This window comes from Gibbsiella dentisursi (assembly GCF_039539505.1).
In the GTDB taxonomy this organism is placed as follows: domain Bacteria; phylum Pseudomonadota; class Gammaproteobacteria; order Enterobacterales; family Enterobacteriaceae; genus Gibbsiella; species Gibbsiella quercinecans.
In genome coordinates this window covers 1-57671 of record NZ_BAABDG010000009.1, presented here as the reverse complement: position 1 = coordinate 57671, position 57671 = coordinate 1, and the positions used below count along the sequence as shown (strand labels likewise).

Here is a 57671-nt window from a genome sequence, read left to right as displayed (position 1 = left end):
TGCAATCCCCTGGTATAAATAGGTTTTTTCCGCGCTCTCGCGTTGATGCGCACCGCGGACGGTCAACAGGTTGTCATGCGTGGTAATGTCCAGCTCATCTTCGGCAAAACCGGCGACGGCGATAGCGATGCGGTAATGATTTTCATCAACCAGTTCAACGTTATACGGCGGGTAGCCGCCGTTGCCCTGGCTTTGGCCCGCTTCCAGAGCGTTAAACAGGCGATCGAAGCCAATCGCGGAACGGTAGAGTGGTGCCAGATCGAAATTACGCATAAAACAGCCTCCTAAAATACCTCAGCAAGGTTTAAACATTTGGCCTTCCATTATGGACAGGCCGCTAGCCGGAATCCCCTGACGGCGAACTCCGCGTTGCTCTCATTATCAGATAGGGGTGGACGGTGTTTTTTCAATGGGTAACGCGCAAAAAATAATGGCAAAATGCGATGAAAGCCCATTTATCTCTTACAATGAAGTGAGAGAACGGCCACAGAGCGGGACTTTGCTCTTTTAAAAACATCTTATGATGTTATAAATCAGCAAATTAGGGGTTCTACTCCCCATCAGGATGGATAATGATGATAAAGATAAAAGTGATAGCGGCCAGTTGCCTGCTGTTGGCCACCGGCGGGTGTTCGAGTGTGATGAGCCATACCGGGCCAAACCAGGGCTACTACCCTGGCACCCGTGCCAGCGTTGATATGCTAAAGGATGACAATACCAGCTGGGCCATGATGCCGTTGGTGGCTATCGATCTGCCGTTTTCTGCGGTGATGGATACGGTACTGCTGCCTTACGACTATATGCGCGCCGGCAAAGACAAGGCGGAGGATTCACCGCGCGAACGCCTGCTGCGCAATGAAGGGCAGCAGACGGCGGCCGGCAAACAAAACACCGCGCCGGCCAATCAATAGCGCGGGCCGGACTGCGCTATTGATTCACACCACCGGCCCAACCACAAAGATTTGGCTGACCCCCGCGACTTCGCGCATATAGGCAATCCATTGGCCATCCGGGGAAAACACCACCGCATCGCCGCTCGGCGGCTGTGGCGTCCGCGCCGTCAGGCGCTGCATGCGCCCGTTGGCAACATCACACAGCATCACGCTGTTATCACACACCAACGCGATTTTATCCCCCTGCGGGTGCCAACTGAAGGCTGACTGCACGCTATGTTCACTCTGGCTAATCTGGCGCGGCGCGCCGCCGTTCGGCGAAACGGACCACAGTTGTACCATGCCCCGGTCATCTTTCATCAAAAACGCGATTTGGCTACCGTCGGGCGAACTGCGTAACCAATGGCGCGGCGTGGTCGCCACCCCGGGATAGCGGCGAGCGCCGGTGTTAGTCAGGCGCCGCTGGGTAACGCCAAGCGGCGGCGCCGGCAGCGTGGTTTCGGTGCCCTGCAGCGGCTCGGCGCCGGCTTTGGCATAGGCGGCATCGTTGGCCGGCAAATCGACGATAAAGACTTCCGGCTGCTTTTCCCCACGGGCAGAGACGGTATCGCCAATAAACGCCAATGCCCAACGCTGGCGGCTGCCGTCGGGTTTCACATAGCCATTATTGCCGATCCACCCCTCTTCATACGCGCGGTTGATGTCATCGCTGCCTGGCTGCGGCTGCGCCACCGTCCGGCTGACCAGCACACAGAAGTGGCTGCCGTCATATTCACGCGGGTGCTGTTTCGGCGGAGTAACGCCGTGCAGCGGTATGGCTACCCCCACATTGCGCAGATCCAGCGCCGGATCGCGTTCATGCAGCACGTGATCGTTATAGGTGAAGCTCAGGCGGCTGCCATCCGGGCTGAACACGTGTACGTGGCTGCCACCGCGCAGTGCGCCGGGCGTGAAGGGCGGGGTAATATCGAGCGCATCCAGGGTAACCGCCAGTTCGCGATCCGGCTCGCTGACGATCACGCCGCGGCGGTGATGGAAATCATACTGCCAACGGCTGTCCGGGTGTTCCGGGCCGTGGATAAAGGCATAACGCGCCGGGGCATCGGGGCTGACGGTGACCACGCCAACGTGCGCGCCGAACTGGGCGCGGTATACCACTTCAACCTCGCCGGTGAACACATTGACTCGTTCAATGGTCAAGCCGGTAAAAGACGCGCCGCTGGGGCGCACGTCATAGGCCAACCACTGGCCACACGGCGTCCAGACGTTAATGTTGGTTAGCTGATGCCCGCGCTCAGCGAAGGTCAGCTGTTTTTCCCGATAGCTCATGGCGGCTCCTTTCAGACAGAGGCACCATGATAACGGCTTACGGGCTATTTTGAACCTGGCCCGTGCTCGAAATCCCCATGTATGACGTCGTTTTATTGGCCGGCAATAAAAAAATAAACAGCGCTTAAATAATAGATTTACTCTTTGCCGTTACCGGTGCGCTATTTACTCGAATCGCTTAATTAAATCGATGGCATAGATAGAAGGTCAACGCAACGCGCTAAATAGGCTATTAAAATGATTTATAAATAGCATGCCGGTTGGCTACCGGCATGCTATTCCGGCTATGTTATCTTTTTCTGACGGAATCGACGTCGATTTTTACCCGGCTATCGTTACGATCGATCTCCCCCACCAGCGTAACGGTGCCGGTATAGTGGCGCAGCCTTTCGTCGTCGTCGTCATCAACTTCAATAACGATCTGCCCGGTATGGTCTTTAAACAAGTAGTTTTCATCACCCAGATATTTAACGATTTTCCCGGTCAACGTCACATCCTGATTATCGCGCATGTGTTTTGCCTGGCTGACCGTATGCGCCATAGCGGAAACGCTAAACAGACTCAGCAGGGATGCCAAAACCCATTTTTTCATATTACCGTTCTCTTTTTTATTGGTTTGCCTATCATGTTTCCGCTGATGCTCTGCGGCTGCGGCCTATAATAACGCAGGAATTTATAGCGTGTTATATCTGCGATAAAAATAGGATTATGCTTAGGAAATGATTTATATATTCCGTTAGATATATAAATCAGATAAATATTAAAATAACCAGGCGCCGGGATTAAACACAAAAAATATGAATGTATTAGCGCTATCCTTATGATTAACTTATGCTCTTAAGTTACGTCCAGAGGAAAAGCGGCGTAGGCTTACATGGCGAAACCCGTCAACCGGACAACGGGTTACCACTATCAGAGAAACATTAAGGAATCTGCATGAGCAACCTATTTGATGAGATCGTATCCGCACACCGGCTATTGCGCCCGCAGGTACGCGTGACGCCACTGGAGCACAGCCCGGCATTGTCGCAGCAACTGGGCTGCGAACTGTATCTGAAGTGCGATCACCTGCAACTAACGGGCTCATTCAAGTTCCGCGGCGCCAGCAACAAACTGCGCCTGTTGAGCAGCGAGCAGCGCAAGCGCGGCGTGATCGCGGCGTCTACCGGCAACCACGGCCTGGCGATGGCGCAGGCCGGCAGGCTGGCGGGCATTAACGTTACCGTTTATGCGCCGGAAAGCGTCGCCAAAATAAAAAGGGCGGCGATTAGCGCGCTGGGCGCGCAGGTGGAACTGGTGCCGGGCGATGGGCTCAATGCCGAATTGCAAGGCAAAGCCGCCGCTGCCGAACAACAAAAAACCTATGTTTCACCCTATAACGATGTGCAGGTGATTGCCGGCCAAGGTACCTGCGGCATGGAGCTGGTAGAGCAACAGCCCGATCTGGACGCGGTATTCGTCGCCGTAGGCGGTGGTGGCTACATTACCGGTATTGGTACCGTTCTGCAGCGATTGTCGCCAAAAACTGAACTTATTGCCTGCTGGCCGGAAAACGCCACCAGTATGTACAGCGCGCTGGAAGCCGGGGAGATTTTCCCGGTGGAAGAACAAGAAACGCTTTCCGACGGCACCGCCGGCGGCGTAGAACCCGGCGCCGTCACCTTCACGCCCTGCCAACAATTGATCGACCGTAAAGTGCTGGTCAGTGAGGCGCAGATCAAACAGGCTATGCGGCTGCTCGCCGCCAGCGAACGCTGGATGATAGAAGGCGCCGCCGGCGTGGCGCTGGCAGCGGCGATTAAACTGGCGCCGGAATATCAAGGGAAAAAGGTGGCGGTGGTACTGTGCGGCAGAAATATCGATTTGGATAAATACCTGAAAGCTCTCGGCGATAGCCAGCAGGTATAAGCAACCTCGCCTTCTCTGCCCGCCGCAGAGAAGGCGAAGCCTGGCGGGAATCAGGCGTTGAGCACAAACTTTTCAATGGCGCGCGCGACGCCATCTTCGGCATTGGTGGTGGTGACGAACTGTGCTATCTGCTTGAGTTCCGGGATGGCGTTGCCCATCGCCACGCCGACGCCGGCATAGTCGACCATTGCGTAGTCGTTGCTTTGATCGCCCAGCGCCATCACGTTTTCCTGCTTGATGCCAAGATGTTGGGCCAGTTTCCGCACCCCGGCCCCTTTATCTGCCTTTTTACTCAGGATCTCGAGGTAGTAAGGCGCACTCTTCACTATGGTGTAACCTGCCTTCGCTTCCGGCGGCAGGCGGGCGATGGCGCTGTCAAGCAATGCCGGCTCGTCAATCATCATCACTTTCGGGAAACGCAGCTGGCGATCCATCTCTTCCACACTGCGGTATTTCAGCGGAATGCCGGTCAGCGATGCTTCGTGGATGGTGTATTTGCCGATGTCTTTGTTGGCGGTATACAGCGTGTTGAAATCAAAGGCCTGGAAGTGGACGCCGAGCTCGCGCGCCAGTTTCTCAAAATACAGATAGTCATCAAAATCCAGCGTTTCCTGCAGCAGGCAAGCGCCATCCGCCGCCTGTAATACCAGAGCGCCGTTGTAGGTAATGCAATAATCATTGCCGCCTTGAATATCCAACTGCCGCAGATAATTCTGCACGCCAACGTAAGGCCGCCCCGTTGCCAACACCACGTGTACCCCCTGGCGGCGCGCCTGGGTAATAGCGTCCTTGACCCCTGGCGTTATCTGGTTCTGCGGATCCAGCAGCGTCCCATCCATATCAATTGCGATCAGTTCAATAGCCATCAACACGTTCTCCCAGTGATTTCCCACATGCTAGCGCGTTTTTGTCCGCCCTGTCAGCGATAAACGCGCATAAAAAAATCCGCCCAGGATAACCTGCGCGGATTTTTGCCAAGCCGATAACGCAAGACTTCAGACGCGTTGGCGGCGGTTAGATATCGATGTTCGCCGCTTTCAGGGCGTTCTCTTCGATAAAGGCACGGCGTGGCTCAACCGCATCCCCCATCAGCGTGGTAAACAGCTGGTCTGCCGCAATCGCATCCTTCACGGTCACGCGCAACATGCGGCGGCCTTCCGGATCCATGGTGGTTTCCCACAGCTGTTCCGGGTTCATTTCGCCCAACCCTTTGTAGCGTTGAACGGACAGGCCGCGGCGGGACTCTTTCACCAACCATTCCAGCGCCTGCTCGAAGCTGCTCACCGGCTGGCGGCGCTCGCCGCGTTCGATGTAGGCGTCTTCTTCAATCAGGCCGCGCAGTGTTTCACCCAGTTGGCAGATCTTGCGGTATTCGCCACCGTGAATGAAATCGAAATCCAGCTGATAGTCCGTATCCACGCCGTGGGTACGGATACGCAGCGCCGGCTCAAACATCTGGCGCTCACGGTTTTCGTGAATAACGTAGCTGTAGCTGCTGCCGTGCTGCTCTTTCTCGTTCAGCAGTTTCACCAGTGATTCGATCCAGGCCTGCACTTTGGCACGATCGCTAAAATCATCTTCGTGCAGCGTCGGCTGGTAAATCAGGTTGTTCAGCAGCGCACGCGGGTAGCGGCGCTCCATGCGGCCGATCAGCTTCTGCACGCTATAGTGCTCGGCGACCAGCTTCTCCAGCGGCGCGCCGGCCAGCGCTGGCGCACTGGCGTTGGTATGCAGCGAAGCACCGTCCATCGCAATAGCGATCTGGTACTGATCCATCGCTTCATCATCTTTGATGTACTGTTCCTGCTTGCCTTTTTTCACCTTGTACAGCGGCGGCTGAGCAATAAACACGTGGCCGCGCTCGATGATTTCCGGCATCTGGCGATAGAAGAAGGTCAACAGCAGCGTACGGATGTGCGAACCATCGACGTCGGCATCGGTCATGATGATGATGCTGTGGTAACGCAGTTTATCCGGGTTGTATTCATCGCGGCCAATGCCGCAGCCCAACGCGGTGATCAGCGTAGCCACTTCCTGTGAAGACAGCATTTTGTCGAAGCGCGCCTTCTCCACGTTGAGGATTTTACCTTTCAACGGCAGAATCGCCTGGTTCTTGCGGTTACGCCCCTGCTTGGCAGAGCCGCCCGCCGAGTCCCCTTCCACCAGGTACAGTTCGGAGTGGGCCGGATCGCGCTCCTGGCAGTCGGCCAGTTTGCCCGGCAGGCCGGCCAGATCCAGCGCACCCTTGCGGCGGGTCATTTCACGGGCCTTACGCGCGGCTTCACGCGCACGCGCCGCATCAATGATTTTGCCGACCACGATTTTGGCATCAGATGGGTTTTCCAGCAGGTATTCCGCCAGCAGTTCGTTCATCTGTTGTTCAACCGCGGTTTTCACTTCTGAAGAAACCAGTTTGTCTTTGGTCTGAGAAGAGAACTTCGGATCCGGTACTTTTACTGACACCACGGCAATCAGGCCTTCGCGCGCATCGTCGCCGGTGGCGCTGACTTTCGCTTTTTTGCTGTAGCCTTCTTTATCCATATAGGCGTTTAGGGTACGGGTCATGGCGGCGCGGAAGCCGGCCAGGTGGGTACCCCCATCGCGCTGTGGGATGTTGTTGGTAAAGCAGTAAATGTTTTCCTGGAAGCCGTCGTTCCACTGCAGCGCGACTTCCACGCCGATATCATCCTTCACGGTGGAGAAATAGAACACCGTTGGGTGGATCGGGGTTTTGTTTTTGTTCAGATATTCAACAAACGCCTTGATCCCGCCTTCATAGTGGAAGTGGTCTTCTTTATCGGTGCGCTTGTCTTTCAGGCGGATAGAAACCCCGGAGTTAAGGAACGACAGTTCCCGCAGGCGTTTAGCCAGGATTTCGTACTGGAATTCGGTTTGGTTGGTGAACGTCTGGTAGCTTGGCCAGAAACGCACCATGGTGCCGGTTTGATCGGTTTCACCCACCACTTTCAGCGCCCCTTGCGGTTCGCCATGGCTGTAGGTCTGCTCATGCACCTTGCCTTCGCGGCGAATCACCAGCTCAAGCTTCTCGGACAAGGCGTTAACAACCGATACGCCCACGCCGTGCAGGCCGCCGGAAACCTTATAGGAGTTATCATCGAACTTACCGCCGGCGTGCAGGACGGTCATGATTACCTGCGCCGCGGAAACCCCTTCTTCCTCGTGAATACCGGTTGGGATCCCACGGCCATCATCCTGCACCGAGACGGAGTTGTCGGCATGGATGGTTACCTGAATGTCACTACAGTGGCCAGCGAGTGCTTCGTCGATAGCGTTGTCCACAACCTCGAATACCATGTGATGCAGGCCGGTGCCGTCATCGGTATCACCGATATACATGCCTGGGCGTTTACGCACCGCGTCCAGCCCTTTTAATACCTTGATACTTGAGGAGTCATAAGAATTCGACATCAACGTTTCTCGCTCATTTTAGTCCTGTGGTTGAACCTCTATTTTACCTTGTTCCACGCGGAACATCTTGCCCTTTTCACCAGCCATATCGGTAACTTGCTCAGCGCTAATGGCGCTGACAAATACCTGGGCCTGGGTAGCTTTCAGGCGATCGGCCAGCAACCGGCGACGGCCGGTGTCCAGCTCGGAGGCAAAATCATCAATCAGATACAGGCAACGCCGCCCGCTCTGCCGGGTGAGAAACTCACCCTGCGCTAAGCGCAACGCGCACATCAGCAGTTTTAGCTGACCGCGCGATAATAAATCCTCTACCGGCGTGCCATCGGCACGAATGCGGAAATCCGCCTTATGCGGCCCCAACGCGGTATAGGTTAACGCCCTGTCGCGTTCAAACTGGCGTTCCAACAGTTCGCCATAGTCGCTCTCTTTATCCCAACCGCGCTGGAATGAAAAGCTCAGGGCAAATTCGGGCAGAAACTGCGTGCACGTCGCGGCAATATCCGCGGCAAGCGCATCGCAATAATCCGCCCGCCACGCGCTGATACGTTCCGCCAGCGGGATCAGTTCCTGATCCCAGGCGCGAATCTGCGCGTAGCGGCTTACCTGACGCAGCGCGGCATTGCGCTGCTTCAGCAAGCGTTTTAAGTTACTCCAGGCGATGAAGAAACCGGGATCGTTGTGAAAACACCCCCAGTCCAGAAAGGCGCGGCGGAATTTCGGCCCGCCGTTAAGCAGGGTGAAACCTTCAGGCGTAATCAGTTGCATCGGCAACAATTGGGCAAGCTCGGCCACCTTATGGCCGTCGCTGCCGTCAATGCGCACCTTGCCGTCTCCCTGGCGATTTTTGCTCAGCCCCACCGACAGCTCGCGTTCGGCGCCGCTGTCGATCCGGCCATGCAAAATGAATTCAGGTTGATCGTGGCGGATCACGCGCCCGGCCTGCAGGCTGCGAAATGCGCGCCCATGCCCCAGCGTATATACCGCTTCCAGCACGCTGGTTTTGCCGCTGCCGTTGGCGCCCACCAGAAAGTTAAAGCCGGCGGCCGGCTCCAGATCCGCCGCTTCAATATTGCGGAAATCTTTAATCAGTAAACGCGTCAGAGCCATACCAATTCCATCATTGGGAAAAATATGCTCAATGTAAGGGCGCTATCGGCACAGGCCGTTTACCTGTGGGCCGCGCACAACCGCCGGCGCGTACACCAACTACGCGAGGCTGGCGGGCGCCGCCCAAACGGAAACATAGCAAGTCAGCAAGCCCCGGCATCGATCACAATCGCATTGGCATGACAACATACGCCGCCGCCTGGCTGGCGCTGTCTTCAATCTGCACGCTGGAAACCGAATCGGTCAGCAGCAGGCGCACGTCTTCGCATTTCAGCGCATTTAATACGTCGAGCACGTAGCTGACGTTGAAGCCGATTTCCATTTCAGTGCCGCCGTAGCTGACATCAAGGATCTCTTCCGCTTCTTCCTGCTCCGGGTTGTTGGCGGTGATTTTGAGCTGGTTCTCACTCACATACAGCCGCACGCCACGGAATTTCTCGTTCGACAGGATCGCCGCACGAGCAAACGCCTGTTTGAGCAGATCGCAGCCGGCTTCCAGGGTTTTGTCGGGGTTTTTCGGCAATACGCGGCGATAATCCGGGAAACGGCCGTCAACCAGCTTGGACGTAAAGATAAAATCGCCGACGTGGGCGCGAATGTTGTTGCTGCCGATTTGCAGCTGCAACAGCGAATCACCGCCGTCGAGCAAACGCACCAGTTCCATCACCCCTTTACGCGGCACGATCACCGAATGGGAAGGCAACTGCTGGCCGATAGGCATGGAGCACACCGCCAGGCGATGGCCGTCGGTGGCGACCGTGCGCAGCTCTTCGCCTTCGGTTTCAAACAGCATACCGTTCAGGTAGTAACGCACGTCCTGGTGCGCCATGGAAAACTGGGTCGCTTCGATCAAGCGTTTCAGCGTGGCCTGCGGCAACGTGAACTCGACGTCGCTTTGCCAGTCATCCAGATTGGGGAAATCCGCCGCCGGCAGCGTAGACAGCGAAAAGCGGCTGCGGCCGGAACGCACCAGCATCCGTTCGCCTTCCAGCTGAACGGCGATTTCAGCGCCTTCCGGCAGGCCACGGCAGATGTCAAAAAACTTACGCGCAGGGACTGTCGTCGCGCCCGCTTCGTGGGGCTGAGACAGGGCAACGCGCGCCACCATTTCCATTTCCAGATCGGTGCCGGTCAGCAGCAACGAGCCTTCCGTCACCTGCAGCAGCAGGTTACCCAGAATCGGCAGCGTCGGGCGGCCGCCCAGTGGGCTGCTCACCTGTTGCAGCGGTTTTAGCAGATGCTCACGTTCAACGATAAATTTCATAGCGCTATGAGGATAATGTTCTGATTAAATTGGAAAAATCTTCTTTGATGTCGTGGCTTTCCTCACGCAACTGCTCGATTTTACGGCAGGCGTGCAACACCGTGGTATGGTCGCGACCACCAAACGCATCGCCGATTTCCGGCAGACTGTGGTTGGTGAGCTCTTTTGCCAATGCCATCGCCATCTGGCGCGGGCGGGCAACCGAGCGTGAACGCCGTTTGGACAGCAAATCCGCGACTTTAATTTTATAATATTCCGCCACCGTCTTCTGAATGTTATCGATGGTGACCAGCTTTTCCTGCAACGCCAGCAGATCGCGCAGCGCCTCACGCACAAAATCGATGGTGATGGCGCGCCCGGTAAAGTTCGCATTGGCGATCACCCGGTTCAGCGCGCCTTCAAGCTCACGCACATTGGAACGCAGGCGCTTGGCGATGAAGAACGCCACTTCGCCCGGCAGACGAATATCGTTCTCGTCGGCCTTTTTCATCAGGATCGCCACGCGGGTTTCCAGCTCCGGCGGCTCGATCGCCACAGTCAGCCCCCAGCCAAAACGAGACTTCAGGCGATCTTCCACCCCATTGATTTCTTTAGGGTAGCGGTCTGACGTCAGAATGATCTGCTGGTTGCCTTCAAGCAGCGCATTGAAGGTGTGGAAGAACTCTTCCTGCGAACGCTCCTTGTTGGCGAAGAATTGGATGTCATCGATCAGCAGTGCATCAACCGAGCGGTAGTAACGCTTGAACTCTTCAATGGCATTATTCTGCAAGGCTTTGACCATATCCTGAACAAAGCGTTCCGAATGCATGTACACCACCTTGGCGTTGGCCTTGCGCGCCATAATGCCGTTACCCACCGCGTGCAACAGGTGAGTTTTACCCAGGCCGGTGCCGCCGTACAAAAACAGCGGGTTATACGCGCCGCCGGGGTTGTCTGCCACCTGGCGCGCCGCAGCGCGCGCCAGCTGGTTCGATTTACCTTCAACGAAGTTATCGAACGTATGCTTGGGATTGACGTTGGAACGGTAAGAAAGCTCGGGCTGCGGTGCCGCGTTATCCCAGCTGGGGCGTGAGGGCGCCGCCATGCGCGCTGCCACCGGCGCCACCGGGGCGCTGCTGCGGCTTTCGGCCACCGCCGGGTTGAGGATTTGGCTCACCGGCTTGCTCCCCACTTCGAAACGCAGCAAAGGGGCATCGGTACCGCAGAAATCATTCAGCAGACCATTGATATTGTTTAAGTACTTATCGCGCACCCAGTCCAGCACAAAGCGATTCGGCGCATACAGCGCCAGGGTGTTGTCACTCAGTTCCGCCTGCAAGGGGCGTATCCACATACTAAATTCTGTGGCAGGTAACTCATCCTGCAATCGGGCAAGACACTGCTGCCAAAGCGAAAGTGACACGGCGAACTCCACTCGAACAAGATCAATAAAAGAAAAGAATCGGGCTACTTTATATGACTCATGATTTTTGACACACGCCCGGCAACGGCTGACTGCCTGTGGGCCTGCGAACCGCCTTTCACGGTTTATCCCCTGTATTTGTGCGAACCGCAGCAACGCCGGCTTTATGTACAAGCCACCAGACCGAGGTTCGACATCCATCGGGGTTAATGCCCATCACGATCCCACGATGGGGATCGCGATCGGAATGACGGATCATAGCGCAAATGGCGCAAGAGATCCTCCCCTTCATCACAGATTAGATCCATTTTATCCACAGGCCGTGGCCGGCGACGATCTTTTCATCATAAGCCGTTCAATACAGGAGAGATCCCGAATTCAGGCCGGCGTTTTTTCACCGCCAACAGGTTATACCCGGTTATCCACGGCGGATCTTTTCGCCAAAGCGCAAGGATCGCGCCGGGATCCTTGCGCTTTAAGCGCGAGTCCGTATAATCTTCGCCCTACGTGTGATACCTGGTTCCTTCATGGTGTGTTATTTGCCAGACAGGATTCTGCGGTGACCACGGGCCAAAACCGGATTTTCCTCCGTATTGGCAAGCAACCAGGTAGGCTAGCGCGATGTGAATTGACTCAGGACTGTACAATTATTACAATCCCGCCTCTTTATATGTTGCGATTGAGGCGTCGGTCGTTTTCACGCCGAGTAGCCAAACGCGTTTACTGATCAGTAATTATTTTAAGTTTAGGTAGAAATCGCTATGAAACGCACTTTCCAACCGTCCGTATTGAAGCGCAACCGTAGCCACGGTTTCCGTGCTCGTATGGCCACCAAAAATGGTCGTCAAGTTCTGGCCCGCCGTCGTGCGAAAGGCCGTGCTCGTCTGACTGTTTCTAAGTAATAAAAGCTAACCCACCGAGTGGTTAAGCTCGCTTTTCCCAGGGAGTTACGTTTGTTAACTCCCACTCATTTCACTTTCGTCTTCCAGCAGCCACAACGGGCTGGCACGCCGCAAATCACCATCCTCGGCCGCCTGAACCAGCTGGGGCATCCCCGCATCGGTCTTACCGTCGCCAAAAAACACGTCAAGCGCGCGCATGAGCGCAATCGGATCAAACGCCTTACCCGCGAAAGCTTCCGTTTGCACCAGCACAATTTGCCGCCGATGGATTTTGTCGTGGTTGCCAAAAAGGGGGTCGCGGATCTTGATAACCGCGCGCTGACGGAAGCGTTGGAAAAATTATGGCGTCGTCACTGTCGCCAGGCGCCCGCATCCTGATCGGGCTGGTGCGGGCCTATCAGCTCGTGCTCAGCCCGTTGCTTGGGCCGCGCTGTCGCTTCCAGCCAACATGCTCTCATTACGCAATTGAGGCATTACGCAGGTTTGGCATGATAAAAGGCAGTTGGTTGGCAGTGAAACGCGTATTAAAATGCCACCCTTTGAACCCAGGTGGTGATGATCCCGTGCCGCCGAAAACTGACAATAACAGAGAACACTAACGATGGATTCGCAACGCAATCTTCTCCTCATCGCTCTGCTGTTCGTGTCTTTCATGATCTGGCAGGCCTGGCAAACGGATAATGCTCCGCAACCAGCCGCCCAGACCACGCAACAGACCACGAACGCAGCAACCGGTGATGCAGCCAGCCAGGCCGTGCCAGCCAGTGGGCAGGGTAAGCTGATTACGGTTAATACAGACGTGCTGTCGCTGACCATCAATACCCGTGGTGGTGACATCGAGCAGGCTAAACTGTTGGCTTACCCGGATACTCTGGGTTCATCAACGCCGTTCCAACTGCTGGAAACGACGCCATCGTTTGTTTATCAGGCGCAAAGCGGCCTGACGGGCAAAAACGGGCCGGACAACCCAGCCAACGGCGAACGCCCGCTGTTCCAGGCGGCGCAAGACACCTTTACGCTGGCGGATGGCCAGGATGAACTGCGAATCCCACTGACCTATACCCGTGACGGCGTGGAATTCACCAAGACGTTCGTGCTCAAACGCAACCACTATGCCGTGGGTGTGGATTACAGCATCAACAACCAAAGCGCCAACCCGTTGGAGCTGTCTCTGTTCGGCCAGTTGAAACAAACCGCCGAACTGCCTAAGCACCGCGATACCGGCAGCAACAACTTTGCGCTGCACACCTTCCGCGGCGCCGCGTTCTCGACCAACGACACCAAATACGAGAAATACGCGTTCGATAAAGAAGAATACCTGAACGTCAACACGCAGGGCGGTTGGGTTGCGATGCTGCAGCAATATTTCGCCACTGCCTGGGTGCCGGCGACGCAGGGCAGCAACACCTTCTACACCGCCAAACCGGGCGACAATCTGTCTGCCATCGGCTTTAAATCTGCGCCGGTTATCGTGCAGCCGGGCGCACAACAGCAGCTTAACGCGACGCTGTGGGTTGGCCCAGAACTGCAGGATCAGATGGCTCAGCTGGCGCCGCACCTGGATCTGACCGTGGATTACGGCTGGCTGTGGTTTATTTCCCAACCGCTGTTCAAACTGCTGAAGTTCATTCACGGCTTTATCGGCAACTGGGGCTTCTCGATCATCATCATCACCTTCATCGTGCGTGGCATCATGTATCCGCTGACCAAAGCGCAGTACACCTCGATGGCCAAAATGCGCATGCTGCAGCCAAAACTGCAGGCAATGCGTGAGCGCATCGGTGATGATAAACAGCGCATGAGCCAGGAAATGATGGCGCTGTACAAGTCAGAGAAAGTGAACCCGCTGGGCGGCTGCCTGCCGCTGGTGATACAGATGCCTATTTTCCTGGCGTTGTATTACATGCTGATGGGCTCGGTTGAGCTGCGCCACGCACCGTTCGCGCTGTGGATCCACGATCTGTCCGCGCAGGATCCATACTACATCCTGCCAATCCTGATGGGCGTTACGATGTTCTTCATCCAGAAGATGTCGCCGACCACCGTGACGGACCCGATGCAGCAGAAGATCATGACCTTCATGCCGGTGATCTTCACCGTGTTCTTCCTGTGGTTCCCGTCTGGCCTGGTGTTGTACTATATCGTCAGCAACCTGGTCACCATCATCCAGCAGCAGCTGATTTACCGCGGGCTGGAAAAACGTGGCCTGCACAGCCGCGAAAAGAAAAAGTCGTAAGCGTATTGAGGGGTTAGGCATTTCGCCCCCCTGCTACGTAACCAAGAGGCGGTCATAAGACCGCCTTTTTGCATATTGAGAGAGAACCCGCTATGAGCACATCCGATACTATCGCAGCCCTTGCCACCCCGCCGGGGCGCGGCGGCGTCGGCATTCTGCGCATTTCCGGCGGCAACGCTAAAGACGTGGCCCAGGCCGTGCTCGGCAAGCTGCCCAAACCCCGCTACGCTGATTATCTGCCGTTCCGCGACGCAAACGGCACGCCGCTCGATCAGGGCATTGCGCTGTGGTTCCCCGGCCCCAACTCCTTTACCGGGGAAGACGTGCTGGAACTGCAGGGCCACGGTGGGCCGGTGATACTCGATCTGTTGCTTAAACGCATTCTGGCGCTGCCTGGCGTACGCATTGCGCGGCCGGGCGAGTTTTCCGAACGGGCGTTCCTCAATGACAAGCTCGATCTGGCCCAGGCCGAAGCCATTGCCGATTTGATTGACGCCAGTTCCGAGCAGGCCGCACGTTCGGCCGTGAACTCGCTGCAAGGGGTATTTTCGGCGCGTATCCACCAGCTTGTGGAAGCACTCACTCACCTGCGAATCTACGTGGAGGCGGCCATCGACTTTCCTGATGAGGAGATCGACTTCCTCTCGGACGGTAAAATAGAGGCCCAACTCAACGGCGTGATGGCCGACCTGGACAGCGTGCGCAGTGAGGCCCGCCAGGGCAGCCTGCTGCGTGAAGGCATGCGGGTGGTGATCGCCGGCCGGCCGAACGCCGGTAAATCCAGCCTGCTCAACGCCCTGGCCGGCCGCGAAGCGGCGATCGTCACTGATATCGCCGGCACCACGCGCGACGTACTGCGCGAGCATATTCACATTGACGGCATGCCGCTGCACATCATCGACACCGCCGGGCTGCGCGAAGCCAGCGACGAAGTAGAGCGTATCGGCATCGAACGTGCATGGAATGAGATCGAACAGGCAGACCGCGTGCTGTTTATGGTCGACGGCACCACCACGGCGGCCACCGACCCAAGCGAGATCTGGCCGGAGTTTATGGCGCGCCTGCCGGGTACCCTGCCGATTACCGTAGTGCGAAATAAAGCCGACATCACAGGCGAAACGCTGGGCATCAACGAAGTGAACGGTCACTCACTCATTCGTCTTTCTGCCCGCACGGGTGAAGGTATTGATGAACTGCGCGACCACCTGAAGCAGAGCATGGGCTTTACCAGCAACATGGAAGGCGGCTTCCTGGCCCGCCGCCGCCACCTGCAAGCGCTAGAACAGGCTGCGCAGCACCTGGAACAAGGGAAAGAGCAATTGGTCGGCGCCTACGCCGGCGAACTGCTGGCGGAAGAACTGCGCCTGGCGCAGCAAGCGCTAAGCGAGATCACCGGCGCATTCACCTCCGACGATCTGCTGGGGCGCATTTTCTCCAGCTTCTGCATCGGCAAGTAACGCTCAGTATGTAAGCGTCCACTCACCTCCACCGATCCCGCATAGCGGCTTGTTATGCGAGATCGGAACCTGAATTCCCGTTTCTACCGCATATAACCCTCAATAACATCTCACCCGCCGTCTGAATGTAAAAAAGCCGGCATAACATAGGCATTTCAGCTAATACTCATCGGCGTTAGCATATTGTCTTACCACGTTATGGCTTATCATCCGAACGGCACAGACTATGACGATTTACGAACAGCGCTACCGGGCGTTAAAAAAACAGGGCTATCAGGCCTGGGCCGGTGAAGGGTACCCACGCGCTTCACGGCAACTGGCAGTAACACTGCAATCCTTGCAAGATAACGGGATTTTGCCCACGCCAGGCGCCGCCTGCCTTGAACTGGGATGTGGCAACGGCGCCATGGCATCGCAGTGGCTGGCACACAAAGGCTACCGGGTTTACGGGGGGGATATTTCCCCCACCGCCATTTGCTGGGCGCAGGAGGCATTTGCTGCGCAAAGTTTGGCGGGCACCTTCCAGCATGGCGATGTCTGCACGCTGAGCATGTTCGGCAACCAGATGTTCGATCTGGTCTTTGACGGCAGTTGCCTGCATTGCCTGCTCGGTGAACAGCGGCAGCGCTGCCTCAATCAGGTTCGGCGGATCCTCAAACCCGGTGGCATATTCATCGTCAGTAGCATGTGCGGCGAACCGAAGCTGGCGGCAAAACAGCAAAACTATGATCGGGCACATTATCAGCTCTGGCAGGATGGCCGCCCGTGGCGAACCTTGATGCCGTTACCCTTACTATTGCAGGAAATCGCCTCGCATCAGTTTGCGGTTTTCAATACCCAGGTGAACCACAACCCGTAGTGGGATCACGCCACGCTGTGCTGCACTGCTGCAGTATAAAACTCACGCATGATAAAATTAATTCATTGATTTATATAAGTTAAATGTCTTTTTCTTTTTAATGCTATTAATTCTTACTACCAATTATAAAAACGAATAAAGATTCATGCTTGGCCTATTATCATTATCATATTTGCCATACTATCTGTTGTGGGAGTTTTAGCCTAAATCTGTTCATTCGATAAGGAAGAGTTAACATGTCAGATCCAGCGTTAAAAATCGTTACCCTGCTCGGCAGTTTGCGCAAAGGTTCTTACAATGCCATGGTGGCACGTACATTGCCGAACCTCGCCCCTCAAGGCGTTACTATCGAAGCCCTGCCTTCAATCCGCGATATCCCGCTCTACGATGCCGATCTGCAGCAAGATGAAGGTTTCCCTGCCGCGGTAGAGGCCATTGCAGAACAAATCCGCCAGGCAGACGGCGTGATTATCATTACGCCTGAGTATAACTACTCGGTGCCAGGCGGTTTGAAAAATGCTATCGACTGGATTTCCCGCCTGCCTAATCAGCCGCTGGCCGGCAAACCGGTTGCGATCCAAACCTGCTCAATGGGCCCGATCGGCGGGGCGCGCTGCCAGTATCACCTGCGCCAGATCCTGGTGTTCCTGGACGCCATGGTGATGAACAAACCTGAATTCATGGGCGGCGTCATCCAAAACAAAGTGGATGAAGCGAAAGGTGAATTGACGGAACAACGCTCGCTCGACTTCCTGAGCGGCCAGTTAGCGGCATTCCGCGATTATATCCTGCGCGTACGATAAGGGCTGCTTTGGCACTTTCACCGCCAAACGGCTGAAAGTGCCATCACAGAGGAATGTGAAATGCCGCTACGGCATTAATAAATAAAGTTATTAACTCATGCCTTGTTTTATTTTGGCCATTTTGTTGGCTTTTATCACCAGACCGCTCTTTTCCGCAGAAATGCGCTATCCTGCCGGGGAAGATCCCGTGGCGTTGCCTAAGCATAATACGCTTAATACCCAGCCGCGCCCGGCGCAGACCCTGGAAAAGAAAGAAATAGAGGCAATGTCGCTGTACCTGACGTTGATACGCGAGGATCAGCACAACATATGGGCGCCCTATCAACTCGCGGTGTCTTCGGCAGAAAAGGGCCAAACCGAGCTGGCCGAGCGTTATCTGCAGCTCAGCGCGAAACGCGGGCTATGGTATTACTACAACCTGTTGGAAGATAATGCGTTTATCAGCATTCAGCACACACGTACCTATCAATCCATTCTCGCCGAAACCAAAGCACGCTATCAGCAACACGCCCATCAATTTGAAGGCAAACCGATTTATAGCGTTCCCAATGGGCCACCGCCGGAGGGCGGGTGGCCAACCATCGTCTATCTGCACCCGTATGGAAAAGCAGCCAATATCACGCTGAAAGAACGCCTGTTTTTTGCGGAACTGGGGGTTGCTTATATAGAGTTGAACGGCACGCAAATGCTGTCGGAAAACAGCTTCCGTTGGTCAACCTATAGCGATGAAAGTACGCAAAGCGCGATCCAGCAAGCGCTGGCGAATCTGGTGCCGCAGTTGCACCTGAACCCGCAGCAAATTTATCTGACCGCCCGCGGCCAGGGGGCGCTACACGCCGCCAACTTGCTGGCTAAATATCCGCAGTTTTATGCCGGCGCCATGCTGATTGCCCCAAACGGGTTGGTGCAGCCAGCACTGCAATCGCTGGCGCAAAACAAACGTATTGTGTTGGCGTATTACGCATGGCAGAACTTTAGCGAACAAGCGCTGGCGTTGCATTTTGCCAATCTGTTCAACAGCGGCAACCAGGTGAGCGTGCAACAGTTTAGCAAAAGTGAAAGGGATATCGGCGGCTGGCAAGCGCGCTTTTCACACCCGTTGAAGTGGGTCTTGGGCAAAGCGCCGGAGGCAACCCCCGGCACTTAAGAACGATAAAAGGCCGGGAAACCGGCCTTTTGCACTGGCCTAGTGGCCGTCGATAAACACGATTTTCAGCACAAACAACAGCGCCACCACGATGACGCAGGGGCTGATTTCACGCCAGCGGCCGGTGCCCAGCTTCATCACGCAGTAAGAGATAAAGCCCAGCGCAATGCCTTCGGTGATCGAGAAGCTAAATGGCATCATCACCGCAGTGACAAACGCCGGTACGGCTTCGGTCAGATCGTCCCACTTCACGCGGGCCAGGCTAGAGGTCATCAGCACGCCAACGTAAATCAATGCGCCAGCGGCGGCATACGCCGGCACCATACCGGCCAGCGGCGACAGGAAGATCACCAGCAGGAACAGGATACCGGTCACTACCGCCGTCAGGCCGGTACGGCCGCCAACGGAAACGCCGGAAGAACTTTCAATGTACGCGGTAACCGAAGAGGTGCCGATAAATGCCCCGGCAACCGAGCTGATGCTATCAACGTACAGCGCCTGCTTCATGCGCGGGAATTTGCCTTTTTCATCCGCCAGGCCGGCTTTGTCGGTCACGCCAATCAGAGTACCGGAAGAATCAAACAGGTTAACCAGCATAAAGGAGAAAATCACCCCCGCCAGCCCAACGTTCAACGCGCCGGCGATATCCACCTGGCCAACCACCGAGGTGACGCTTGGCGGCATTGAGAACACGCCGCCGTATTTCACATCGCCCAGCGCCCAACCGATCAGCGTGGTAATAATAATGGAAACCAACACCGCTGCGTGGATATTGCGTGATGCCAAAACAGCAATAATGAAGAAGCCCAACGCCCCCAGCAATACGCTGTGGGAAGACAGGTTACCGATAGTGACCAGCGTTTCCGGGTTGGCCACCACGATGCCGGCGTTTTTCAACCCCATCATGCCGATAAACAGGCCAATACCGCTGGTGATCCCTACACGAAGGCTAACGGGGATATTGGCGATCATCCAGTAACGAATACGGAACAGGGTCAACAGCAGAAAACCGACGGCGCCCCAGAAAATGGCCCCCATGCCAATCTGCCAGGAAATACCCATCGCCCCGGCAACCACAAAGGCGAAAAAGGCGTTCAGCCCCATCGCCGGCGCCAGCGCCACCGGCAAGTTGGCCAACAGCCCCATAAAGATGCTGCCAAACGCCGCAATCAGGCAGGTGGTGACGAATACGGCCTGCGTATCCATCCCCGCCGCACCAAGAATTTGCGGGTTAACGAAGACGATATACACCATGGTTAAAAAGGTGGTGATACCCGCAATCGTTTCCGTACGTACCGTAGTTCCATGCTGCTTGAGTTTAAACACACGCCCAAGTAAGCCTTGCTCGGCATCAAGGCCAGATACAGATTTATTCATTATCAGAATTCCGCAGAAGGGGATGGACTGTCCGTTGGCTATCCTATAACAAAAAATTGAGGATTTGACCGCCATCACGCTTTTTTTTCATCCTCACCGGTCAGGTTGACGCGTAGTAAATCTACGGCGGGCGCCATCCTGGCGGCAATTAGCGATCGGCGCTAATTATTCAAATAAAGCATCACATTCCCAGCATCTGCCGGTAAAGTAACCGCTATCACCGCTAAATGAGGACCTACCCCCAGATGAACCCGGTTGAATGTATTCTGTTTGATTGCGACGGCACGTTGGTCGACAGCGAAGTGCTGTGCAGTATGGCCTATGTACATATGTTTGCCCAACAGGGCATTACGCTTTCGCTGGACGAGGTGTTCAAAAAGTACAAAGGGGTGAAATTGTACGAGATTATCGAACGGGTGGGCGCCGAACAGGGCATCTCATTGCCAACCGCACAGATGGAGCCGGTTTATCGCCAGGAGCTGGCGCGCCTGTTCGATAGCCAATTGCAACCCATCCCTGGCGCTGCCGAACTGCTGGCACAGATCGCCGTGCCGGTTTGCACCGTCTCCAACGGCCCGGTGAGCAAAATGCAGCATTCGCTGGGCCTGACCGGCTTGCTGCCCTATTTCGATGACCGGCTGTTCAGCGGCTACGATATCCAGCGCTGGAAGCCAGATCCGGCCATTGTGCGCCACGCGGCAGAGAAAATGCAGGTGCCGCTGGAACGCTGTATTTTAATCGATGATTCAATGACTGGAGCCCAGGCCGGCATCGCTGCCGGCATTCCGGTGTTTTATTTCTGCGCCGATCCGCACAATAAACCGATCGCACACCCGTTAGTCACCACCTTTCATCGCCTGGATCAGTTGCCTGCGTTGTGGAAACAGCGCGGCTGGCGGCTGACGAATGGCTAACTCGCCGGCACGGGCAGTTTGTTGCGCCACCAGCGCCGCCCGCGGCGCGGTAATTTACCCTGTGGGCTAAAACGTTGGTTCAGCGCGTTGGCCAGCAGTTCCAACACCTGGCAGAACACGAAATACACCAGCGCCACAAACAGGAACACTTCCATCGGGTAGACCATGCTGCGGTTGTTCACCTGGGTGGCCAGGAAAGTCAGTTCACCCACGCCGACGATATAGGCCAGCGAGGTGTCCTTTATCAAGGATATCCACTGGTTGATGAAGGAAGGTGCCATCATGCGCAGCGCCTGCGGCAGCACAATCATACGCAATGTCTGCCACTGGGTCAGGCCAAGCGACATCCCCGCCTGCCATTGCCCTCGGCCAATGGCGGCGATGCCGGCCTTAACCGCATGCGCCAGATAGGCGGAGGCGATCAGCGCCAGGGCGCACACCACGGTGGTGATCTCCGGAATATCGAAACCGAAGACCATCGGCAACAGGAAGTAGGTCCAGAAAATCAGCATGATCACCGGGATCGCGCGGAAAAAACCCAGCAGCGCGGCCAACAGCCCGGCCCAAATGCCGCGCGACATCGCCAGCGCCACGCCAAGTAACGTACCAAGCAGCGCCGAAGCCACGCCGGCCATCAGGCTGATCGCCAACGTCAGCGCCGCGCCGCCCAGCGGCCCGTCCGGCCAGGTGCCCCATAGCAGATAGGTCCAGTTTTCCTGGATAACGGTAAAATCCATCTTAGTGCCCCTTCAATGGTTTGCGCTGCTGGCGCCACATGCCCCAGCCCTCCAGTACGGCGATAATCGCGATATACAGCACCGTGGCTACGCCAAAGGCCTGGAAGGTTCGCAGGGTTTCCGTCTCTACCTGCCGCGAAGCGTAAGACAGTTCAGCCACGCCAATCGCCATGGTCAACGAGGAGTTTTTGATCACGTTCATGTACTGGCCAAGCAGCGGCGGGAAGGCAATGTGCAGCGCCTGCGGCAAAATGACAAAGCGCATGGTCTGCCAGGCCGTCAGGCCCAGCGCATTAGCCGCCTGCCTTTGGCCGCGCGCCACGCCGCGAATGCCGGAGCGAATTTCTTCGGCAATAAACGCAGTGGAATAGAGCGTCAGGCCAAAGAACCCCGCCAGAAACTCAAACGATGGCCAGCTAAACCAGCCCAGATGGTGCGGCTCATTCAGCCATTGCATCGCGCCGGCAGGCAGAATTTGCCCGGCGGCGAAATACCAGAAAAACAGCTGCACCAGCAGCGGTGTATTGCGAAACAGCGAGCTGTAGCCGACCGCAAAAGCACGCAGCGGCGCCAAGGTGCTGTCTCGCATCGCCGCCAGGACAAAGCCCAACAACGTCGCCGCCAGCCCGGCCCATGCCGAAAGCCACAGCGTTAACAAAAAGCCCTGCCACAGCCAGCTCAGATACTGCGGCGCCAGCAGCCAGTCTGAGAGTTGTTGCCAATTCATAATAATCCTTAGATTGCAGAATGCGCCAAGGGCGCAGCAAGCTGCGCCCTGTTGTCTGGCATCGGTAACGCCATTAATCAGGCTTTGGGCTGTTGATCCAGCGGGGCAAACTTGAAGTCGCCGCGTGGCTGTGCGGATTTGGTTTCCGGGCCAAACCAGCGATCGTAAATTTTCACCGCTTCGCCGTCTTTTTCCAGCGCGATCAGCGTGTCGTTAATCGTTGCGGTCAGGCGTTCTTCGCCTTTCGGGATGCCGACGCCCTGGTATTCTTTGGTGATGCTGAACGGCGAGATTTCAAAATCGGCTTTCTGGGCCGCCGTCAAATTGCCCAGCAGGCCAACCAGCTTGGCATCGTCCTGGGTGATCGCCTGCACGTTGCCGTTGCGCAGCGCCACAAATGCCAGCGGGGTATCATCATAGGAGATCACTTTGGCCGTTGGATAATGCTCACGCAGCGTGATTTCCTGCACCGTGCCTTTATCCGCGCCGATGCGCAGGTTCTTGATATCATCAGGCGTTTTCAACACGCCTTTGCGGGCAATAAACTTTTGGCCGGTGGCAAAATAAGGGATGCTGAAGTTAACTTCTTTGGCGCGCTCATCGGTAATCGTGAAGTTGGCGGCGATCAAGTCCACCTTTTTGGACACCAACAGCGGAATACGGTTAGCCGGGTTAGTGGCCCGCAGCTCCACTTTCACGCCCAGCGCTTTACCGATAGCTTCGGCGATATCAACATCATAACCCACCAGCTTTTTGCTCTGCGGATCGATGTAACCGAACGGCGGGTTACTGTCGAATACCGCAATACGCACCACGCCAGCCTGCTTGATATCATCGAGTTTATCCGCGTGGGCGGCACTGGCGGCAAAGCCAGCCAAACCGGCAAGCAGAGTTAAGGCTAAAACGCGCTGTTTCATGTAAAGCTCCTGATAAATTGATGTCCCGATTAGACCTAACACTATCAAGCACTTATTTGATCAGGAAATGAAATAAAATAAAACACTATATTATAACCATTTATTTTATATGGCTAAGTGGCACGGGGGAATATCAGTACCTTTTTCAACCTAACTAACCGGTAAAACATACAGTGGCAAACACAAGGCTGAATGCAAGCAGCAGAAATAAGCGCCGCGTTCGGTGTTTATTCAGGGGCCGTAACTGGCCCCTGGGGGAAGGGAATTACTCTTCGTCTTTCGGGGTTTTGCCATCGGCAGCCAGCAGTTGATCCAGCGCGTCGCCGCCCATATGGCGGAAATCCTGCCCCTTCACAAAATAGAAAATAAACTCGCAGATATTCTGGCAGCGGTCGCCGATACGCTCGATAGAGCGGGCGCAGAACAGCGCCGTCAGCACGCTCGGAATAGTGCGAGGGTCTTCCATCATGTAAGTCATCAGTTGGCGTACAATGCCTTCATACTCCTGATCGACCTTTCTGTCTTCGCGGTAGATACGAATCGCCTCATCGAGATCCATACGCGCAAAGGCATCAAGCACACCGTGCAGCATTTGCACGGTGTGGCGGCCCAGGGACTCCAGGCTCACCAGCAGCGGCTGGTGCTGATGGGAGAATTTCTCCAGCGCGGTGCGGCAAATCTTGTCCGCTACGTCGCCGATGCGCTCCAGCTCGGAAATGGTCTTGATGATCGCCATCACCAGGCGCAAATCGCTGGCGGTTGGCTGGCGTTTGGCGATAATGCGCACACAGGCCTCATCGATCGCCACTTCCATCATGTTGATCTTGGCATCCCCATCGATCACGCGCTTTGCCAATTCACCATCCTGGTTGTGCATCGCGGTAATGGCGTCCGTCAACTGTTGCTCCACAAGACCGCCCATGGTCAGCACCTGGGTACGGATGTGCTCAAGCTCTGCGTTGAACTGGCCGGAGATGTGTTTGTTTAAATTCAGGTTTTCCATGTGCGTTCCCGTAATCAACCGTAACGGCCGGTGATGTAGTCTTCAGTTTGTTTTTTCTGCGGTGCAGTAAACAGGGTGTCGGTGTCACTGAACTCGATCAGTTCGCCCAAATACATGAATGCCGTTGAGTCAGAACAGCGTGCGGCCTGTTGCATATTGTGGGTTACGATCACCACAGTGTAATCAGACTTCAGCTCGCTGATCAGCTCTTCAATTTTGCCGGTGGAAATCGGATCCAGCGCCGAGCACGGCTCATCCAGCAGCAACACTTCCGGGCGGATGGCGATGCCACGGGCAATACACAGACGCTGCTGCTGGCCGCCAGACAGGCTATAGCCGCTTTGGTGCAGCTTGTCCTTGGTTTCATTCCACAATGCGGCCTTGGACAGCGCCCACTGCACACGCTCATCCATATCGGCGCGCGACAGCTTTTCAAACAACCGCACGCCAAAGGCGATGTTGTCATAAATCGACATCGGGAACGGCGTGGGCTTTTGGAACACCATGCCTACTTTGGCGCGCAACAGCGCGATGTCCTGGTTATCCGTCAGGATGTTCTGGCCATCAAGCAGAATGCCGCCTTCAGCACGCTGTTCCGGATACAGCTGGTACATTTTGTTAAAGGTGCGCAGCAAGGTGGATTTTCCGCAGCCGGAAGGGCCGATAAAAGCGGTTACCTTGTTCTTGGCGATATCCAGCGTGATGTTTTTCAACGCGTGGAATTTACCATAGTAAAAGTTCAGATCGCGTACCTGAATTTTGCTGCTGGAAGCGTCAGTCACCATACTCATCAAGACTTCTCTCTATGCACAGCGCCGCAGCGAGCAGCGCTAAATTATTTATGATTGCTTTTTCTTGGCAAAAATCACACGCGCCAGAATGTTCAGTAACAGCACGCACAGGGTTATCAGCAGCACGCCGGCCCAGGCCAACTGTTGCCATTCGGCGAACGGGCTCATGGCGAATTTGAAGATGGTCACCGGCAGGTTGGCGATCGGCTGCATAAGGTCGGTGCTCCAGAACTGGTTCGACAGCGAGGTGAACAGCAGCGGGGCTGTTTCGCCGGCAATACGCGCAATGGCCAGCAGCACCCCGGTAATAATGCCGGAAACCGATGCCTTCAGCGTGATGGCGGAAATCATGCGCCATTTCGGCGTACCCAATGCATAGGCGGCTTCACGCAGCGTGTCCGGCACCAATTTGAGCATGTTTTCCGTGGTGCGGATCACGATCGGCACCTGCAACAGCGCCAATGCAATGATCCCCGCCCAGCCGGAGAAGTGCTCCATCTTAGCGACAACGATGGTGTAGACGAACAGGCCGACGACGATCGATGGCGCCGACAGCAGAATGTCGTTGATAAAGCGGATAAGCTCCGCCAGCCATGACTTGCGCCCGTACTCCGCCAGATAGATACCGGCCATAATGCCCAGCGGCGTACCAAAAATGGTGGCCCACAGGATCAGCAGGCCGCTACCGGCGATGGCGTTAGCCAGGCCGCCGCCGGCGGTGTTCGGCGGTGGGGTCATTTCGGTGAACAGCGCCAGCGACATACCGTCAATCCCTTTGGTGACGGTAGAAATCAGGATCCACACCAGCCAGAACAGGCCGAAGGCCATCGTCGCCATAGACAGCGTCAGCGCAATACGGTTTTTCTGGCGGCGCCAGACCTGCATCTTGCGGCGCGTTTCCGCCAGCACGACTTCGTTTTGCATATCCATTGTCGCCATCTTAGCGGCCCTCATTCTTAGCCAGGCGCATAATCATCAGCTTAGACAGCGCGAGCACGATAAAGGTGATAACAAACAGAATCAGCCCCAGTTCCATCAACGCTGCGGTGTGCAGCCCGGATTCCGCTTCGGCGAATTCGTTGGCCAGCGCCGAAGTGATGCTGTTACCCGGCATGTACAGCGAAATGCTGTCGAGCTGGTAAGTGTTGCCGATAATGAAGGTCACCGCCATGGTTTCCCCCAACGCGCGGCCCAGGCCCAGCATAATGCCGCCGATCACGCCGTTTTTGGTGAACGGCAGCACGATGCGCCACATCACCTCCCAGGTGGTGCAGCCGATGCCGTAAGCCGATTCCTTCATCATCACCGGCGTTTGTTCAAACACGTCGCGCATTACCGCCGCAATGTACGGGATGATCATGATGGCCAGGATCACCCCGGCGGCCAGGATACCGATGCCGAAAGCCGGGCCGGCAAACAGCGCGCCGACGAACGGAATGCCGGAGAGCACGTCGCCCACCGGCGTTTGGAAGTATTGAGCAAACAGCGGCGCAAACACGAACAGGCCCCACATACCGTAGACGATGCTCGGTATCGCGGCCAGCAGTTCAATGGCAACGCCAAGCGGGCGCCGCAGCCAGTTTGGCGCCAGCTCGGTCAGAAACAGCGCGATACCAAAGCTCACCGGCACCGCAATGATCAGGGCGATCAACGAGGTCACCAACGTGCCGTAGATCGGCACCAGCGCACCGAACTGTTCGGCAGGTGCATCCCACTCTTTGGTCCACAAAAAGGCGAAGCCGAATTTTTGAATGCTCGGCCAGGAGGCAAAGATCAGTGAGACGATAATGCCGCCCAGCAGCAATAGGGTTATCAGCGCTGCCAGCCGTACCAGCACGCTGAAAATAACATCACCATTTTTACCTGGTGGTTTGATGGTCGGCTTATACCCAGCCATAAATTACTCTCAGTTTATTACCAGACAGGCCCGGCTAACGCCGGGGCCTTTTTATCGCGGAGGGTGCGTCGCCCTTCACTTAGTACAGTGCTTTACCTGAACTGTCTTTAATATTGGTCTTCCATGCGGCACGAACCTGCTCAACAACTTCATTCGGCAGTGTAGCGTAATCCAGCGCATTCGCCTGTTCGCCGCCGGACTTGTAGGCCCAGTCGAAGAACTTCAGCACTTCAGCGCCCTGTTCAGGTTTCTTCTGTTCCTTGTGGATCAGGATGAAGGTGGTGGAGGTGATTGGCCAGGCGTCGTCGCCAGGTTGGTTGGTCAGGTCCTGCGCAAAAGATTTGCTCCAGTCCACGCCTTTCGCCGCAGCGCTGAAGGAGTTTTCCGTTGGGCTAACCGCTTTACCGTCGGCAGAAATCAGCTTGGTATAAGCCAGGTTGTTCTGTTTTGCATAGGCGTATTCAACGTAGCCGATAGAACCCGGCAGGCGCTGAACGAAGGCGGCGATGCCGTCATTGCCTTTACCGCCCAGGCCGGTTGGCCAGTTAACGGTGGAGCCTGCGCCGATTTTTTCTTTCCATTGCGCGTTCACTTTAGCCAGATAGCTGGTGAACACGAAGGAGGTGCCGGAACCGTCAGCGCGGCGAACGACGGCAATGTTCTGATCCGGCAATTTCACGCCCGGGTTCAGCTTAACCAGCGCCGGATCGTTCCACTTTTTAATGTTGCCCAGGTAGATATCGCCCAGCGTTTTGCCATCCAGCGTCAGTTCGCCAGATTTGATGCCCGGGATATTCACCGCCAGCACGACGCCACCAATCACGGTCGGGAACTGGAACAGGCCATCGGCCGCCAGCTTATCATCAGTCAGCGGCGCATCAGAGGCACCAAAATCAACGGTGTTGGCAATAATCTGCTTTACGCCGCCAGAGGAACCAATCCCCTGATAGTTGACTTTGTTGCCGGTTTCTTTCTGATAAGAATCTGCCCACTTGGCATACACCGGCGCGGGGAATGTCGCACCTGCACCGGTCAGGCTGGCGGCAGCGAACGCGGAAACAGAGGCCAGAGAAAAAGTCGCTGCCACAATACTGGCGACGGTGGTACGCATCAGTTTCATAATCCCTCCTAATGGGATATTTAAATCGATCTGAGATCGTTTTAATCAGAGTAAGTATTGCTGCAGGAGGGAAAATAGGACAATTTAGTGACAGTAAAATGTAGGAAATATGACAGTTATGTGACAGTGGCATCAAAAAACAAACAAATGGTTAAATATCAATAAATTAAATAAATCTGGCTGCCAACGAGGCGGGAATTTAATCGCTTTATCGCCAAAAAATAACCCCATTTTACCCCTGGCGCGTCATCGTATTGTCATATTACAACCGCCCAAAAAGCGGGCTGGCAGGGCGGCAAAAATGCCCGCATGAGCGCGGGCATAAGAGCAATAGCAGCGATTTTACCTGCCGCGGTTATTCCACGGTAACCGACTTGGCCAGGTTACGCGGCTGGTCGACATCCGTGCCTTTGATCAACGCCACATAATATGACAACAGTTGCAACGGTACGGTATAGAAGATCGGCGCGACGATATCCTCGACGTGCGGCAATGGAATGATGGTCATCCCCTCGCTGCTGACGAAGCCGGCGTCCTGATCGGCAAAGACATAAAGCTGGCCGCCACGCGCACGCACTTCTTCGATGTTGGATTTCAATTTTTCCAGCAGTTCGTTGTTTGGCGCCACCACGATCACCGGCATATCGGCGTCAATCAGCGCCAGCGGGCCGTGCTTAAGCTCACCGGCTGCGTAAGCTTCCGCGTGGATATAGGAGATCTCTTTCAGCTTCAGCGCCCCTTCCATCGCGATGGGGTACTGATCGCCGCGGCCAAGGAACAGCGCATGGTGCTTGTCGGAAAAACCTTCCGCCAGCGCTTCAATGCGTTTTTCCAGCGACAGCATTTGCTCAATGCGCGCCGGCAACGCCTGCAGGCCGTGCACAATCTCATGCTCAACGCGTTCTTCCATGCCGTTCAGCCGGCCCAGGCGCGCCACCAGCATCAATAGCACCGTCAATTGGGTGGTAAAGGCTTTGGTGGAGGCCACGCCGATTTCCGTGCCCGCCTTGGTCATCAGCGCCAGATCGGACTCACGCACCAGCGAAGAGCTGGCTACGTTGCAAATCGCCAAAGACCCAAGATAACCCAGCTCTTTAGCCAGACGCAGCGCCGCCAATGTATCGGCGGTTTCACCGGACTGCGACAGCGTGATAATCAGGCTGCCAGGGCGCACGGCAGATTTGCGGTAGCGGAATTCGGAAGCGATTTCGACATCACAAGGAATGCCCGCCAGCGATTCGAACCAGTAACGCGCCACCATCGCCGAATGGTAAGACGTGCCGCAGGCGACGATCTGCACATGCTGAACCTTCGCCAACAAGGTATCGGCATGCGGGCCCAATTCGCTCAGATCAATCTGCCCATGGCTAAAACGGCCTTCCAGGGTGTTTTTCAGCGCCATCGGCTGCTCGAAAATTTCTTTCTGCATATAATGGCGATAGGCGCCTTTATCACCGGCGTCGTACTGCACTTTGGATTCAATTTCCGGGCGTTCGACCAGGTTACCCTGTTTATCCAGGATCTTAACCGTGCGGCGGGTCACTTCGGCCAGATCGCCCTCTTCCAGGAAGATAAAGCGGCGAGTAACCGGCAGCAACGCCAACTGGTCGGAAGCAATGAAGTTTTCCCCCACGCCGCGGCCAATCACCAGCGGGCTGCCGGAGCGCGCGGCCACCAGCACATTGGGATCGCGGCTATCCATCACCACGGTGCCATAGGCGCCGCGCAGTTGAGCGATCGTACGCTGCACCACTTCCAGCAATGTACCGCCGTGCTGTTGCTCCCAGTGCACCAAATGGGCGATAACCTCGGTGTCGGTTTCAGACGCAAAACGGTACCCGCGCCCGATCAGCTTTTCACGCAGCGGCTCGTAATTTTCGATGATGCCGTTATGCACCACCACAATATGATCGGAGATATGAGGGTGAGCGTTGGCTTCTGTCGGTTCGCCGTGCGTTGCCCAACGCGTATGGGCAATGCCGGTGCCGCCGTGCAGCGGGTGTTGCTCCGCGGCTTCAGCCAGCTTATGCACCTTGCCAACCCGGCGTAAGCGGTTAAGGTGGCCTTCGTTATCAACCACTGCCAAGCCGGCAGAGTCGTAGCCACGATATTCCAGGCGGCGTAAACCTTCCAACAGGATTTCTGCTATATCACGTTGCGCTACTGCGCCTACAATTCCACACATCAGCTGTATTCCTAATTAAACGCCTTTCAGGGCGCTTTCGATGTCCTGACCTGATTTTTGCCGGTTTTTACCGTGCATCCCCGAGCCTTGTAGAGGGTGGGGTTATTATGTTTTGCCCTGCGCTCTGCGCCAAAACGCAGGGCAAAACAGTGATGGGGCCGGCCCTCACCCCAGCCCTCTCCCATAGGGCGAGGGAGCCGCACGTGCTAAACATCAGCATGCTGCCTCGTAGAGAGAAAGCTATGCAAAAACAGAAGCTTTTGCTACAGGTTCCCCTGAACGTCCCCTCTCCCGCTGGGAGAGGGTTAGGGTGAGGGAAACTACTTTTTCTTCACCGGGCGTTGCCAGCCGGGGATATGCAGCTGCTTGACCCGGCTGATCACCAGCTCACCCGCGCCGATATTGCGAGTGACCGTGGTGCCGGCGCCGATGGTGGCGCCGTCCGCAACGGCGACAGGCGCCACCAGCTGCGTATCAGACCCAACAAACACATTATCGCCAATAATAGTTTTGTGCTTGTTGGCGCCATCGTAGTTACAGGTGATGGTCCCGGCGCCAATGTTGACATCCGCGCCAATCTCCGCATCGCCCAGATAGGTCAGATGGCCGGCTTTGGAGCCCTTGCCCAGGCGGGCCTTTTTCATTTCCACGAAGTTGCCGACGTGGGCGCCCTGGCCCAGCTCTGCGCCCGGGCGCAGGCGAGCAAACGGCCCGACGGTGCACTCCGCTGCCAGCACCGCGTCTTCCAGCACGCTGTATGGGCTGATTTCACAATCGTCGCCGATCACGCAGTTTTTCAACACGCAGCCGGCGCCAATTTTCACCCGGTTGCCCAGTTGAACCTGGCCTTCAATAATCACATTGGCATCAATAGACACGTCACGGCCATGATCCAGCTCACCGCGCAAATCAAAACGCGCAGGATCAAGCAGCGTCACCCCCGCCAGCAGCAACTTTTCAGACTGTTCCGACTGGTAGGCACGCTCCAGGCGGGCCAACTGTTGGCGATTATTCACCCCTTCAACTTCACTTAGGCGTGAAGGGTGCACCGCTTCAATTTTCCGGCCTTCGTGATGGGCCAGCGCGATGATATCGGTAATGTAGTATTCGCCCTGGGCGTTATCGTTGGTCAACTGCCCCAACCAGCGCTTGAGATCGCGGCCATTGGCCACCAGAATGCCGGTGTTGATTTCGTTGATGCGGCGCTGCTCATCGCTGGCGTCCTTGTGCTCAACGATCCCTACCACCTCACCACCTTCACGCACAATACGGCCATAGCCGCTTGGATCGTCCAGTTTTACCGTCAGCAGACCGATGCCGCCCTGCGGCTTGGCCGCCAGCAGGCGCGTAAGCGTATCCACTGAAATCAACGGCACGTCGCCATACAGCATCAGCACGTCTTCATCATCGGCAAAATGCGGCGCCGCCTGCTGCATCGCATGGCCCGTTCCCAGTTGCTCTGCCTGTAGAACCCAGTTCAGCGCCCCGTCCTGCAGCGTGCTTTTCAGCAGATCGCCGCCGTGCCCATAAACCAGATGGAGGTTCTTCGCACCGAGTTTCATCGCGGCATCAATGACATGCTGAACCATTGGCTTGCCCGCCAGTGGGTGCAACACTTTAGGGAGATCGGAATACATGCGTGTACCCTTGCCCGCGGCAAGGATCACCACACTCATTGCGCTGTTCGACATAAGCAATCTGTTAACTCCATTTTGATAAACGAAAGTAAAACCGTTTAAAGATAAAAATACTACATATTTCTCGGCGCGAAGCCGGCGCAAACCGCATGGCTCTAGGCGCTAGCGTGCCGGCCTATTCGGCGAAAACGCGGAAAAACCCGCGGACGCAGGCAAATTTTCCCACCCGTTTTATCGGGGATAAACGCGAATTCCCCATGCGCCAACGCACTTATTTTAAATGAAAAAAAAAGCGACCACAGGGGCCGCTTTTCTTAATTTCAGGCACTGCACGCAGTGCCCGACTGTTACATCGCTTTTTTGGTGAGCTCGATAACGCGCAGTTTTGCGATCGCTTTCGCCAGTTCAGCGGATGCCTGAGCATAGTCAACATCGCCATGAGAGGTGCGGATGTGCTCTTCAGCTCGGCGCTTCGCTTCCAGCGCTCTCGCTTCGTCGAGATCCTCCCCACGGATGGCGGTGTCGGACAGCACGGTCACAGCGTTCGGCTGTACCTCAAGGATACCGCCAGACAGATAGATGAACTCTTCTTCACCATGCTGTTTAACTATACGCACCATGCCAGGCTTGATGGCAGTCAGCAGCGGCGCATGCCCCGGATAAATACCCAGTTCGCCTTCGCTGCCTGTCACCTGGATCTTTTGCACCAGGCCGGAAAACAGCTGTTTTTCCGCACTGACGACATCCAGATGGTAAGTCATAGCCATATCACCCTCCTCTCAAGGCGTTACAGTTTCTTGGCTTTTTCCACTGCTTCTTCAATGGTGCCAACCATGTAGAACGCCTGCTCCGGCAGGTGATCGTAGTCACCGTCCATAATGCCTTTAAAGCCACGAATGGTGTCTTTCAGCGATACGAACTTGCCTGGAGAGCCGGTGAAGACTTCTGCCACGAAGAACGGCTGCGACAGGAAGCGTTGGATTTTACGCGCACGGGATACCACCAGCTTGTCGTCTTCCGACAGCTCGTCCATACCCAGAATGGCGATAATATCCTTCAGTTCCTGATAGCGTTGCAGAATAGACTGCACGCCACGCGCAACGTCGTAGTGCTCCTGGCCAACCACCAGCGGATCCAATTGACGGCTGGTGGAATCCAGCGGGTCAACGGCCGGGTAGATCCCCAGGGACGCGATGTTACGGCTCAGTACCACGGTGGCATCCAAGTGCGCAAAGGTGGTGGCTGGCGACGGGTCAGTCAAGTCATCCGCTGGCACGTAAACGGCCTGTACGGAGGTGATAGAACCGGTTTTGGTTGAGGTGATACGTTCTTGCAGAACGCCCATCTCTTCCGCCAGCGTTGGCTGATAACCTACCGCAGAAGGCATACGGCCCAGCAGTGCGGATACTTCCGTACCGGCCAGGGTATAACGGTAGATGTTATCGATAAACAGCAGTACGTCGCGGCCTTCATCACGGAATTTTTCCGCAATGGTCAGGCCGGTCAGCGCAACGCGCAGACGGTTACCCGGTGGCTCGTTCATCTGACCATACACCAGGGAAACCTTGTCCAGTACGTTGGATTCGGTCATTTCGTGGTAGAAGTCGTTACCTTCACGGGTACGTTCGCCCACGCCCGCAAACACAGAGTAACCGGAGTGTTCGATCGCGATGTTACGGATCAGCTCCATCATGTTTACGGTTTTACCTACGCCCGCACCGCCGAACAGACCGACTTTACCGCCCTTCGCGAACGGGCAAATCAGGTCCATCACCTTGATACCGGTTTCCAGCAGTTCCTGGGAGTTGGACAACTCTTCGTAAGTTGGCGCTGCGCGGTGAATCGCCCAGCTCTCTTCTTCGCCGATGTCGCCCTTCATGTCGATGGGTTGCCCCAACACGTTCATGATACGGCCCAGCGTAGCCTTACCAACCGGAACTTCGATCGGGTGCTGCAGATCGGTCACTTTCAGACCGCGGCGCAGGCCGTCGGAAGTCCCCATGGCGATACAGCGCACAACGCCGCCGCCCAGCTGTTGCTGAACTTCCAGCACCAGCTTTTCATTACCGTTTTCTACCTCAAGGGCGTCGTACACGTTAGGTACGGCATCCTGAGGGAACTCGACGTCCACCACGGCGCCGATTACCTGGATAATCTTTCCAGTAGCCATCTTGAATCCTCTACGTAATTCGTAAACCGAGCCTTAAACCGCGGAGGCTCCCGAGACGATCTCGGTGAGTTCCTGAGTGATGCTGGCCTGACGCGCCTTGTTGTAAACCAACTGCAGCTCTTTGATCAGGCTACCGCCGTTATCGGTTGCGGCTTTCATCGCGACCATTCGTGCGGCCTGCTCGCTGGCCAGGTTTTCCACGACGCCCTGATAAACTTGCGATTCCACATAACGGCGCAGCAAAGTATCAAGCAGCACCTTGGGATCGGGTTCATACAGGTAATCCCAGGATTTTTTCTTCAGCTCAGCGTCATCGGCTGGCGGCAACGGCAGCAGCTGAAGCACCTGCGGCACCTGGGACATCGTATTAATGAATTTATTACTGACGATGTACAGCTTGTCCAAACGGCCTTCATCATAGGCCTGCAGCATCACTTTTACCGGCCCGATCAGATCAGACAGGGAAGGGTTGTCCCCCATGCCAGTGACCTGGGCAACCACGTTGCCGCCTACAGAGCCAAAGAAAGAAGCCGCTTTAGAGCCAATCAACGCCAAATCAACTTCGATGCCTTTTTCGGACCAGCCTTTCATCTCTGCCAGCAACTTCTTGAACAGGTTGATGTTCAAGCCGCCGCAGAGACCACGGTCAGTAGACACCACCAGATACCCAACGCGCTTAACGTCACGCTCTTCCAGGTACGGGTGCTTATATTCCAGATTCCCTAACGCAAGGTGACCTATCACATTGCGCATGGTCTCTGCATAAGGACGGCTGGCCGCCATGCGTTCCTGAGACTTACGCATTTTGGAGGCGGCGACCATTTCCATCGCTTTAGTGATCTTCTGCGTGTTTTGCACGCTTGCGATCTTACTACGTATCTCTTTTGCGCCGGCCATCTCTGCTTCTCCTCATTGCCAGCGGCCTGCCGTCTTTCAACTGCAGGCCGCTACGCGTTACCAGGACTGGGTTTTCTTGAAGGTTTCGAGGAGGTTTTTCAACTTGCCCTCGATCTCATCACTGTAGGCGCCAGTTTGGTTGATTTGGTTCAGCAGTTCGGCATGCTCACGGTCGGCGTAGGCTACCAGCGCGGCTTCAAAGCTCACCACTTTGGCAACTTCAACGTCTTCCAGATAACCACGCTCGGCGGCAAACAGCACCAGAGACTGTTGCGCTACGGACATCGGCGCATACTGTTTCTGTTTCAGCAGCTCGGTCACTTTCTGGCCGTGGCTCAGCTGTTTGCGGGTTGCATCATCCAGATCGGATGCGAACTGGGAGAACGCCGCCAATTCACGATACTGCGCCAACGCGGTACGAATACCCCCGGACAGCTTTTTCATGATCTTGGTCTGCGCGGCACCACCCACACGGGATACGGAGATACCCGGGTTAACTGCCGGACGAATACCGGAGTTGAACAGGTTGGATTCCAGGAAGATCTGGCCGTCGGTAATCGAAATTACGTTGGTCGGAACGAACGCGGAAACGTCACCCGCCTGGGTTTCAATGATCGGCAGTGCGGTCAGAGAACCCGTTTGCCCTTTAACTTCACCCTTGGTGAAGGTTTCAACGTATTCGGCGTTAACACGCGCAGCACGCTCCAGCAAACGAGAGTGGAGGTAGAATACGTCGCCAGGGTAAGCTTCACGGCCTGGTGGACGACGAAGCAGCAGGGAGATCTGGCGGTAGGCAACGGCCTGTTTGGACAGGTCATCGTACACAATCAGCGCATCTTCACCGCGATCGCGGAAGTATTCGCCCATTGCGCAGCCGGCGTACGGCGCCAGGTATTGCAGCGCGGCAGATTCGGACGCCGTAGCCACCACCACGATGGTGTTGGCCAACGCGCCGTGTTCTTCCAGTTTGCGCACCACGTTAGCAATGGTGGACGCTTTCTGGCCGATAGCCACATAAACGCATTTAATGCCGGAATCACGCTGGTTGATGATGGCGTCGATTGCCAGCGCGGTTTTACCGGTCTGACGGTCGCCGATGATCAGCTCACGCTGGCCACGGCCGATTGGGATCATGGCGTCAACGGATTTGTAACCGGTCTGAACCGGCTGATCAACGGACTGACGCTCAATAACGCCCGGCGCGATGGTTTCAACCGGAGAGAAGCCGTCGTGTTCAACCGGGCCTTTGCCGTCAATCGGCGCGCCCAGGGTGTTAACCACGCGGCCCAGCAGGCCACGGCCAACCGGCACTTCCAGAATACGGCCGGTACATTTCACCTTCAGGCCTTCGGCCAGGTCCGCATACGGACCCATAACCACAGCACCGACGGAGTCGCGCTCCAGGTTCAATGCGATTGCATAACGGTTGCCTGGCAGTGCGATCATTTCGCCCTGCATAACATCGGCCAGACCGTGTATGCGAATGATCCCGTCACTGACGGAAACGATAGTACCTTCATTGTGAGCTTCGCTCACTACATTGAACTGAGCAATGCGCTGCTTGATCAGTTCGCTGATTTCGGTGGAATTCAGTTGCATGCTCCAGTCCCCTTAAGACTGCAAGACGTCTGCCAGGCGTTCAAGACGACCGCGAACGCTGCCATCAATCACCATGTCGCCTGCGCGAATAATCACGCCGGCCAGTACAGACTTATCAATTTTGCAATTCAGCTTAACTTTGCGTGACAGACGTTTTTCCATCGCAGCGGCGATTTTTGCCTGCTGTTCGTCACTCAGTGCGCTCGCAGAGAGCACCTCGACTTCGACGGTGGACTCCATAGCGGCGCGCAATTCAACAAACTCCTGCAGCACCGCGGGAAGAACCAATAAACGCCCATTTTCAGCCATCACCTGGATGAAGTTCTGGCCATATTCGTCGAGCGCATCGCCACAAATCGAAACGAACGTTTTTGACAGCGTCTCTGGCGCGATGGCGCCAGAGAGCAATTCGGCAATCTGCTCGTTACGGGTGACTTCCGCAGCGAACGCCAGCATTTCCTGCCAGCGGTCGACGCTTTTATGCTCGACGGCAAAGTCAAAAGCTGCTTTGGCGTAGGGGCGAGCTACAGTAACAAATTCAGACATCAGCCCCTCCCTCCTTACAGTTCAGCGACCAGTTTATCAACGATGTCGCTGTTAGCAGCTTCATCCACGGAACGTTCGATGATCTTCTCGGCACCGGCGATAGCCAGCATCGCGACTTGCTTACGCAACTCTTCACGAGCGCGTTTACGTTCGGCTTCGATCTCAGCCTGAGCCTGCGCCACGATTTTGTTACGTTCCTGCTCGGCTTCGGCTTTCGCCTCGTCCATGATCTGAGCCTTACGTTTATTCGCTTGCTCGATGATCACCTGAGCTTCAGCTTTCGCCGCTTTCAGCTGGTCGGTCACATTGGCTTGCGCTAAGTCCAAGTCTTTTTTGGCACGTTCTGCGGAAGCAAGACCATCAGCAATTTCTTTCTGACGCTTCTCGATGGCAGCCATAATTGGCGGCCATACGTACTTCATGCAGAACCAGACAAACAGAACGAACGCAATGGCCTGGCCGAGGATTGTTGCGTTAATATTCACAGCACAATGCCTCTTTAAAAGTTAAATAGTACGGTTGCAATGCAGAATGTTCTTCTGCGTTACGCGACGGCGAACATCACGTACAGACCCAGACCAACGGCGATCATTGGGATTGCGTCAACCAGACCCATAACGATAAAGAACTGTGTACGCAGCAGAGGAATCAGGTCAGGCTGGCGAGCCGCGCCTTCCAAGAATTTACCACCCAGGATGCCGATACCGATCGCAGCACCGATTGCCGCCAAGCCCATCATCACAGCGGCAGCCATGTACAGCAGATCCATACTCAGGTTTTCCATGACAGTCTCCAGTTTGTTTCAGTTAAAAAGTGCTAGTAGTGTTGTAGGAAAAATCAGTGCTCTTCAGACGCCATCGACAGATAGACAATCGTCAGAACCATGAAAATAAAGGCCTGAAGCGTAATGATCAGGATGTGGAAGATAGCCCAAGGCAAGCTCAGGACCCACTGTGACCACCACGGCAACAGACCGGCAATCAGGATGAAGATCAACTCACCCGCATACATGTTGCCAAACAGTCGCAGACCGAGTGAAACCGGTTTGGACAGCAGGCTGACACCTTCAAGAATCAGGTTGATAGGAATAAATACAGGGTGGTTGAACGGCTGCATGGTTAACTCTTTGACGAACCCACCAACGCCTTTCATTTTGATGCTATAGAACAGAATCAGGATAAATACGCCCAACGCCATCGACAGCGTGATGTTCACGTCGGCGGTAGGCACCACGCGCAAATACGGCAGGCCGAGGAGGCGCCCAGCGGTCGGCAGGAAATCAACCGGGATCAGGTCCATCAGGTTCATCATGAACACCCAGACGAACACGGTCAGCGCCAGCGGAGCAATCACCTTGCTTTTGCCGTGGTACATATCGCGCACGCTGCTGTCGACAAAACCAACGACCAGTTCAACGGCGGTTTGCAGCTTGCCCGGAACACCACTGGTTGCGTTTTTCGCCACTCTGCGGAATATCACCAGGAAGAGAACCCCGAGGACAACAGAGAAAAACATCGAATCGATGTTGAGCGACCAGAACCCCGTTCCGACCTGAAGCTGCGTCAGGTGGTGACTGATATACTCCCGTGGAGTAAAGACTTCTCCTGCAGACATGATGCCTCTTACCCTTATTTAGTTAAGTTCGGTAACTGTTAATCACGGCCGGTGCCACTATCTGCACAACTAACACCGCTAAATAGGTCAGGCCAAGTGGCATAAACGCCGCCTTGAACACCCCAAGCGCCACGATCAGCAAAATGATGGTGATCACGACCTTCAGCCCCTCGCCAATGGCAAACGACCAGGCAACCCTGCCAGGCGCCGGCGTTTGCGCTTGGTGGCGCAAGGCAAACAGCATAAACATTGCACTCGGTAACCAGGCAGCGAGGCCGCCGGCCAGCGCAGAACCGCTCCATGCCAGACTCTTGAGGCCAAAAACAGCGCTGATAAGAACAAAAGTCATTAGCTGCGCCAGCAGCAATTTGCGTGCGACTTTCCCACTGTAAAGGGATACAGACATGACGTTTGTTCTCTCCGTACCCCAGTCGGGGTATGCTGAGTGACGTAATAAAACTGCCTTTGCTATCCTGAGTCAAGCAGCAAAAAACGAGGAAATTATACGGGGCACACCAACGAATTCAATCGATAAGTAGCGAAAAGGTGAACAATTATTTAAATCCCCCGGTTTCCTGCTATTTTTACAAGAAATAAGTCGGAATAATACCACGCTTTTATTTGCCCATTTATTCTCGCTGAGAGGCTAGAAACGTGGCGCCGATCACAATAATGGCATTCCCCCATTTATAGCCCACCGCGCCATCGTCCGTCTTTAGCTAATTGAGCGATCAAAAAATATTATAAATCAAAATATTACAGGTTAACTGTTCGAAAACAATCCTTATACCCGCCAAAAACCTTTTATTGACATTCCACCAAGGTTTATTGCAACAGCCAATTAACATTCAGAATAAAGCCAACGGTAGCGCAGATAGTTACGCGCGTGACTATTTACACTTGTAATCGGCCATTATCGCCAATCGACGGCTATTTTTGTGTTAAAAAAAAGTAAAATAACTAAAAAAAGATGCTTTTAATTAGCCTGCTTACTTTTAACGACTAAATAATCGATTAATTCATGCTAGTTTGATCAAAAGCAAAACTCAGTTGGCTTTCAGCACCACCAGATGGCGTTCACCTTCCAGCTCCGGCACCTGTAAACGCACCACCGTTTCCAGGCTAATGCCGGCAGGCAACTGCGCCAATTCGTCTTCAGGGCGTAGGCCTTTCAGCGCGTAAAAACGCCCGTGGCCCTTGGCGGGCAGATGGCTACACCACGCGAGCATGTCTTGCAGCGAAGCAAAGGCGCGGCTAATCACCCCATCAAACGGCGGCTCTGGCGGGTATTCCTCTACGCGGCTCTGTACCGGCTCCACGTTCTTCAGCCCCAGCTCATGCTGCACCTGGCGCAGAAAGCGCACGCGTTTGCCCAGGCTGTCGAGCAGGGTGAAATGCGCATCAGGGCGCACGATAGCCAGCGGGATCCCCGGCAAGCCTGGCCCGGTGCCGACGTCGATAAAGCGCGAGCCCTGGAGATACGGGTTCACCACGATGCTGTCGAGAATGTGGCGCACCAGCATCTGCTGCGGATCGCGCACGGAAGTCAGGTTATAAGCCTTGTTCCACTTGTCCAGCATGCCGACGTAGCCCAGCAACTGCTGTTTTTGCTGATCGGGGAGCACAATGCCGGCCGCTAGCAGCAGCGAATCTAATTTCTTTTGCACAATGGGGTCCTCTGCCTGGCGCTGGCCGCGCCGTTAACGCGGGCAGACTGATAAAGGCAACTATGATAATTCAGGCTGCAGGGGATGTCAGCGGCCAGCCAGTAAAGCCGGCCGCGCAACAAGGCTTATGCGCTGCGGCGCAGCAACCCTTGTTTTTTCAGCCACACCAACAGGATGGAAATGGCGGCTGGGGTAACGCCGGAAATTCGCGAAGCCTGGCCGATCGAGTTGGGTTTGTGATCGTTGAGTTTGGCGATCACTTCATTGGACAGGCCGGAAACCTGGCGGTAATCAAGATCCAACGGCAGCACGGTATTCTCGTTGCGCTGTTGCTTTTCGATCTCATCCTGCTGCCGGGCGATATAGCCTTCGTATTTTACCTGGATTTCCACCTGCTCCGCGGCCTGGCTATCCGCCAACGCCGGCGCGAAAGCGTCAATCGCCGTCAGGGCAGCGTAATCCATTTCCGGCCGACGCAGCAGATCTTCGCCGTTGACCTCGCGCGATAGCGGCGCTTTCAGCAGTGCGTTCACCTGCGCAATATTTTCAGCATGCGGATGCGCCCAGATATCACGCAGGCGCTGGCGTTCCCGCTCAATACGCTCCACTTTTTCGCTATAGCGCGCCCAGCGAACATCGTCCACCAGGCCCAACTGCCGGCCTTTTTCCGTCAGGCGCAGATCGGCGTTGTCTTCACGCAGCATCAGGCGGTATTCCGCCCGTGAGGTGAACATGCGGTACGGCTCTTTGGTGCCCAGGGTGCTGAGATCGTCCACCAGCACGCCAAGGTAGGCTTCGGAACGCGCAGGCGCCCAGCCCTCCTCGTCTGCGGCAAAGCGGCCTGCATTCAGGCCGGCCAGCAGCCCCTGCGCGGCGGCTTCTTCGTAGCCGGTGGTGCCGTTAATCTGGCCGGCGAAGAACAGCCCCTGGATAAATTTGCTTTCCAGAGTCGGCTTCAGATCACGCGGATCGAAGAAGTCATATTCAATGGCATAGCCTGGGCGCACGATGCGAGCGTTTTGCATCCCTTCCATCGAACGGACAATTTGCATCTGTACATCGAACGGCAGGCTGGTGGAAATGCCGTTCGGGTAAATTTCATTGCTGGTCAGCCCTTCCGGCTCCAGGAAAATCTGGTGCGCGTTACGATCGGCAAAGCGCATGACTTTGTCTTCGATCGACGGGCAGTAACGCGGGCCGATCCCTTCGATGATCCCGGCATACATCGGGCTGCGATCCAGGTTATTGCGGATCACCTCATGGGTTTTCTCATTGGTATGCGTGATGTAGCACGGCATTTGCTGCGGATGCTGGCTGGCGCAGCCCAGGAATGAGAATACCGGCGTTGGGGTGTCGCCATGTTGTTGCGCCAGCACGCTGAAATCGATAGTGCGTGCGTCGATGCGCGGCGGGGTGCCGGTTTTTAATCGGTTCACGCGCAGCGGAAGTTCCCGCAGGCGACGAGAAAGCGCGATCGAAGGCGGATCCCCTGCGCGGCCGCCGCTGTAGTTTTCCAGCCCAATGTGGATCTTGCCGTCCAGGAAGGTGCCTACGGTCAGCACAACCGCTTTGGCGCGGAATTTCAGCCCCATTTGGGTTACAGCGCCGACGACGCGATCGTTTTCCACGATCAGATCTTCCACCGCCTGCTGGAAGATCATCAGGTTCGGTTGGTTCTCCAGGGCGGTGCGCACAGCCTGGCGATACAGCACCCGGTCGGCCTGAGCACGGGTGGCCCGTACCGCAGGGCCTTTACTGCCGTTTAGTATCCTAAACTGGATGCCGGCATGATCGATCGCCGTTGCCATCAGGCCGCCGAGCGCATCAATTTCTTTAACCAGATGCCCTTTGCCAATGCCGCCAATCGCTGGGTTGCAAGACATTTGCCCAAGCGTGTCGATATTGTGTGTCAATAATAAGGTTTGACGCCCCATGCGCGCAGCTGCCATTGCTGCTTCGGTGCCTGCATGGCCGCCACCGATGATAATGACGTCAAAATGATCTGGATAAAACATGGAACTCACCTCGGAGTACGTGCGAACGATCGTTATTTGCCCTGGGGATGGGGATTCTACTCAAGTTTAGACGACCCGCCAAGTGGCCAGGATCGTCCGGTAATTAAAAGAAGATCTTTTTTATTTAAAGATCTCTTTATTAGATCTCTTATTAGGATCGCGATCTTCTGTGGATAAGTGAATATTCATGACTTATATCAGCAGATTAAGGAGGATCGTTAGCTGTGAATGATCGGTGATCCCATCACGAATAAGCTGGGATCTAAAACGGTTGTTATGCACAGGACAAAAAGCATACAGCGGTTATTATTTGGATAACTACCGCTTATACGCCGCTTTCAAGCAGAGTTATCCACAACTGATCGCGTGATCTTTATGCGAATTAGAGCAATTTAATCCAGTTATTGATCCATTCTGCTGCCGGATCCTCGGGAATTTCATGCTTGGTGATGTCGATCTCAAGACGATCGCCGATCCTTTTCGCACCCAATGCGCTAAATTTCTCGTCGATCAGTTTGATCGCGCCGCAAAAGGTGTCGTATTCGGAACTGCCCAGACCAACGGCGCCAAACTGCACCCCGGAAAGATCCGGTTGCTGTTCTTCTATCTGTTCCAACAGCGGTTGCAGGTTATCCGGCAGTTCACCCGCGCCGTGCGTCGAGCTCACTACCAACCAGCGCCCAGCCAATGTCAGTTCATCCAGTTCAGGGCCATGCAGCATTTCGGTAGAAAAGCCGGCTTCTTCCAGTTTTTCTGCCAGATGTTCGGCCACATATTCCGCGCTACCCAGCGTGCTGCCACTGATCAGGGTTATGTCTACCATGAATGAATGATCCCAGCGATTCGAAAAGAGGCTGCATTGTACGCTGTGAATCGGCTGGGATCTACCTGTGGATAATAGGGGTATAGAAAATCATCGGCTAAGGGGTGATGGTACGCATAATGGGGTTTTGCAGCGAGATCAGCGTTTCCGTTGACTGGATCTCATCAATGGTTTGGATCTTGTTGATAAGTACCAATTGCAGCGCATCGATCGAGCGGCACATCACCTTGATGAAGACACTGTAATGCCCGGTGGTGTAATAGGCTTCCACCACTTCTTCCAGGCTTTCCAGCTTTTTCAACGCGGAAGGGTAATCCTTGGCGCTTTTTAAAATGATGCCGATAAAGCAGCACACATCGTAGCCCAGCTTCTTGGGGTTCACGTCGATACGGGCGCCGGAAATGATGCCCGCCAGCTTCATTTTTTCTACCCGAACGTGGATGGTGCCCGGACTGACGGCAAACGCCTTGGCCAGTTCCGCATAGGGGGTACGCGCGTTCTCCATCAGAGCGTTGAGAATGCCGCGATCGAGATTATCGATCTGATAAGTTTCCGCCATGCTGTTTCTCTTTATTGATGAATATCGAATTGATCGGGTTTTAAGATGGAATAGTGGACGGCGAATAGCAACTTCCGTTAGCGAAAATTGAGTGCTGACGGCACGTTTTTGCGCAATGGTGAATGGTTGGAGTGGTGAGGAAAGCCTTAGCGCTGCCAGCGGCGCAGCAGGCGGCTTTTCAGGCTGGTATCAAAGCGCCAGATGTGATCAAAGATCCGCATGATGCCTGGTTTGCCATAGGCCGACATCGCCACCGCGTGGAAACGCTGCTGGTGGCTTTGCTGCTGGCGCTTGACCTTGTTAATGGTTTCTTCAGGCAGGCGTAGAGCGATGAAATCGGAAATAATCACCGCATCGGCGTCAACCCAACCGCTTTCGGCCATTTTATCCACGCTGGCGTTCAGGCAGGCGGCCAGATCGGTGCCACCGCGAAAATGCTGGCCGAGGAAGCGCACGGCCTGTTCGATGCCGCTGGCGGCGGTGAGTTCATAATGGACGATCTGGTTGGCGAACAGCATGATGTAGCAGCGCCGATTATCCGCCAGCGCCACGCGCAGCAGCGCCAGGCAGAAAGCTTTAGCACACTGCTCGTTAAACCCGCCCATAGAGCCCGAGGTATCAACGCAGACAATAAAAGGCCCGCGCGGTTGCCGATCCTGCTGTTGGTGGATCACCGGCCGCATCACGGTTTTTTCGTGCCAGGCATCGCCCTGCAGGCGATAGCTCAGCAGCTGTTTTTCCAGCAGGCGGCGGTAAAATTCGAATTCCAGCTCTTCAACCCCCAGCATCGCCAGCTCGGGGGGAAGCAAACGCAGGATGTCGTCGCTTTGATGAATGCCGTTAACTTCTTCCGGCAGGGTGGCCGGCGTACGCACCAGGCTGCGAAACGGTTCCAACGGGGCATCAGGCTGCGGTACGCTTTTGGCCTCGTAGCTGCGGCCCAGTTGCTGCGCGAGCTTTTTCAGTTCTGGCTGCGTTTGCAGAAATTGGCCATATTCCACCAGCCGCTGATAATCGCCGCGCTGTAGCTTGCCTTTACTCATGTCCCACAGCCGCCCGGCCGCGGTGTCGTTTTCGGCCAATATCGGCTCCAGCGAGCCGCTGAGCGCCAGGCGTTCCTGCAGTTCCGCCATCAACTGTTCCCGCTCCTGCTCCAGCAACTGATGATGCAGCAGCGTGGCCTGTAATGTCAGGCTAATGCGCCAGCGTTGCAGGAATAGCGTCTGAAAGCTGTCATCAAGGGGATGATTGGGCAAATCCGCGGCGTCGACCAGCCGGCGGGCCTGTTCATAAAAAGGAGAAACCAACTGCTGCAGCAGATCCAGCGTGTCATTCAGGTTTTGATAAAACTGGCTGTTGCTTTCCAACTGGCACTGCTGATAGCGATAAAACTCCTGCGCCAGCGCCGGTGGCACCATCGCCTGGTGGAGCCGCTCTTTTAAACGCAGTTTCCATTGTGGCAGATCGCGATCCAGCGCCCGCCGCATCGCCGGGAACTTCTTGAAAAACACCGCAAGCTGCGGCAACGCCAGCATGGCGACGATCGTGTCTTCGATCAGTTCACCTTCGGCGATCGCCAGCAACAGATCGAGCGTTTCCAGATTGAGCATGTTTACCGGCCGCGCATCTGTTGTTGCAGCTGTTTAAGCTGTTCCGCCACCTGTAACAGGCTGGATTCAATTTTGGCCAGGCCTTCCGCCGGGGTAAACAGGCATGGCTGATGCTGGCTGAATAAGCGCCGCTGTTCCGCCAGCCGCAGCGCCAGCGTATCCAGCTCGTCCTGCAGTTCCGGCGGCGTGCTGCCGCTTGGGCCGCCGGGCAGGGCGAGCAGCGCAGGCTGGCGGCTGACGTCCAGTACGCACAGATACTGTTGGTTATCCACCAGCAGATCGATTTGCTGCGCAAAACCGATGCCGTTCAGCTTGGCGCGCACCTCTCCGCCCTTCTGCAACCAGTTTTCCAGGGCGCTGTTTTCTATACTCAGGTGGGTCACCTGTATGTCGTGCAGCTTTAATGGCGTTTGCAGCAGCAGGGTTTGGCTGGTGCCACTGAGCGCTTCTTTCAACGCATACTGTGGCCGGCGGCTGAACATGCCGCTTTTTTTCTCCAGTTGGATTGCCCTGCGTTCGCTTTGCTGCTGCTGATGCTGCATCCAGCGGGTATGCAGCTGCTGCAGTTGCAGCAAGTGGGTCTGCTGTTGATACGCCTGCTCGGCCAGCATCTGATCCACCTGTTGCTGCAGGAGTTTCAGCGAAGCCAGATCGTGCCACAGGCAATCTTTGAGCAGCATCAGATCGATAGGCGCAATGCTGTCCCGGCCGCTGAAAAAGGCGCAGGCCTGCAGCAGACGTAGCGCTTTTTTCCAACGGCGATCGGAAATATAGGGCGCTTGCTCCAGGGCATCCAGCCGCTGGCGCAGTTGGAAAATCAGGTCGAAGCAGTGTTCCGGCAGCGCCACCCGATCAATCTGCCCCTGCCATTGCTGGAACTCCTGGTCGCTGATGCTCAACGCCTGCGGCACCGGGTTGTCGTGGTCGTTCTGGCGGTTGGTCAACAATGCGCGGAAATTCTGCTTATCTTGCACCTTATCCAGCCACAGGCGAATCAGCATGCGATCGTACAACGCTTCCAGGCTGTTATCGGCTTCCGGCAACTCGTTGGATGCGGCGATCAGCAGGCGCAAGGGGATTGGCTCCTCACTGTTGCCGTTGCGGAAGCGGCGCTCATTGATGGCGGTCAACAGGGTGTTGAGGATCGCCGGGCCGGCCTTCCAGATTTCATCCAGGAAGACGATCTCCGCTTCCGGCAGATAGCCGGCGGTCAGGCGCTGATAGCGCCCTTCGTCCTTTAGCGCCTGAATGGATAGCGGGCCGAACACTTCTTCCGGGGTGGAGAAGCGCGTCATCAGATATTCAAATGAACGCGCATTGCGAAAGGCAAACTTCAGGCGGCGGGCTATCAGGCTTTTGGCGATGCCCGGAGGGCCAAGCAAAAATACGCTCTCGCCGCTTAGCGCGGCCAACAGGCACAGGCGGATTGCTTCCTGCCGTTCATACAGGCCACTTTCCAGCGCATTGCTGAGACGGGAAATGCGTTCTGCCAAATGTGATGAAGAGACCATAGATTTATCGTATTGTCCGTTAGTTGACCAAACTTACTTAAACGACTAATACTAAAACAGTACCGTTTTTAATGATATAGATTATTGATTAGTAATAAATTTCTTTGGTTTAATCGATATTTGGCGCATCTTTTTGCCTTTTTGGCGGGTCTATTAAAGAGTAGGCAAGTAGTAGAATTCGTGCATACTGTGCGCTTTTTAGTGGGCGTAACGGATCTTGGAGCCCGCATCTATTGGATCGATACAGGGTGTATCGGCTAAGGGATGTACTCACAAAAGAAACGAATTATGAGCACAGAAAACAAGCAATCATTATCTGCAGTCACATTGGCTGCCATCGGGGTGGTGTTCGGTGATATTGGTACCAGTCCTCTTTATACGCTGAGAGAGTGTTTTTCCGGCCATTATGGTTTTGAGGTTCGTCCGGATGTCGTTTTTGGCTTCCTCTCCCTGATTTTCTGGATGTTGGTGATCATTGTTTCGCTGAAGTATCTCACTTATGTGATGCGAGCGGACAACGCCGGGGAAGGGGGGATCCTCACATTAATGTCGTTGGCCGGGCGTAATACGTCGGCGCGCGCCACCTCGATATTGGTGATTTTGGGCCTGATCGGCGGCAGCTTTTTCTATGGCGAGGTGGTGATTACTCCGGCCATTTCGGTGATGTCGGCGATTGAGGGGCTGGAAATTGCCGCGCCTTCGTTGGACACCTATATTGTCCCACTCTCAATACTGGTGCTGACGCTGCTGTTTGCAATCCAAAAGCATGGTACCGGCAGCGTTGGCAAACTGTTTGCTCCGGTGATGCTGATTTGGTTCTTTTCCCTGGCGGTGCTGGGCATCCGCAGCATCATCGTCAACCCCGAAGTGCTGCAGGCGCTGAACCCCAAGTGGGCGTTGAACTTCTTCCTTGAATACCAAAAGCTGTCCTTCTTTGCTCTGGGAGCGGTGGTGCTGTCGATCACCGGCGTTGAAGCGCTGTATGCCGATATGGGGCATTTCGGGAAATTCCCTATCCGCCTGGCGTGGTTTTCACTGGTGTTGCCTTCGCTGGTGCTAAATTACTTCGGCCAGGGGGCGCTGTTGCTGAAAAACCCCGAAGCGATTAAAAACCCCTTCTTCCTGCTGGCGCCGGACTGGGCTTTGATTCCACTGCTGATTCTGGCAACCCTGGCGACTGTCATCGCCTCACAGGCGGTGATTTCCGGGGTGTTTTCGCTGACTCGCCAGGCGGTTCGCCTGGGGTATCTGTCGCCGATGCGCATTATCCATACCTCGGAGATGGAGTCTGGCCAGATCTACATTCCGGCGATTAACTGGCTGCTGTATATCGCGGTGGTGCTGGTGATCGCCAGTTTTGAACGCTCCAGCAATCTGGCTGCGGCTTACGGTATCGCCGTTACCGGTACCATGGTGTTAACCAGCATTCTGGTGACCTCTGTGGCGATTAAAAACTGGCACTGGAAGCGTTTTCTGGCGATCGGCATTCTGGCGATCCTGCTGTTTATCGATGTGCCGATGTTTACCGCCAATGCCTTGAAGCTATTCTCCGGCGGCTGGCTGCCGTTGACGCTGGGCCTGGTGATGTTCATCATCATGACCACCTGGAAGAGCGAGCGTTTCCGCCTGCTGCGCCGCATGCATGAGCACGGCAATTCCCTGGAGGCGATGATCGCCTCGCTGGAGAAATCGCCGCCGGTGCGCGTCTCGGGCACTGCGGTGTTTATGTCGCGTGCGACGACGGCCATTCCTTTCGCCCTGTTGCATAACCTCAAGCACAACAAAGTGTTGCATGAACGGGTGGTGCTGCTGACGCTGCGCACTGAAGACGCGCCTTACGTGCACAACGTGCGCCGTGTGACCATTGAACAGCTTTCGCCTACCTTCTGGCGGGTGGTGGCCAGCTACGGTTGGCGCGAAACGCCAAACGTTGAGGAGATTTTCCACCGCTGCGGGCTGGAAGGGTTGCCGTGCCGGATGATGGAAACGTCGTTCTTTATGTCCCACGAATCGCTGCTGTTGGCCAAGCGCCCCTGGTACCTGCTGCTGCGCGGCAAACTGTTCATTGCGCTTAGCCGTAACGCCCTGCGGGCCGCCGACCAGTTCGAAATCCCGCCTAACCGCGTTATCGAGCTGGGCACCCAGATCGAAATCTAGCCGCCATCTTGCCGAGGCCCAGCATTCGCTGGGCCTTTTCTTTTGCCGTTGCGATTGAGCAGCGAAACGTTTCGATAGCGATCACAATTTTGCATCATTTTTGTTGCCTCATGTTGATTTTTTTTTAAACTCCCCTCACCAGCGAAACGTTTCGCCAGCCAGCAGAGGAAAACATGAAAAAGGGTGCGTTATTGAATGCTGAAGTCTCTGCGGTGGTATCCCGTCTTGGCCATACCGATCAGCTCACGATTGGCGATGCGGGGTTACCGATCCCGGCGGCAACGCCGCGTATCGATCTTGCGCTGACCCAGGGTATCCCTTCGTTCCTACAGGTTTTTTCCGCCGTTACGCAGGAGATGCAGGTGGAGAGCGCGATTCTGGCGGAAGAGATCGTGAAGCAAAACCCATCGCTGCATGAAGCGTTGCTGGCGCAGTTGGCCGTGCTTGGCCAGAGCCAGGGGAATACCGTTAGCGTGCGTTATATCAGCCATGCGGAATTCAAAGCGCAAACGGCCTACAGCCGGGCGGTGATCCGCAGCGGGGAATGTTCCCCCTATGCCAATGTGATCCTGTGTGCCGGCGTAACCTTTTGAGGCGTTTATGCAACCTTTACTGCAACTAAAAGGAATTGATAAGGCTTTCCCCGGGGTGAAAGCGCTGTCTGGCGCCGCGCTCAGCGTTTATCCCGGCAAGGTGATGGCGCTGGTGGGGGAAAACGGCGCTGGCAAATCCACCATGATGAAAGTGCTGACGGGGATCTACAGCAAGGATGCCGGCAGCCTGCAGTTTTTGGGGAAAGAGGTGGCGTTCAGCGGGCCGAAGGATTCCCAGGCGGCCGGCATCGGCATCATCCATCAGGAACTGAATCTGATCCCGCAGTTGACCATCGCGGAGAATATCTTTCTTGGCCGCGAATTCGTTAACCGCTGGGGCCGAATCGATTGGAAACGCATGTATGCCGAGGCCGACAAGCTGCTTGCCAGGCTGAACCTGCGATACAGCAGCCACCGGTTGGTGGGCGAGCTGTCGATTGGCGATCAGCAAATGGTGGAAATCGCCAAGGTGATGAGCTTTGAATCGCAGGTGCTGATCATGGATGAACCAACGGATGCCCTGACGGATACCGAAACCGCCTCCCTGTTCAAAGTGATTAACGAACTGAAGGCCCAGGGGCGCGGCATTGTTTATATCTCCCATCGCCTGAAAGAAATTTTTGAAATCTGCGATGACGTAACGGTTTTTCGCGATGGGCAGTTCATTACCGAACGCCCGGTCGCCGAACTGCAGGAAGATACGCTGATCGAACTGATGGTGGGCCGCCGGCTGGAAGAGCAGTATCCGCGCCTTAACCTGCCGCACGGCGAAAAACGGCTGCAGGTCAGCCACCTTTCCGGCCCTGGCGTGGATGACGTCAGCTTTTCTCTCTGCCGCGGTGAAATTATCGGTGTGGCGGGGCTGATGGGCGCCGGGCGGACGGAGTTGATGAAGCTGCTTTACGGCGCGGCGTTGCGCAGCGGCGGCTCGGTGCAGTTGGATGGCCGTGAGGTGCTGGCCCGCACGCCGCAGGATGGCCTGGCGAACGGCATTGTTTATATTTCGGAAGACCGCAAACGCGATGGGTTGGTGCTGGGGATGTCGGTAAAGGAAAACATGTCGCTGACCGCGCTACGTTATTTCAGCCGCGCTGGCGGCAGCCTGAAGCATGCCGCAGAGCGGCAGGCGGTGGGGGATTTTATCCGCCTGTTCAACATTAAAACGCCGACCCTGGATCAACCCATCGGCCTGCTTTCTGGCGGCAATCAGCAGAAAGTGGCCATCGCCCGCGGCCTGATGACCCGGCCGAAGGTGCTGATCCTGGACGAGCCAACCCGCGGCGTCGACGTTGGCGCCAAGAAGGAAATTTATCAACTTATCAACCAGTTCAAGCAGGAAGGGCTGAGCATCATCCTGGTGTCTTCCGAAATGCCGGAGGTCATGGGCATGAGCGATCGCATCCTGGTGATGCACGAAGGGCGCCTTAGCGGCGAGTTCCCGATTGAACAGGCCACCCAGGAAGCGCTGATGGCCGCGGCCGTTGGCAAGCAATACGGCGAAAGCAGGAGTAATCGGATATGAGTTCCCAAACTATCGCAGCAAAGCGCTGGTTCAGTAAAGAATGGCTGTTAGAGCAGAAATCGCTGATTGCGCTGCTGGTTTTGATCGCGGTGGTTTCATCCATGAGCCCCAATTTCTTTACCCTGAACAACCTGTTCAACATTCTGCAGCAGACGTCGGTTAACGCCATTATGGCGGTGGGGATGACGCTGGTGATCCTGACTTCCGGTATCGATCTTTCGGTGGGATCGCTGTTGGCGCTGACCGGCGCCGTCGCTGCGTCGATCGTGGGCTTCGAAGTCAATGCGTTGGCGGCGGTTGCGGCGGCATTGGCGCTCGGCGCGGCGGTGGGGGCTTGCACCGGGGTGATTGTCGCCAAGGGCAAGGTACAGGCGTTTATCGCCACCCTGGTGATGATGCTGCTGTTGCGCGGCGTCACCATGGTGTACACCAACGGCAGCCCGATCAACACCGGTTTCTCCGGCGTGGCGGATACCTTTGGCTGGTTTGGCATTGGCCGCCCGCTCGGCGTGCCCACGCCCATCTGGATTATGGCGATCGTTTTTCTCGCTGCCTGGTACATGCTGCACCACACCCGGCTGGGGCGCTATATCTATGCGCTGGGGGGCAATGAAGCGGCAACCCGCTTGTCCGGCATCAGCGTGGATAAGGTCAAAATCATCGTCTATTCGCTGTGCGGCCTGTTGGCGGCGCTGGCCGGAATTATCGAAGTCGCGCGCCTCTCCTCTGCCCAACCCACCGCCGGTACGGGCTATGAGCTGGATGCCATTGCGGCGGTGGTGCTGGGCGGCACCAGCCTGGCCGGCGGCAAGGGGCGCATCGTCGGCACGCTGATTGGCGCGCTGATTTTGGGCTTCTTGAATAATGGATTGAATTTATTAGGTGTTTCTTCCTACTACCAAATGATCGTGAAAGCGATAGTGATATTGCTGGCGGTATTGGTAGATAACAAAAAGCAGTAGGCGAGTAACGCGGCGGGTTTGCCATAAATTGCGGTTGAGCACGCCAGGCGGCGTTATGCCGTTGCCCATTGCTGATTAGCCTAACTCACCTCCCCTACAGGAATGACGACCATGAAAATGAGAAAATTGGCCACTTTAGTTTCCGCACTCGCGTTAAGCGCGAGCCTGAGTGCCAACGCGTTGGCGAAAGAGACTATCGCGCTGGTGGTTTCCACACTGAATAACCCGTTTTTTGTTTCGATGAAAGACGGTGCGCAGCAGGAAGCCAACAAGTTGGGTTATAACCTGGTGGTTCTGGATTCCCAGAACAACCCGGCGAAAGAGCTGGCGAACGTGCAGGATCTGATGGTGCAGAATCCGAAAGTGCTGCTGATTAACCCCGCAGATTCCGATGCGGTTGGCAACGCCATCAAAATGGCCAATCAGGCCAAGATCCCGGTGATAACCTTGGATCGCGTGGCATCTGCCGGCACCGTCATTAGCCATATCGCTTCCGATAACCGCGCCGGTGGTAAGATGGCTGGCGATTTCATCGCCGGCAAGGTTGGCGCAGAAGCTAAAGTGATCCAACTGGAGGGCATCGCCGGCACTTCCGCCGCCCGCGAACGTGGCGAAGGGTTCAAACAATCGCTCGATCAGCACAAGTTCAAACTGCTGGCCAGCCAGCCGGCGGATTTTGATCGCACCAAGGGGCTGAATGTCATGCAGAATCTGTTGACCGCGCACCCGGACGTGCAGGCGGTGTTTGCCCAGAATGATGAAATGGCGTTGGGCGCTCTGCGGGCGCTGCAAACCGCCGGTAAAACGGATGTGGTGGTGGTCGGTTTCGACGGCACCGCAGATGGCATGAAGGCGGTGGAGGGCGGCAAGCTGGCGGCAACGGTGGCGCAGCGCCCGGATCAGATTGGTGTGATTGGTGTGGAAACCGCTGATAAAGTATTGAAAGGCGAGCAGGTGCCGGCGACGATCCCGGTTGCCTTGAAACTGGTCACGCAATAAGTCAGTTGTGCCGGCGCCGCAACGGCGCCGGCAAACAAGCAGGAATCAATAGGATGGAAACAGGAAAGCTGGTGGTTCTCGGCAGCATCAATGCTGACCATATCCTTAACGTTGAGCAATTTCCCACCCCGGGCGAAACGGTGATCGGGAAGCAGTATAAGGTCGCCTTCGGCGGCAAGGGCGCTAATCAGGCGGTGGCCGCAGGGCGCAGTGGGGCGAATATCGCTTTTATCGCCTGCGTTGGCGGGGATGATATCGGCGCACGCATCCGCCAGCAGCTGGCCGCCGATCGCATCGACACCCGGCCAGTAGAGGCGATTGCCGATAGCACCACCGGCGTCGCGTTGATTTTCGTTAACGGCGAAGGTGAGAACGTCATTGGCATCAATGCCGGCGCCAACGCGGCGGTGACGCCCGATTATCTGGGCCGCCATCGGCAAACCGTTATCGACGCGGAGGCGCTGCTGATGCAGTTAGAATCCCCGCTGGAGACGGTGATCGCCGCCGCCAACCTGGCAAAACAGCATCATACCCAGGTTATTCTCAACCCGGCGCCGGCGCGTGACCTGCCCGACGCCTTACTGGCCATGATTGATATCATTACCCCGAATGAAACCGAGGCCCAGCGCCTGACCGGGGTTACGGTAAACAGCGATGAAGACGCGGCGCGTGCCGCACAGGCTCTGCATGGCAAGGGGATTGCGACGGTCATTATCACTCTGGGGCGCCGTGGCGTTTGGCTGAGTGAAGGTGGCAGCGGTAGACGGATTCCGGGGTTTAGCGTGCAGGCGGTAGATACCATAGCGGCGGGTGACACCTTCAACGGCGCTCTGGTTACTGCGTTGCTGGAAGGGCGGCCAATGGGCGATGCGGTGCAGTTTGCCCATGCGGCGGCGGCCATTGCCGTAACCCGGCCCGGCGCACAGCCCTCGGTGCCGTGGCGGCAAGAGATAGACGCCTTTTTACAGCAGCAGGAGTGATCCTTGGCTACCATGAAAGACGTTGCCCGCCTGGCGGGCGTCTCAACTTCCACGGTTTCGCACGTTATCAACAACAACCGTTTTGTCAGCGACGGGGTGCGTAACAAGGTCATGGCGGCTGTCGAACAGCTCAACTATGCGCCCTCCGCGCTGGCGCGCAGTTTGAAGATCAAGCAAACCCGCACCATCGGCATGCTGGTCACCTCCAGCAATAACCCGTTTTACGCAGAAGTGGTGCGCGGCGTTGAGCGCAGTTGCTATGAGCGCGGCTATAGCCTGATTCTGTGTAATACCGAAGAAGATATGGCCCGCATGCACCGCAGCATGGAAACGCTATTGCAAAAGCGCGTTGATGGGCTGTTGTTGATGTGTACCGAGAACCATCGCCCGCCGCAGGATGCGCTGAGCCGTTATCCCTCGCTGCCTATCGTGATGATGGACTGGTCCCCGTTTGCCGGCGCCAATGACATTATCCAGGATAACTCGTTGCTGGGCGGTGAAATGGCAACCGAATATCTGATCGCCTGCGGCTACCGCAAAATCGCCTGTATCGCCGGGCCGCAGGATAAGGCTACCGCACACCACCGTCTGCAAGGCTATCGGAATGCGATGCGGCGCGCCGGGTTGGCGATATTGCCGGGGTATGAAGTGCATTGCGATTTCGAATTTGAAGGCGGCGTTAGCGCCATGAAGCAACTGCTGGCGTTGGCGGAACCGCCGCATGCGGTATTTGCCGGCAATGACGCGGTGGCGGTTGGGGTTTATCAGGTGCTTTTCCAGGCCGGCCTTCGCGTGCCGCAGGATATCGCGGTGATGGGCTACGATGATATCGAGCTGGCGAAGTATCTGGCGCCGCCGCTAACCACCATCCATCAGCCAAAAGATTCCCTGGGGGAACTGGCGGTTGATGCGTTGATCAACCGCCTGCAAAACCCGGAGCGCGAAGCCCAGGTTTTGGTACTGACGCCCGAGCTGGTGGTGCGGGCTTCCGTCGCCCGCCGTTAGCCGGCGTTGCTGGCGGCCTTACCCTCTTTTGGCCGATTGGCGATCAGGTTACGGCCATCCCTCTTTTTAAGCAGCATAAAGACCAATGCCGAGATCACCGTAACGATGCCCATGGTGATAAAGGTGTAATGAAAATGGTCGATGATGGTGCCTGGCGCCGTCGCTTCGTAAAAACGCAGCACCGCAGCGCTGATGGCCACGCCAAAGCTGATGGAGAGTTGCTGGGTGACGGCCAACACGCTGTTACCCGCGCTGGCATTGCCATCGTTCAGATCGGCCAGGCTGATGGTATTCATCGAGGTAAACTGGGTGGACATCGCCATGCCTAAAATAAAGAGCGGCAGGATCAGTAGCCACAGCGGCATGGTCGGGCTTTGCAAAGAAAACTGCGCAATCAACAGGCCGATTATCACGGTGATCACCACCAACGTTTTCCGGTAGCCCAGCCAGCGCAACACGTGCGTTACGGTGGATTTCGCCGTTAATGAGCCGATCGCCGTCGGCACCATCATGCAGCCTGCCACCAGTGCTGAATAGCCGAAGCCAACCTGCAGCATCAACGGAATAAGGAAGGGCACGCAGCCGGTGCCCAGGCGCGAAGCGACGTTGCCGGCGATGCCGACGGAAAATGTGCGCGTCTTGAATAAGCCTAACTCGATCAGCGGCTGGGGATGGCGGCGGGCGTGGGCGATATACCCCACAAGCATGGCGATGCCACAAAGCATTACGCCAAGGCAGATATAGCTCGCCAGCACGCGCTCGCCCAATAGCTCAAGGCTCATCGAAACCAGCACCAGGCTAAAACCAAACAGCATGAAGCCAAAGAAATCGAACGGCCGCTTGGGCGTAGTAAAATCCGGCATATATTTGCGGGCGTAGATAATGCCCAGCAGGCCGATGGGGATATTAATCAGGAAGATCCAATGCCAGGTCGCGTAAGTCACCAGCCAGCCGCCGAGCAGTGGCCCCACCACCGGCCCAACCAGCCCGGGCATGGTGACGAAGTTAAGCACCGGCAGCAGTTCACTGCGCGGATAAGCGCGCAGTAGCGCCAGCCTGGCGACCGGCATCATCATTGCGCCGCCAACCCCTTGGATCACCCGGGAGATCACCAGAAACGTCAGCGTGGGCGACATGGCGCACAACAGCGAACCAAGGGTAAACAGTGAGACGGCGAAGATGAATACGCGCCGGGTGCCAAACCGATCGGCCAACCAGCCGCTGAGCGGGATGAGCATGGCCACCGTCAGCGTATAGCTGATGACCGCTGACTGCATCGCCAGCGGCGAGCGTTCAAGGCTAACGGCGATGGCCGGCAATGCGGTGTTGAGGATAGTGGCATCCAACGCCTGCATAAAGAACGCTATGGCAGCGATCCACGGTAGCCCAGCCATACTGCGCGCGGATTTGGTCATTATTATTCCCTGAGTAATAGATGTGTCGTCTTTATATAGAAAGTTCGTCTTTTTCGTTTAACAGAACTTGGCAAGCGATCTGTGCCGTTGCGCCGTCGCTGGCTAAGATGGCATCGACGATGGCCTGGTGATGGTTCAACTTGAGCACTTCATTGCCGGTAATGGCGCGGAAATAGCTTTGATATACCGAGCTGAACAGATTGGCGAACGAGGTCAGGAACGGGTTGGCGCTGGCTTCATAAATCAACTGGTGGAACTGTGTATCCACTTCTATCCAGCGTTCCCGATCAAAATCGGCATGCAGCGCCCGCATTTCCGCCATCAGCGCGGCCAACTGGTTTTTTTGTTGTTGATTGGCGTGAGTAGCCGCCAACGAGCAAGCGTGGGGCTCCAGTGAATTGCGCAAGATAAGGAAGTGTTGCATCACCTGATCGAAGTTGTCCTGCGTCATCCACCAGTTCAGCAGGTCCTGATCGAGGAAATTCCAATTGCTCTGCGGCATGACCCGGGTGCCGATGCGTGGGCGGGGCAGCAGCATGCCTTTGGCCGCCAGTATTTTCACCGCTTCACGCACGGCAGTGCGGCTCACGCCGAATTGCTCGCCGATTTCTATCTCGCCAGGAAGGATGCTGCCTGCCGCATATACGCCAGCAAGGATCTGTTGGCCGAGTTTTTCCGCCAAAAGATAAGAAAGATTTCGTTGGGCGGCTTGTTGCTGGGCAGTAAATTGCATCGCTGCGGATCCTTGGCTGTCTCGTTACTTTTCATTTTACGCTACAGATTGCGCCTTATTGTGCCTGTTGGTGGAAAATGTGGCACGAAAACGCCGTTTTTTTCGCCTTTTGGCGAAAAAAGCACCCGGTTGAAAAGTTTTTTTAAATTAGGGGTTGCAGGCTGCCGGGAAGTCCCTATAATGCGCCTCCACTGACCGGGAACAACGACTGACAAGCCGCCGGGTCAGCAAGACGAAAGCGAAATAAACGCTT

The 57671-nt window shown here is 55.8% G+C and carries 54 protein-coding genes (1 of these 54 running past the window's edge); 18 read left to right on the top strand and 36 right to left on the bottom strand.

Annotation, left to right across the window (positions count from 1 at the left end):
* A protein-coding gene (gene ibpA / locus ABFX35_RS19235) for a small heat shock chaperone IbpA (RefSeq protein ID WP_279028361.1) crosses the window boundary here: on the bottom strand, positions 1-273 show its 5' portion. The gene continues 141 nt to the left of window position 1, outside the view; only the first 273 of its 414 coding nucleotides appear in the window; it begins with the start codon at positions 271-273; its stop codon lies beyond the left edge, outside the window.
* A 302-nt stretch (positions 274-575) separates the two neighbouring features.
* On the opposite strand from ibpA, the gene ABFX35_RS19230 reads away from it, so the two are divergent.
* Positions 576-911: a YceK/YidQ family lipoprotein gene (locus ABFX35_RS19230; protein WP_279028275.1), complete on the top strand. Its 336-nt coding sequence runs from the start codon at positions 576-578 to the stop codon at positions 909-911.
* 24 nt (positions 912-935) lie between these two features.
* Here ABFX35_RS19230 and ABFX35_RS19225 read toward each other — a convergent pair whose 3' ends face one another.
* A complete protein-coding gene (locus ABFX35_RS19225) occupies positions 936-2222 on the bottom strand; it encodes a YidR family protein (RefSeq protein ID WP_346082503.1) in 1287 nt (428 codons plus the stop codon).
* Positions 2223-2511: 289 nt separating this feature from the next.
* On the bottom strand, positions 2512-2814 hold the full coding sequence (locus tag ABFX35_RS19220; protein ID WP_279028270.1) for a NirD/YgiW/YdeI family stress tolerance protein: 303 nt from the start codon (positions 2812-2814) through the stop codon (positions 2512-2514).
* Between the two features lie 344 nt (positions 2815-3158).
* Here ABFX35_RS19220 and ABFX35_RS19215 point away from each other — a divergent pair, with 344 nt between their 5' ends.
* Positions 3159-4130, top strand: a complete 972-nt coding sequence (locus ABFX35_RS19215; RefSeq protein ID WP_346082502.1) for a threonine/serine dehydratase — start codon at positions 3159-3161, stop codon at positions 4128-4130.
* 50 nt (positions 4131-4180) lie between these two features.
* Here the strand turns inward: ABFX35_RS19215 and yidA are convergent, their stop codons facing one another.
* The 5 genes from yidA to dnaA form a co-directional block, all read right to left on the bottom strand.
* Entirely contained in the window at positions 4181-4996 is an 816-nt protein-coding gene (gene yidA, locus ABFX35_RS19210) for a sugar-phosphatase (RefSeq protein ID WP_346082501.1), read from the bottom strand.
* Positions 4997-5144: 148 nt separating this feature from the next.
* Entirely contained in the window at positions 5145-7559 is a 2415-nt protein-coding gene (gene gyrB / locus ABFX35_RS19205; protein ID WP_279028262.1) for a DNA topoisomerase (ATP-hydrolyzing) subunit B, read from the bottom strand.
* Between the two features lie 18 nt (positions 7560-7577).
* Positions 7578-8666: a DNA replication/repair protein RecF gene (gene recF / locus ABFX35_RS19200; protein ID WP_095846484.1), complete on the bottom strand. Its 1089-nt coding sequence runs from the start codon at positions 8664-8666 to the stop codon at positions 7578-7580.
* A 163-nt stretch (positions 8667-8829) separates the two neighbouring features.
* Complete coding sequence (gene dnaN, locus ABFX35_RS19195) at positions 8830-9930, bottom strand: DNA polymerase III subunit beta (protein ID WP_346082500.1); 1101 nt, start codon at positions 9928-9930, stop codon at positions 8830-8832.
* 4 nt (positions 9931-9934) lie between these two features.
* Complete coding sequence (gene dnaA / locus ABFX35_RS19190) at positions 9935-11332, bottom strand: chromosomal replication initiator protein DnaA (protein WP_279028257.1); 1398 nt, start codon at positions 11330-11332, stop codon at positions 9935-9937.
* Positions 11333-12093: 761 nt separating this feature from the next.
* Between dnaA and rpmH the strand changes: the two genes are divergently transcribed.
* From rpmH to ABFX35_RS19150, 8 genes are all read left to right on the top strand, one after another.
* The gene (gene rpmH / locus ABFX35_RS19185; protein WP_000831330.1) at positions 12094-12234 is read left to right on the top strand and encodes a 50S ribosomal protein L34; all 141 of its coding nucleotides are present in this window, start codon (positions 12094-12096) and stop codon (positions 12232-12234) included.
* An 18-nt stretch (positions 12235-12252) separates the two neighbouring features.
* Positions 12253-12612, top strand: a complete 360-nt coding sequence (rnpA, locus tag ABFX35_RS19180; protein WP_095846488.1) for a ribonuclease P protein component — start codon at positions 12253-12255, stop codon at positions 12610-12612.
* Complete coding sequence (yidD, locus tag ABFX35_RS19175; RefSeq protein WP_095846489.1) at positions 12576-12833, top strand: membrane protein insertion efficiency factor YidD; 258 nt, start codon at positions 12576-12578, stop codon at positions 12831-12833. Before rnpA ends, yidD begins: the two co-directional genes overlap by 37 nt.
* A gap of 2 nt (positions 12834-12835) precedes the next feature.
* The gene (gene yidC, locus ABFX35_RS19170; RefSeq protein WP_279028767.1) at positions 12836-14470 is read left to right on the top strand and encodes a membrane protein insertase YidC; all 1635 of its coding nucleotides are present in this window, start codon (positions 12836-12838) and stop codon (positions 14468-14470) included.
* A 92-nt stretch (positions 14471-14562) separates the two neighbouring features.
* Positions 14563-15927 carry a tRNA uridine-5-carboxymethylaminomethyl(34) synthesis GTPase MnmE gene (gene mnmE / locus ABFX35_RS19165; protein ID WP_346082497.1) on the top strand — a complete coding sequence of 455 codons (1365 nt, stop codon included), beginning with the start codon at positions 14563-14565 and terminating at the stop codon, positions 15925-15927.
* Positions 15928-16153: 226 nt separating this feature from the next.
* Positions 16154-16786 carry a class I SAM-dependent methyltransferase gene (locus ABFX35_RS19160; protein ID WP_346082496.1) on the top strand — a complete coding sequence of 211 codons (633 nt, stop codon included), beginning with the start codon at positions 16154-16156 and terminating at the stop codon, positions 16784-16786.
* A 236-nt stretch (positions 16787-17022) separates the two neighbouring features.
* Entirely contained in the window at positions 17023-17589 is a 567-nt protein-coding gene (locus ABFX35_RS19155; RefSeq protein WP_279028775.1) for an NADPH-dependent FMN reductase, read from the top strand.
* Between the two features lie 97 nt (positions 17590-17686).
* A complete protein-coding gene (locus ABFX35_RS19150; RefSeq protein ID WP_279028776.1) occupies positions 17687-18736 on the top strand; it encodes an alpha/beta hydrolase in 1050 nt (349 codons plus the stop codon).
* A gap of 39 nt (positions 18737-18775) precedes the next feature.
* Here the strand turns inward: ABFX35_RS19150 and ABFX35_RS19145 are convergent, their stop codons facing one another.
* A complete protein-coding gene (locus ABFX35_RS19145) occupies positions 18776-20113 on the bottom strand; it encodes an NCS2 family permease (RefSeq protein ID WP_279028779.1) in 1338 nt (445 codons plus the stop codon).
* Positions 20114-20358: 245 nt separating this feature from the next.
* On the opposite strand from ABFX35_RS19145, the gene yieH reads away from it, so the two are divergent.
* Positions 20359-21027, top strand: coding sequence for a 6-phosphogluconate phosphatase (yieH, locus tag ABFX35_RS19140; RefSeq protein WP_346082495.1), 669 nt, complete (start codon positions 20359-20361; stop codon positions 21025-21027).
* Here yieH and ABFX35_RS19135 read toward each other — a convergent pair.
* The 25 genes from ABFX35_RS19135 to ravA all read right to left on the bottom strand — a co-directional run bounded on the left by ABFX35_RS19135 (position 21024) and on the right by ravA (position 47052).
* Complete coding sequence (locus ABFX35_RS19135; RefSeq protein ID WP_428832219.1) at positions 21024-21764, bottom strand: amino acid ABC transporter permease; 741 nt, start codon at positions 21762-21764, stop codon at positions 21024-21026. The two genes, yieH and ABFX35_RS19135, sit on opposite strands and share 4 nt — an antisense overlap.
* Before the next feature lies 1 nt (position 21765).
* Entirely contained in the window at positions 21766-22491 is a 726-nt protein-coding gene (locus ABFX35_RS19130; protein ID WP_346082494.1) for an amino acid ABC transporter permease, read from the bottom strand.
* Positions 22492-22568: 77 nt separating this feature from the next.
* The gene (locus tag ABFX35_RS19125) at positions 22569-23408 is read right to left on the bottom strand and encodes an ABC transporter substrate-binding protein (protein WP_279025865.1); all 840 of its coding nucleotides are present in this window, start codon (positions 23406-23408) and stop codon (positions 22569-22571) included.
* A gap of 265 nt (positions 23409-23673) precedes the next feature.
* Positions 23674-24411 (bottom strand): phosphate signaling complex protein PhoU, encoded by a 738-nt coding sequence (phoU, locus tag ABFX35_RS19120; protein ID WP_095846501.1) that lies wholly within the window; start codon positions 24409-24411, stop codon positions 23674-23676.
* Positions 24412-24425: 14 nt separating this feature from the next.
* Positions 24426-25196 carry a phosphate ABC transporter ATP-binding protein PstB gene (pstB, locus tag ABFX35_RS19115; RefSeq protein ID WP_413541291.1) on the bottom strand — a complete coding sequence of 257 codons (771 nt, stop codon included), beginning with the start codon at positions 25194-25196 and terminating at the stop codon, positions 24426-24428.
* A gap of 54 nt (positions 25197-25250) precedes the next feature.
* On the bottom strand, positions 25251-26141 hold the full coding sequence (gene pstA, locus ABFX35_RS19110) for a phosphate ABC transporter permease PstA (protein WP_095846503.1): 891 nt from the start codon (positions 26139-26141) through the stop codon (positions 25251-25253).
* 1 nt (position 26142) lies between these two features.
* On the bottom strand, positions 26143-27099 hold the full coding sequence (gene pstC, locus ABFX35_RS19105) for a phosphate ABC transporter permease PstC (protein WP_279025868.1): 957 nt from the start codon (positions 27097-27099) through the stop codon (positions 26143-26145).
* 79 nt (positions 27100-27178) lie between these two features.
* Positions 27179-28219, bottom strand: a complete 1041-nt coding sequence (gene pstS, locus ABFX35_RS19100) for a phosphate ABC transporter substrate-binding protein PstS (RefSeq protein ID WP_279025870.1) — start codon at positions 28217-28219, stop codon at positions 27179-27181.
* 355 nt (positions 28220-28574) lie between these two features.
* On the bottom strand, positions 28575-30404 hold the full coding sequence (gene glmS, locus ABFX35_RS19095; RefSeq protein WP_346082493.1) for a glutamine--fructose-6-phosphate transaminase (isomerizing): 1830 nt from the start codon (positions 30402-30404) through the stop codon (positions 28575-28577).
* Positions 30405-30724: 320 nt separating this feature from the next.
* Positions 30725-32095, bottom strand: coding sequence for a bifunctional UDP-N-acetylglucosamine diphosphorylase/glucosamine-1-phosphate N-acetyltransferase GlmU (gene glmU, locus ABFX35_RS19090; RefSeq protein WP_121525393.1), 1371 nt, complete (start codon positions 32093-32095; stop codon positions 30725-30727).
* Positions 32096-32388: 293 nt separating this feature from the next.
* Entirely contained in the window at positions 32389-32808 is a 420-nt protein-coding gene (locus tag ABFX35_RS19085; RefSeq protein WP_095846508.1) for a F0F1 ATP synthase subunit epsilon, read from the bottom strand.
* Positions 32809-32828: 20 nt separating this feature from the next.
* Complete coding sequence (gene atpD / locus ABFX35_RS19080; RefSeq protein ID WP_279025875.1) at positions 32829-34211, bottom strand: F0F1 ATP synthase subunit beta; 1383 nt, start codon at positions 34209-34211, stop codon at positions 32829-32831.
* A 33-nt stretch (positions 34212-34244) separates the two neighbouring features.
* Complete coding sequence (atpG, locus tag ABFX35_RS19075) at positions 34245-35108, bottom strand: F0F1 ATP synthase subunit gamma (protein ID WP_095846510.1); 864 nt, start codon at positions 35106-35108, stop codon at positions 34245-34247.
* A gap of 57 nt (positions 35109-35165) precedes the next feature.
* Positions 35166-36707 carry a F0F1 ATP synthase subunit alpha gene (atpA, locus tag ABFX35_RS19070; protein ID WP_279025877.1) on the bottom strand — a complete coding sequence of 514 codons (1542 nt, stop codon included), beginning with the start codon at positions 36705-36707 and terminating at the stop codon, positions 35166-35168.
* A gap of 12 nt (positions 36708-36719) precedes the next feature.
* Positions 36720-37253 (bottom strand): F0F1 ATP synthase subunit delta, encoded by a 534-nt coding sequence (gene atpH / locus ABFX35_RS19065; protein WP_095846512.1) that lies wholly within the window; start codon positions 37251-37253, stop codon positions 36720-36722.
* Between the two features lie 14 nt (positions 37254-37267).
* A complete protein-coding gene (atpF, locus tag ABFX35_RS19060; RefSeq protein ID WP_095846513.1) occupies positions 37268-37738 on the bottom strand; it encodes a F0F1 ATP synthase subunit B in 471 nt (156 codons plus the stop codon).
* Between the two features lie 59 nt (positions 37739-37797).
* Positions 37798-38037: a F0F1 ATP synthase subunit C gene (gene atpE / locus ABFX35_RS19055; RefSeq protein ID WP_004093904.1), complete on the bottom strand. Its 240-nt coding sequence runs from the start codon at positions 38035-38037 to the stop codon at positions 37798-37800.
* Between the two features lie 53 nt (positions 38038-38090).
* Positions 38091-38867: a F0F1 ATP synthase subunit A gene (gene atpB / locus ABFX35_RS19050; RefSeq protein WP_279025880.1), complete on the bottom strand. Its 777-nt coding sequence runs from the start codon at positions 38865-38867 to the stop codon at positions 38091-38093.
* Positions 38868-38889: 22 nt separating this feature from the next.
* Entirely contained in the window at positions 38890-39273 is a 384-nt protein-coding gene (gene atpI / locus ABFX35_RS19045; protein WP_279025882.1) for a F0F1 ATP synthase subunit I, read from the bottom strand.
* Between the two features lie 640 nt (positions 39274-39913).
* Positions 39914-40534: a 16S rRNA (guanine(527)-N(7))-methyltransferase RsmG gene (gene rsmG, locus ABFX35_RS19040; protein WP_346082484.1), complete on the bottom strand. Its 621-nt coding sequence runs from the start codon at positions 40532-40534 to the stop codon at positions 39914-39916.
* A 125-nt stretch (positions 40535-40659) separates the two neighbouring features.
* Positions 40660-42549 carry a tRNA uridine-5-carboxymethylaminomethyl(34) synthesis enzyme MnmG gene (gene mnmG, locus ABFX35_RS19035; RefSeq protein WP_346082483.1) on the bottom strand — a complete coding sequence of 630 codons (1890 nt, stop codon included), beginning with the start codon at positions 42547-42549 and terminating at the stop codon, positions 40660-40662.
* A gap of 382 nt (positions 42550-42931) precedes the next feature.
* Positions 42932-43372 carry an FMN-binding protein MioC gene (gene mioC / locus ABFX35_RS19030; RefSeq protein ID WP_346082482.1) on the bottom strand — a complete coding sequence of 147 codons (441 nt, stop codon included), beginning with the start codon at positions 43370-43372 and terminating at the stop codon, positions 42932-42934.
* Between the two features lie 97 nt (positions 43373-43469).
* Positions 43470-43931 (bottom strand): transcriptional regulator AsnC, encoded by a 462-nt coding sequence (gene asnC, locus ABFX35_RS19025; RefSeq protein ID WP_095846519.1) that lies wholly within the window; start codon positions 43929-43931, stop codon positions 43470-43472.
* Between the two features lie 146 nt (positions 43932-44077).
* On the bottom strand, positions 44078-45541 hold the full coding sequence (gene viaA, locus ABFX35_RS19020) for an ATPase RavA stimulator ViaA (protein WP_346082481.1): 1464 nt from the start codon (positions 45539-45541) through the stop codon (positions 44078-44080).
* A gap of 2 nt (positions 45542-45543) precedes the next feature.
* Positions 45544-47052, bottom strand: a complete 1509-nt coding sequence (ravA, locus tag ABFX35_RS19015; protein ID WP_279025892.1) for an ATPase RavA — start codon at positions 47050-47052, stop codon at positions 45544-45546.
* Positions 47053-47340: 288 nt separating this feature from the next.
* On the opposite strand from ravA, the gene kup reads away from it, so the two are divergent.
* From kup to rbsR, 7 genes are all read left to right on the top strand, one after another.
* On the top strand, positions 47341-49209 hold the full coding sequence (gene kup, locus ABFX35_RS19010; protein WP_121552884.1) for a low affinity potassium transporter Kup: 1869 nt from the start codon (positions 47341-47343) through the stop codon (positions 49207-49209).
* Positions 49210-49382: 173 nt separating this feature from the next.
* Positions 49383-49802 (top strand): D-ribose pyranase, encoded by a 420-nt coding sequence (gene rbsD / locus ABFX35_RS19005; protein WP_346082480.1) that lies wholly within the window; start codon positions 49383-49385, stop codon positions 49800-49802.
* A gap of 7 nt (positions 49803-49809) precedes the next feature.
* Positions 49810-51324 carry a ribose ABC transporter ATP-binding protein RbsA gene (gene rbsA, locus ABFX35_RS19000; RefSeq protein ID WP_279025897.1) on the top strand — a complete coding sequence of 505 codons (1515 nt, stop codon included), beginning with the start codon at positions 49810-49812 and terminating at the stop codon, positions 51322-51324.
* Positions 51321-52286 carry a ribose ABC transporter permease gene (gene rbsC, locus ABFX35_RS18995; RefSeq protein ID WP_346082479.1) on the top strand — a complete coding sequence of 322 codons (966 nt, stop codon included), beginning with the start codon at positions 51321-51323 and terminating at the stop codon, positions 52284-52286. The genes rbsA and rbsC overlap by 4 nt, the downstream gene beginning before the upstream one ends.
* A gap of 111 nt (positions 52287-52397) precedes the next feature.
* Positions 52398-53285 carry a ribose ABC transporter substrate-binding protein RbsB gene (rbsB, locus tag ABFX35_RS18990; RefSeq protein WP_095846526.1) on the top strand — a complete coding sequence of 296 codons (888 nt, stop codon included), beginning with the start codon at positions 52398-52400 and terminating at the stop codon, positions 53283-53285.
* A gap of 53 nt (positions 53286-53338) precedes the next feature.
* Positions 53339-54265 carry a ribokinase gene (gene rbsK, locus ABFX35_RS18985; RefSeq protein ID WP_346082477.1) on the top strand — a complete coding sequence of 309 codons (927 nt, stop codon included), beginning with the start codon at positions 53339-53341 and terminating at the stop codon, positions 54263-54265.
* Between the two features lie 3 nt (positions 54266-54268).
* Positions 54269-55270, top strand: coding sequence for a ribose operon transcriptional repressor RbsR (gene rbsR, locus ABFX35_RS18980; RefSeq protein ID WP_279029200.1), 1002 nt, complete (start codon positions 54269-54271; stop codon positions 55268-55270).
* Here the strand turns inward: rbsR and mdtD are convergent.
* Both mdtD and ABFX35_RS18970 read right to left on the bottom strand, forming a co-directional pair.
* Positions 55267-56685, bottom strand: coding sequence for a multidrug transporter subunit MdtD (gene mdtD, locus ABFX35_RS18975; protein WP_279029201.1), 1419 nt, complete (start codon positions 56683-56685; stop codon positions 55267-55269). The genes rbsR and mdtD overlap by 4 nt on opposite strands.
* 31 nt (positions 56686-56716) lie before the next feature.
* Entirely contained in the window at positions 56717-57418 is a 702-nt protein-coding gene (locus tag ABFX35_RS18970) for a FadR/GntR family transcriptional regulator (RefSeq protein ID WP_346082475.1), read from the bottom strand.
* Positions 57419-57671 lie beyond the last annotated feature (253 nt).

What these genes read in the sequence shown, in the direction of transcription:
- ABFX35_RS19135 (WP_428832219.1), bottom strand. Translation starts at nt 21,764, where the DNA reads ATGGATTTTACCGTTATCCAGGAAAACTGGACCTATCTGCTATGGGGC.
- yidA (WP_346082501.1), bottom strand. Translation starts at nt 4,996, where the DNA reads ATGGCTATTGAACTGATCGCAATTGATATGGATGGGACGCTGCTGGAT.
- ABFX35_RS18970 (WP_346082475.1), bottom strand. Translation starts at nt 57,418, where the DNA reads ATGCAATTTACTGCCCAGCAACAAGCCGCCCAACGAAATCTTTCTTAT.
- yieH (WP_346082495.1), top strand. Translation starts at nt 20,359, where the DNA reads ATGAACCCGGTTGAATGTATTCTGTTTGATTGCGACGGCACGTTGGTC.
- pstS (WP_279025870.1), bottom strand. Translation starts at nt 28,219, where the DNA reads ATGAAACTGATGCGTACCACCGTCGCCAGTATTGTGGCAGCGACTTTT.
- pstA (WP_095846503.1), bottom strand. Translation starts at nt 26,141, where the DNA reads ATGGCGACAATGGATATGCAAAACGAAGTCGTGCTGGCGGAAACGCGC.
- rpmH (WP_000831330.1), top strand. Translation starts at nt 12,094, where the DNA reads ATGAAACGCACTTTCCAACCGTCCGTATTGAAGCGCAACCGTAGCCAC.
- rbsC (WP_346082479.1), top strand. Translation starts at nt 51,321, where the DNA reads ATGAGTTCCCAAACTATCGCAGCAAAGCGCTGGTTCAGTAAAGAATGG.
- atpA (WP_279025877.1), bottom strand. Translation starts at nt 36,707, where the DNA reads ATGCAACTGAATTCCACCGAAATCAGCGAACTGATCAAGCAGCGCATT.
- ABFX35_RS19155 (WP_279028775.1), top strand. Translation starts at nt 17,023, where the DNA reads ATGTCAGATCCAGCGTTAAAAATCGTTACCCTGCTCGGCAGTTTGCGC.
- glmU (WP_121525393.1), bottom strand. Translation starts at nt 32,095, where the DNA reads ATGTCGAACAGCGCAATGAGTGTGGTGATCCTTGCCGCGGGCAAGGGT.
- kup (WP_121552884.1), top strand. Translation starts at nt 47,341, where the DNA reads ATGAGCACAGAAAACAAGCAATCATTATCTGCAGTCACATTGGCTGCC.
- atpH (WP_095846512.1), bottom strand. Translation starts at nt 37,253, where the DNA reads ATGTCTGAATTTGTTACTGTAGCTCGCCCCTACGCCAAAGCAGCTTTT.
- recF (WP_095846484.1), bottom strand. Translation starts at nt 8,666, where the DNA reads ATGGCTCTGACGCGTTTACTGATTAAAGATTTCCGCAATATTGAAGCG.
- viaA (WP_346082481.1), bottom strand. Translation starts at nt 45,541, where the DNA reads ATGCTCAATCTGGAAACGCTCGATCTGTTGCTGGCGATCGCCGAAGGT.
- mdtD (WP_279029201.1), bottom strand. Translation starts at nt 56,685, where the DNA reads ATGACCAAATCCGCGCGCAGTATGGCTGGGCTACCGTGGATCGCTGCC.
- mioC (WP_346082482.1), bottom strand. Translation starts at nt 43,372, where the DNA reads ATGGTAGACATAACCCTGATCAGTGGCAGCACGCTGGGTAGCGCGGAA.
- ABFX35_RS19230 (WP_279028275.1), top strand. Translation starts at nt 576, where the DNA reads ATGATAAAGATAAAAGTGATAGCGGCCAGTTGCCTGCTGTTGGCCACC.
- rbsA (WP_279025897.1), top strand. Translation starts at nt 49,810, where the DNA reads ATGCAACCTTTACTGCAACTAAAAGGAATTGATAAGGCTTTCCCCGGG.
- ravA (WP_279025892.1), bottom strand. Translation starts at nt 47,052, where the DNA reads ATGGTCTCTTCATCACATTTGGCAGAACGCATTTCCCGTCTCAGCAAT.
- rbsK (WP_346082477.1), top strand. Translation starts at nt 53,339, where the DNA reads ATGGAAACAGGAAAGCTGGTGGTTCTCGGCAGCATCAATGCTGACCAT.
- pstC (WP_279025868.1), bottom strand. Translation starts at nt 27,099, where the DNA reads ATGGCTGGGTATAAGCCGACCATCAAACCACCAGGTAAAAATGGTGAT.
- ABFX35_RS19085 (WP_095846508.1), bottom strand. Translation starts at nt 32,808, where the DNA reads ATGGCTATGACTTACCATCTGGATGTCGTCAGTGCGGAAAAACAGCTG.
- ABFX35_RS19220 (WP_279028270.1), bottom strand. Translation starts at nt 2,814, where the DNA reads ATGAAAAAATGGGTTTTGGCATCCCTGCTGAGTCTGTTTAGCGTTTCC.
- gyrB (WP_279028262.1), bottom strand. Translation starts at nt 7,559, where the DNA reads ATGTCGAATTCTTATGACTCCTCAAGTATCAAGGTATTAAAAGGGCTG.
- atpD (WP_279025875.1), bottom strand. Translation starts at nt 34,211, where the DNA reads ATGGCTACTGGAAAGATTATCCAGGTAATCGGCGCCGTGGTGGACGTC.
- ABFX35_RS19225 (WP_346082503.1), bottom strand. Translation starts at nt 2,222, where the DNA reads ATGAGCTATCGGGAAAAACAGCTGACCTTCGCTGAGCGCGGGCATCAG.
- asnC (WP_095846519.1), bottom strand. Translation starts at nt 43,931, where the DNA reads ATGGCGGAAACTTATCAGATCGATAATCTCGATCGCGGCATTCTCAAC.
- rbsB (WP_095846526.1), top strand. Translation starts at nt 52,398, where the DNA reads ATGAAAATGAGAAAATTGGCCACTTTAGTTTCCGCACTCGCGTTAAGC.
- glmS (WP_346082493.1), bottom strand. Translation starts at nt 30,404, where the DNA reads ATGTGTGGAATTGTAGGCGCAGTAGCGCAACGTGATATAGCAGAAATC.
- ABFX35_RS19130 (WP_346082494.1), bottom strand. Translation starts at nt 22,491, where the DNA reads ATGAATTGGCAACAACTCTCAGACTGGCTGCTGGCGCCGCAGTATCTG.
- rbsD (WP_346082480.1), top strand. Translation starts at nt 49,383, where the DNA reads ATGAAAAAGGGTGCGTTATTGAATGCTGAAGTCTCTGCGGTGGTATCC.
- atpE (WP_004093904.1), bottom strand. Translation starts at nt 38,037, where the DNA reads ATGGAAAACCTGAGTATGGATCTGCTGTACATGGCTGCCGCTGTGATG.
- mnmG (WP_346082483.1), bottom strand. Translation starts at nt 42,549, where the DNA reads ATGTTTTATCCAGATCATTTTGACGTCATTATCATCGGTGGCGGCCAT.
- ABFX35_RS19125 (WP_279025865.1), bottom strand. Translation starts at nt 23,408, where the DNA reads ATGAAACAGCGCGTTTTAGCCTTAACTCTGCTTGCCGGTTTGGCTGGC.
- yidD (WP_095846489.1), top strand. Translation starts at nt 12,576, where the DNA reads ATGGCGTCGTCACTGTCGCCAGGCGCCCGCATCCTGATCGGGCTGGTG.
- atpB (WP_279025880.1), bottom strand. Translation starts at nt 38,867, where the DNA reads ATGTCTGCAGGAGAAGTCTTTACTCCACGGGAGTATATCAGTCACCAC.
- atpG (WP_095846510.1), bottom strand. Translation starts at nt 35,108, where the DNA reads ATGGCCGGCGCAAAAGAGATACGTAGTAAGATCGCAAGCGTGCAAAAC.
- ABFX35_RS19160 (WP_346082496.1), top strand. Translation starts at nt 16,154, where the DNA reads ATGACGATTTACGAACAGCGCTACCGGGCGTTAAAAAAACAGGGCTAT.
- dnaN (WP_346082500.1), bottom strand. Translation starts at nt 9,930, where the DNA reads ATGAAATTTATCGTTGAACGTGAGCATCTGCTAAAACCGCTGCAACAG.
- phoU (WP_095846501.1), bottom strand. Translation starts at nt 24,411, where the DNA reads ATGGAAAACCTGAATTTAAACAAACACATCTCCGGCCAGTTCAACGCA.
- ABFX35_RS19145 (WP_279028779.1), bottom strand. Translation starts at nt 20,113, where the DNA reads ATGAATAAATCTGTATCTGGCCTTGATGCCGAGCAAGGCTTACTTGGG.
- pstB (WP_413541291.1), bottom strand. Translation starts at nt 25,196, where the DNA reads ATGGTGACTGACGCTTCCAGCAGCAAAATTCAGGTACGCGATCTGAAC.
- atpI (WP_279025882.1), bottom strand. Translation starts at nt 39,273, where the DNA reads ATGTCTGTATCCCTTTACAGTGGGAAAGTCGCACGCAAATTGCTGCTG.
- ABFX35_RS19150 (WP_279028776.1), top strand. Translation starts at nt 17,687, where the DNA reads ATGCCTTGTTTTATTTTGGCCATTTTGTTGGCTTTTATCACCAGACCG.
- mnmE (WP_346082497.1), top strand. Translation starts at nt 14,563, where the DNA reads ATGAGCACATCCGATACTATCGCAGCCCTTGCCACCCCGCCGGGGCGC.
- ABFX35_RS19215 (WP_346082502.1), top strand. Translation starts at nt 3,159, where the DNA reads ATGAGCAACCTATTTGATGAGATCGTATCCGCACACCGGCTATTGCGC.
- yidC (WP_279028767.1), top strand. Translation starts at nt 12,836, where the DNA reads ATGGATTCGCAACGCAATCTTCTCCTCATCGCTCTGCTGTTCGTGTCT.